52 protein-coding genes and 1 pseudogene (1 of these 53 cut by a window edge) are annotated in these 55435 nt (G+C 72.3%); 34 read left to right on the plus strand and 19 right to left on the minus strand.

Annotated features, from left to right (window positions below; translation table 11 throughout):
- Window positions 1–177: 177 nt before the first annotated feature.
- From ACFY9E_RS19105 to solA, 3 genes are all read right to left on the minus strand, one after another.
- Window positions 178–1197, minus strand: coding sequence for a transporter substrate-binding domain-containing protein (locus ACFY9E_RS19105; RefSeq protein ID WP_390985162.1), 1020 nt, complete (start codon window positions 1195–1197; stop codon window positions 178–180).
- A gap of 211 nt (window positions 1198–1408) precedes the next feature.
- Window positions 1409–2089 carry a haloacid dehalogenase type II gene (locus tag ACFY9E_RS19110; protein ID WP_390985165.1) on the minus strand — a complete coding sequence of 227 codons (681 nt, stop codon included), beginning with the start codon at window positions 2087–2089 and terminating at the stop codon, window positions 1409–1411.
- 119 nt (window positions 2090–2208) lie between these two features.
- A complete protein-coding gene (gene solA, locus ACFY9E_RS19115) occupies window positions 2209–3345 on the minus strand; it encodes an N-methyl-L-tryptophan oxidase (RefSeq protein ID WP_390985168.1) in 1137 nt (378 codons plus the stop codon).
- Window positions 3346–3624: 279 nt separating this feature from the next.
- Between solA and ACFY9E_RS19120 the strand changes: the two genes are divergently transcribed.
- Complete coding sequence (locus ACFY9E_RS19120) at window positions 3625–5247, plus strand: PucR family transcriptional regulator ligand-binding domain-containing protein (protein WP_390985170.1); 1623 nt, start codon at window positions 3625–3627, stop codon at window positions 5245–5247.
- An 88-nt stretch (window positions 5248–5335) separates the two neighbouring features.
- On the opposite strand, the gene ACFY9E_RS19125 is transcribed toward ACFY9E_RS19120, so the two are convergent.
- Together ACFY9E_RS19125 and ACFY9E_RS19130 are read right to left on the minus strand one after the other, a co-directional pair.
- A complete protein-coding gene (locus ACFY9E_RS19125) occupies window positions 5336–6514 on the minus strand; it encodes an acyl-CoA dehydrogenase family protein (protein ID WP_390985173.1) in 1179 nt (392 codons plus the stop codon).
- A gap of 76 nt (window positions 6515–6590) precedes the next feature.
- Complete coding sequence (locus ACFY9E_RS19130; protein ID WP_390985175.1) at window positions 6591–6965, minus strand: ferredoxin; 375 nt, start codon at window positions 6963–6965, stop codon at window positions 6591–6593.
- A 119-nt stretch (window positions 6966–7084) separates the two neighbouring features.
- Between ACFY9E_RS19130 and ACFY9E_RS19135 the strand changes: the two genes are divergently transcribed.
- The 9 genes from ACFY9E_RS19135 (at window position 7085) to ACFY9E_RS19175 (ending at window position 15650) form a co-directional block, all read left to right on the plus strand.
- Window positions 7085–7450 carry a DUF6479 family protein gene (locus ACFY9E_RS19135; protein WP_390985178.1) on the plus strand — a complete coding sequence of 122 codons (366 nt, stop codon included), beginning with the start codon at window positions 7085–7087 and terminating at the stop codon, window positions 7448–7450.
- A gap of 181 nt (window positions 7451–7631) precedes the next feature.
- Window positions 7632–8138 carry a SigE family RNA polymerase sigma factor gene (locus tag ACFY9E_RS19140; RefSeq protein ID WP_390985180.1) on the plus strand — a complete coding sequence of 169 codons (507 nt, stop codon included), beginning with the start codon at window positions 7632–7634 and terminating at the stop codon, window positions 8136–8138.
- An 11-nt stretch (window positions 8139–8149) separates the two neighbouring features.
- Entirely contained in the window at window positions 8150–8671 is a 522-nt protein-coding gene (locus ACFY9E_RS19145) for a cellulase (RefSeq protein WP_390985182.1), read from the plus strand.
- Window positions 8672–8809: 138 nt separating this feature from the next.
- Entirely contained in the window at window positions 8810–10084 is a 1275-nt protein-coding gene (locus ACFY9E_RS19150; protein ID WP_390985184.1) for a glycosyltransferase, read from the plus strand.
- Window positions 10081–11373 (plus strand): hypothetical protein, encoded by a 1293-nt coding sequence (locus ACFY9E_RS19155; protein ID WP_390985187.1) that lies wholly within the window; start codon window positions 10081–10083, stop codon window positions 11371–11373. The genes ACFY9E_RS19150 and ACFY9E_RS19155 overlap by 4 nt, the downstream gene beginning before the upstream one ends.
- A gap of 127 nt (window positions 11374–11500) precedes the next feature.
- Entirely contained in the window at window positions 11501–13162 is a 1662-nt protein-coding gene (locus ACFY9E_RS19160; RefSeq protein ID WP_390985190.1) for a purine-cytosine permease family protein, read from the plus strand.
- A 168-nt stretch (window positions 13163–13330) separates the two neighbouring features.
- Window positions 13331–13786, plus strand: a complete 456-nt coding sequence (locus ACFY9E_RS19165; RefSeq protein ID WP_390985192.1) for a hypothetical protein — start codon at window positions 13331–13333, stop codon at window positions 13784–13786.
- A 124-nt stretch (window positions 13787–13910) separates the two neighbouring features.
- Window positions 13911–14396, plus strand: coding sequence for a TrkA C-terminal domain-containing protein (locus tag ACFY9E_RS19170; RefSeq protein ID WP_390985195.1), 486 nt, complete (start codon window positions 13911–13913; stop codon window positions 14394–14396).
- A 6-nt stretch (window positions 14397–14402) separates the two neighbouring features.
- On the plus strand, window positions 14403–15650 hold the full coding sequence (locus ACFY9E_RS19175; RefSeq protein ID WP_390985198.1) for a cation:proton antiporter: 1248 nt from the start codon (window positions 14403–14405) through the stop codon (window positions 15648–15650).
- Window positions 15651–15700: 50 nt separating this feature from the next.
- Here ACFY9E_RS19175 and ACFY9E_RS19180 read toward each other — a convergent pair whose 3' ends face one another.
- Together ACFY9E_RS19180 and ACFY9E_RS19185 are read right to left on the minus strand one after the other, a co-directional pair.
- Window positions 15701–16282, minus strand: coding sequence for a hypothetical protein (locus ACFY9E_RS19180; RefSeq protein WP_390985201.1), 582 nt, complete (start codon window positions 16280–16282; stop codon window positions 15701–15703).
- 75 nt (window positions 16283–16357) lie between these two features.
- A complete protein-coding gene (locus tag ACFY9E_RS19185) occupies window positions 16358–17458 on the minus strand; it encodes a DNA glycosylase AlkZ-like family protein (protein WP_390985203.1) in 1101 nt (366 codons plus the stop codon).
- A 340-nt stretch (window positions 17459–17798) separates the two neighbouring features.
- On the opposite strand from ACFY9E_RS19185, the gene ACFY9E_RS19190 reads away from it, so the two are divergent.
- Both ACFY9E_RS19190 and ACFY9E_RS19195 read left to right on the plus strand, forming a co-directional pair.
- Window positions 17799–19028, plus strand: a complete 1230-nt coding sequence (locus tag ACFY9E_RS19190; RefSeq protein ID WP_390985206.1) for an acyl-CoA dehydrogenase family protein — start codon at window positions 17799–17801, stop codon at window positions 19026–19028.
- Window positions 19029–19197: 169 nt separating this feature from the next.
- Window positions 19198–19740 (plus strand): DUF6174 domain-containing protein, encoded by a 543-nt coding sequence (locus ACFY9E_RS19195; protein ID WP_390985209.1) that lies wholly within the window; start codon window positions 19198–19200, stop codon window positions 19738–19740.
- A 132-nt stretch (window positions 19741–19872) separates the two neighbouring features.
- Here ACFY9E_RS19195 and ACFY9E_RS19200 read toward each other — a convergent pair whose 3' ends face one another.
- On the minus strand, window positions 19873–21156 hold the full coding sequence (locus ACFY9E_RS19200; protein WP_390985211.1) for a SpoIIE family protein phosphatase: 1284 nt from the start codon (window positions 21154–21156) through the stop codon (window positions 19873–19875).
- Between the two features lie 188 nt (window positions 21157–21344).
- Here ACFY9E_RS19200 and ACFY9E_RS19205 point away from each other — a divergent pair, with 188 nt between their 5' ends.
- Window positions 21345–21695 carry a hypothetical protein gene (locus ACFY9E_RS19205; protein WP_390985214.1) on the plus strand — a complete coding sequence of 117 codons (351 nt, stop codon included), beginning with the start codon at window positions 21345–21347 and terminating at the stop codon, window positions 21693–21695.
- Window positions 21696–21712: 17 nt separating this feature from the next.
- On the opposite strand, the gene ACFY9E_RS19210 is transcribed toward ACFY9E_RS19205, so the two are convergent.
- Window positions 21713–22807 (minus strand): glutamate--cysteine ligase, encoded by a 1095-nt coding sequence (locus ACFY9E_RS19210; protein ID WP_390985217.1) that lies wholly within the window; start codon window positions 22805–22807, stop codon window positions 21713–21715.
- A 393-nt stretch (window positions 22808–23200) separates the two neighbouring features.
- Here ACFY9E_RS19210 and ACFY9E_RS19215 point away from each other — a divergent pair, with 393 nt between their 5' ends.
- The 3 genes from ACFY9E_RS19215 to ACFY9E_RS19225 all read left to right on the plus strand — a co-directional run bounded on the left by ACFY9E_RS19215 (window position 23201) and on the right by ACFY9E_RS19225 (window position 25568).
- Complete coding sequence (locus tag ACFY9E_RS19215) at window positions 23201–23413, plus strand: hypothetical protein (protein WP_390985220.1); 213 nt, start codon at window positions 23201–23203, stop codon at window positions 23411–23413.
- A 68-nt stretch (window positions 23414–23481) separates the two neighbouring features.
- Window positions 23482–25194, plus strand: coding sequence for a cytochrome c oxidase subunit I (ctaD, locus tag ACFY9E_RS19220; protein WP_390985223.1), 1713 nt, complete (start codon window positions 23482–23484; stop codon window positions 25192–25194).
- Window positions 25191–25568 carry a hypothetical protein gene (locus ACFY9E_RS19225; protein WP_390985226.1) on the plus strand — a complete coding sequence of 126 codons (378 nt, stop codon included), beginning with the start codon at window positions 25191–25193 and terminating at the stop codon, window positions 25566–25568. The genes ctaD and ACFY9E_RS19225 overlap by 4 nt, the downstream gene beginning before the upstream one ends.
- Before the next feature lie 185 nt (window positions 25569–25753).
- Here the strand turns inward: ACFY9E_RS19225 and ACFY9E_RS19230 are convergent, their stop codons facing one another.
- From ACFY9E_RS19230 to ACFY9E_RS19240, 3 genes are all read right to left on the minus strand, one after another.
- On the minus strand, window positions 25754–26599 hold the full coding sequence (locus tag ACFY9E_RS19230) for an LLM class flavin-dependent oxidoreductase (protein ID WP_390985229.1): 846 nt from the start codon (window positions 26597–26599) through the stop codon (window positions 25754–25756).
- Between the two features lie 182 nt (window positions 26600–26781).
- Window positions 26782–27957, minus strand: coding sequence for a hypothetical protein (locus tag ACFY9E_RS19235; protein ID WP_390985232.1), 1176 nt, complete (start codon window positions 27955–27957; stop codon window positions 26782–26784).
- A gap of 132 nt (window positions 27958–28089) precedes the next feature.
- On the minus strand, window positions 28090–31299 hold the full coding sequence (locus ACFY9E_RS19240) for a glycoside hydrolase N-terminal domain-containing protein (RefSeq protein WP_390985235.1): 3210 nt from the start codon (window positions 31297–31299) through the stop codon (window positions 28090–28092).
- A gap of 304 nt (window positions 31300–31603) precedes the next feature.
- Here ACFY9E_RS19240 and dhaK point away from each other — a divergent pair, with 304 nt between their 5' ends.
- The 3 genes from dhaK to ACFY9E_RS19255 are packed head-to-tail and all read left to right on the plus strand — an operon-like array spanning window position 31604 to window position 33647.
- Window positions 31604–32596 (plus strand): dihydroxyacetone kinase subunit DhaK, encoded by a 993-nt coding sequence (gene dhaK, locus ACFY9E_RS19245; protein WP_390985237.1) that lies wholly within the window; start codon window positions 31604–31606, stop codon window positions 32594–32596.
- 48 nt (window positions 32597–32644) lie between these two features.
- Window positions 32645–33244 (plus strand): dihydroxyacetone kinase subunit DhaL, encoded by a 600-nt coding sequence (dhaL, locus tag ACFY9E_RS19250; protein ID WP_390985240.1) that lies wholly within the window; start codon window positions 32645–32647, stop codon window positions 33242–33244.
- Window positions 33237–33647, plus strand: coding sequence for a PTS-dependent dihydroxyacetone kinase phosphotransferase subunit DhaM (locus tag ACFY9E_RS19255; RefSeq protein WP_390985243.1), 411 nt, complete (start codon window positions 33237–33239; stop codon window positions 33645–33647). Before dhaL ends, ACFY9E_RS19255 begins: the two co-directional genes overlap by 8 nt.
- A gap of 192 nt (window positions 33648–33839) precedes the next feature.
- On the opposite strand, the gene ACFY9E_RS19260 is transcribed toward ACFY9E_RS19255, so the two are convergent.
- The gene (locus ACFY9E_RS19260) at window positions 33840–34538 is read right to left on the minus strand and encodes a glycoside hydrolase family 75 protein (RefSeq protein ID WP_390985246.1); all 699 of its coding nucleotides are present in this window, start codon (window positions 34536–34538) and stop codon (window positions 33840–33842) included.
- A 408-nt stretch (window positions 34539–34946) separates the two neighbouring features.
- Between ACFY9E_RS19260 and ACFY9E_RS19265 the strand changes: the two genes are divergently transcribed.
- Entirely contained in the window at window positions 34947–35933 is a 987-nt protein-coding gene (locus tag ACFY9E_RS19265; RefSeq protein ID WP_390985248.1) for a fibronectin type III domain-containing protein, read from the plus strand.
- A 168-nt stretch (window positions 35934–36101) separates the two neighbouring features.
- Window positions 36102–36644, plus strand: coding sequence for a hypothetical protein (locus ACFY9E_RS19270; RefSeq protein ID WP_390985251.1), 543 nt, complete (start codon window positions 36102–36104; stop codon window positions 36642–36644).
- 109 nt (window positions 36645–36753) lie between these two features.
- On the opposite strand, the gene ACFY9E_RS19275 is transcribed toward ACFY9E_RS19270, so the two are convergent.
- Together ACFY9E_RS19275 and ACFY9E_RS19280 are read right to left on the minus strand one after the other, a co-directional pair.
- Window positions 36754–37314 carry a helix-turn-helix transcriptional regulator gene (locus tag ACFY9E_RS19275; protein ID WP_390985254.1) on the minus strand — a complete coding sequence of 187 codons (561 nt, stop codon included), beginning with the start codon at window positions 37312–37314 and terminating at the stop codon, window positions 36754–36756.
- A 28-nt stretch (window positions 37315–37342) separates the two neighbouring features.
- Entirely contained in the window at window positions 37343–39358 is a 2016-nt protein-coding gene (locus ACFY9E_RS19280) for an FAD-dependent oxidoreductase (protein WP_390985257.1), read from the minus strand.
- 97 nt (window positions 39359–39455) lie between these two features.
- Between ACFY9E_RS19280 and ACFY9E_RS19285 the strand changes: the two genes are divergently transcribed.
- Window positions 39456–40625: a M20/M25/M40 family metallo-hydrolase gene (locus tag ACFY9E_RS19285; RefSeq protein WP_390985260.1), complete on the plus strand. Its 1170-nt coding sequence runs from the start codon at window positions 39456–39458 to the stop codon at window positions 40623–40625.
- Between the two features lie 7 nt (window positions 40626–40632).
- Here the strand turns inward: ACFY9E_RS19285 and ACFY9E_RS19290 are convergent, their stop codons facing one another.
- Window positions 40633–41001, minus strand: a complete 369-nt coding sequence (locus tag ACFY9E_RS19290; protein ID WP_390986575.1) for a hypothetical protein — start codon at window positions 40999–41001, stop codon at window positions 40633–40635.
- 252 nt (window positions 41002–41253) lie between these two features.
- On the opposite strand from ACFY9E_RS19290, the gene ACFY9E_RS19295 reads away from it, so the two are divergent.
- Window positions 41254–43332: a SpoIIE family protein phosphatase gene (locus ACFY9E_RS19295; protein WP_390985263.1), complete on the plus strand. Its 2079-nt coding sequence runs from the start codon at window positions 41254–41256 to the stop codon at window positions 43330–43332.
- Between the two features lie 22 nt (window positions 43333–43354).
- Here ACFY9E_RS19295 and ACFY9E_RS19300 read toward each other — a convergent pair whose 3' ends face one another.
- Window positions 43355–44158 (minus strand): putative protein N(5)-glutamine methyltransferase, encoded by an 804-nt coding sequence (locus ACFY9E_RS19300; protein ID WP_390985266.1) that lies wholly within the window; start codon window positions 44156–44158, stop codon window positions 43355–43357.
- 310 nt (window positions 44159–44468) lie between these two features.
- On the opposite strand from ACFY9E_RS19300, the gene ACFY9E_RS19305 reads away from it, so the two are divergent.
- The 7 genes from ACFY9E_RS19305 (at window position 44469) to ACFY9E_RS19335 (ending at window position 50763) form a co-directional block, all read left to right on the plus strand.
- Window positions 44469–44867: a MarR family transcriptional regulator gene (locus ACFY9E_RS19305; RefSeq protein ID WP_390986577.1), complete on the plus strand. Its 399-nt coding sequence runs from the start codon at window positions 44469–44471 to the stop codon at window positions 44865–44867.
- Window positions 44868–44953: 86 nt separating this feature from the next.
- A complete protein-coding gene (locus ACFY9E_RS19310; RefSeq protein ID WP_390985268.1) occupies window positions 44954–45559 on the plus strand; it encodes a molybdopterin-dependent oxidoreductase in 606 nt (201 codons plus the stop codon).
- Complete coding sequence (locus ACFY9E_RS19315; RefSeq protein WP_390985271.1) at window positions 45552–46307, plus strand: FAD-binding oxidoreductase; 756 nt, start codon at window positions 45552–45554, stop codon at window positions 46305–46307. Before ACFY9E_RS19310 ends, ACFY9E_RS19315 begins: the two co-directional genes overlap by 8 nt.
- A 211-nt stretch (window positions 46308–46518) precedes the next feature.
- On the plus strand, window positions 46519–47103 hold the full coding sequence (locus tag ACFY9E_RS19320; RefSeq protein ID WP_390985274.1) for a hypothetical protein: 585 nt from the start codon (window positions 46519–46521) through the stop codon (window positions 47101–47103).
- A gap of 250 nt (window positions 47104–47353) precedes the next feature.
- Window positions 47354–48322 carry an acetylxylan esterase gene (locus tag ACFY9E_RS19325; RefSeq protein ID WP_390985275.1) on the plus strand — a complete coding sequence of 323 codons (969 nt, stop codon included), beginning with the start codon at window positions 47354–47356 and terminating at the stop codon, window positions 48320–48322.
- Window positions 48323–48434: 112 nt separating this feature from the next.
- Window positions 48435–49601, plus strand: a complete 1167-nt coding sequence (locus ACFY9E_RS19330; protein ID WP_390985277.1) for a serine hydrolase — start codon at window positions 48435–48437, stop codon at window positions 49599–49601.
- A 340-nt stretch (window positions 49602–49941) separates the two neighbouring features.
- Window positions 49942–50763, plus strand: coding sequence for an alpha/beta fold hydrolase (locus ACFY9E_RS19335; protein WP_390985280.1), 822 nt, complete (start codon window positions 49942–49944; stop codon window positions 50761–50763).
- Window positions 50764–50799: 36 nt separating this feature from the next.
- Here ACFY9E_RS19335 and ACFY9E_RS19340 read toward each other — a convergent pair whose 3' ends face one another.
- Together ACFY9E_RS19340 and ACFY9E_RS19345 are read right to left on the minus strand one after the other, a co-directional pair.
- Window positions 50800–51531 carry a methyltransferase domain-containing protein gene (locus ACFY9E_RS19340; protein WP_390985283.1) on the minus strand — a complete coding sequence of 244 codons (732 nt, stop codon included), beginning with the start codon at window positions 51529–51531 and terminating at the stop codon, window positions 50800–50802.
- Between the two features lie 4 nt (window positions 51532–51535).
- Window positions 51536–52099 (minus strand): helix-turn-helix transcriptional regulator, encoded by a 564-nt coding sequence (locus ACFY9E_RS19345; RefSeq protein WP_390985286.1) that lies wholly within the window; start codon window positions 52097–52099, stop codon window positions 51536–51538.
- A gap of 68 nt (window positions 52100–52167) precedes the next feature.
- Here ACFY9E_RS19345 and ACFY9E_RS19350 point away from each other — a divergent pair, with 68 nt between their 5' ends.
- The 4 genes and pseudogenes from ACFY9E_RS19350 to ACFY9E_RS19365 form a co-directional block, all read left to right on the plus strand.
- A complete protein-coding gene (locus ACFY9E_RS19350) occupies window positions 52168–52566 on the plus strand; it encodes a nuclear transport factor 2 family protein (protein WP_390985289.1) in 399 nt (132 codons plus the stop codon).
- A 69-nt stretch (window positions 52567–52635) separates the two neighbouring features.
- Window positions 52636–53463, plus strand: coding sequence for a methyltransferase (locus tag ACFY9E_RS19355; protein ID WP_390985291.1), 828 nt, complete (start codon window positions 52636–52638; stop codon window positions 53461–53463).
- A 264-nt stretch (window positions 53464–53727) separates the two neighbouring features.
- Window positions 53728–54870, plus strand: a complete 1143-nt coding sequence (gene rho, locus ACFY9E_RS19360; protein WP_390985294.1) for a transcription termination factor Rho — start codon at window positions 53728–53730, stop codon at window positions 54868–54870.
- A 285-nt stretch (window positions 54871–55155) separates the two neighbouring features.
- Window positions 55156–55435 (plus strand): annotated as a pseudogene (locus ACFY9E_RS19365) (D-alanyl-D-alanine carboxypeptidase family protein); its annotated part runs 485 nt beyond the window's last position; the annotation flags it as partial.

The raw sequence follows: 55435 nt of genomic DNA on the forward strand, positions 1-55435 counted from the left end.
CAGCGATAGTTCTCGTTGGTCACCGCGGTCCACACCAGAGCGGCGACGATCGCGATCGCGACGGCCCAGGCGACATAGTCGCGAGGACGTTTCGGTGTGATCCGCTTCTTTTCTTCGGCCAGCAGTGGTGACACCGGTCGGCTCCTGGTCTTCGTACCGATCAGATCCGTGGACATGTCAGTCCTGAGGGACGGCCATGGCCGCGGTCTTGATCCCGAGGTCCTTGAAACCCCAGCGGCCCAGCGCCTCGGCGTACTTGGGGTCGTCGATGATCGACTGGATGGCGGCCTTGACCGCGGGGGTCAGCGGCGAGTCCTTCTTCAGGGCGATCGTCGTGGGCTTGGTGGACACCAGGGGCTTGAGGACGTCGAACGTCTTGGGCTGCTGCGTGGCCGCCCACTCGAGCGCGATGAAGTCGTTCATCACCGCGTCGATCCGCTTGGAGACCAGCTGGGTGAGGGCGTCGTTCACGCTGGGCAGGGTCACCGCCTTGATGGCCGGCTTGCCCTTGCTCGTACAGTCCTGCTTGGACAGCTGGGGCAGCCACTGCAGCTCCGCGGTGGTGCCGGAGGCGACAGCCACGCGGTGCCCGCACAGCGTGTGGGTGCCCAGCTTCTGCGGGTTCCCGTAGGGGACGGACACTCCGGTCCCGGCCTTGACGTAGTCGACCATGTCGAGCACCTTCAGCCGGTCCTTGGTGGCTCCCATGGTGGAGACGGTGAAGTCGTACCGGTTGGCCTGCAGACCGGTGATGATCGTGTCGAACTTGACGTTGTTGATCTGCAGCTTCAGGCCGAGCTTGGCGGCGACCAGCCGGGACATGTCCGGGTTGAACCCGATCGGGGTCTTGTTGTCCGACGCCAGGAACGAGGTGGGCGGGTAGGCCAGGTCCATGGCCACCGAGAGCGTGCCCTTGGACTTCACCGCCGCGGGCAGCAGCTTCACCGCCTTCGCATCCGGCTTCACACCCACCGAGATGTCGTCGGTGTGCTCGGCCGACGCGCCGGACCCTCCGCCCTGGGTCGTGCTCTTCGACCCTGCGTTCTGCGCGGTGCCGCCCGCCCCGCACGCGGCGAGCGTGAGGGCCAGGGCGGTCGTGACGATCGGGATGCTCACGTGCCTGTTGACCTGCATGGCGGCGGCCACAGCGCCTGCGGTGCGGCGTACGGTTCTGCGGCCTGTCCGGTTGCTTTCCATGGCGGTGCCTCCTGGGGATACGGGGATGCCGGGGAGAATGCGGTGATGCGGGGGATACGGGGGAATCCGTGATGCGGGGACGACGTGCGGATCGGACGGGGGTGGGACGTCGTCAGTTGGCGCCCGGAAACGCGCAGGGCTCATGGGCGGCCACGCGAGACCGGGCGCCTGTCGGGAAGAGGGTGCTGCGTGAGCGGGTGTGCGTCGCGCGTCAGATGCCCAGCATCTGGTTGAGCTCGTCCAGGGACTTGACGGTCACGTAGTCGTAGCCGTGGGTCACCGGGTCGCAGCCGCGGTCCAGGAGGACGAGGTTGCGGAAGCCCATGTCGTGCATCGGCATCAGGTCGTAGCGGGTGTGCGAGGAGACGTGCACGAAGTCCTCGGGTGACGCGTCGAGCTGGTCGAGCATGTACTCGAACGCCGCGTACCGGGGCTTGTAGTAGCCGGCCTGCTCCGCGGTGAAGACCGCGTGGAAGTCAGCCCCGAGCCGGGGCACGCTCTCGGCGAGGAAGGCGTCCTCGGCGTTGGAGAGGATCACCAGCTTGTAGTGCTCGCCCATCTTCTTCAGCGGTTCCGGCACATCCGCGTGCGGGCCCCAGCTGCGCACGCCGTCGGCGAACCGCTTGCCGGCGTCCGGGGCCGCCTTGATGCCCCACTTGCGGCAGACCCCCTCGAAGGCGGCCTGCAGCGTCTGCTCGTAGGGGTAGTACTTGTCGAGGACCGAGTCGTAGCGGTAGCCACGGAACTCCTTGACGAACTGGTCCCAGTGCTCGGCCGGGATCTGGTCGCCGACGAGTTCACGCGTGATGGGGGTCATCGGCCACTCGATCAACGTGCCGTAACAGTCGAACGAGACGTACTTCGGGCGGAACTGGAACGAGGGAATAGGCATGGAAGAGCTCCAATTTCTGCGCTGTCAAAGACTGCAGGGAATGCAGACTCCGCTTTTTCAGGACTTTTCCGGCATGTTCGAGATGAACTCGCCCAAGGGCAGGGCGTGATGACGGAGGGTCAGGCGGTCTGGGCCCCGGCCGGCGCGAGGAAGCCGATCGGGTGGTCGGTGGAGCCCTCGAGGGCCAGGTCGGCGGCGATCTCTCCCATGGCGGGCGAGAGCTTGAAGCCGCTGCCGGAGAATCCGGCCATGACGATGATGTCGTCCTCGCCGGGGAGATGACCGACGAGCGGGTTCCCGGACGCGGTGTAGCCCTCCATGTAGACCGACAGCCTGATCGGGTCGGGGTTCAGATCGGGCATCAGCTCGGCGATGAGCTCGCGGAAGGTGGCGAGTTCCTCCGGGCGGACCGTCCGGTCGAGCCGCTCGGGGTCGGGCACCGGCAGGTAACGGGCCAGGGAGAGGCCCAGCTTGACGGAGATGCCGTCGGGCGAGGGGAGCCCGTAGCAGTCGTGGGGTGTACTGCGGACGAAGGCGGGTGCGCCGCCCGCGAACCAGTCATGGCGGGTGGGGATGTGCCACGAGCTGATCAGCCGGCGGATGTCGACGCTCCGCGGGAGGTCCGGGAGCAGCGTGTTGATCCAGGGGCCCGCGGTCACCACCGCGGTGTCCACGTGGTCCGTGCCCTGGTCGGTGACGATGTGCACCCCGCCGCCCGCCGCGGGGGCGATCTCCCGCACCGTGGTGTAGCGGTGCAGCCGGGCGCCCAGTTGCTCGGCGCGGGTGGCGGCGGCCTGGATCGACGCCTCCGGCCGGATGATGCCGCCCCTCCGGTCGAGGACGGCGGTGTGCCCGTCCGGGAGGCGGTGCTGTGGGTACCGGCGGGCGAGTTCCTCGCGGTCCAGTACCTCGTGGTCCAGCCGGTGAGTGGTGCTTTCGGAGAGGAGGAGGCGCATCGACGGTGACACGGTCTCGCCCATCACCAGGCATCCGCTGCGGCGGCGCAGCGAGAAGCCGGTTTCACGCTGGAGCCGGTCCCACATCCCGTCCGCGAGCCGCAGCAGCGGAATGTACCCGGGGTCACCGAGGTGCACGGCGCGGAAGATGCGGGTCTCGCCCCCGGCCGCGCCGCGGTCGTGACCCGGCGCGTACCGGTCGTAGCCGATGACCTCGGCTCCGCGGGCGGCAAGTCGCCACATGGCCTGGCTGCCCATGCTGCCGGCACCGATCACGGCGACGCGCTTCTGGTTGCGCATGAGTCGCTCCTTTCGCCGGGGGTGGGCTCGGTGGCAGTGATGCCCCGGACCGGTGCGGACACCGTGCCGACTCTTGCGGTTCGGCCGTGCCGGGGATGGCGTTCACTTTCGACCCGCCGGAACCCGCAGGTCAACCCACACTGTGTTCCACCTCGCCGGCTTCTCGAGACGGTTTGTCATGGCAGGGGACAAGGCTCCGGAAAGTGTTCCCCGCCCTCTTGTCACGGTGGGTGGCCGGTGCGATGGTGACCCCCGGATCCTTCGGAAGAAAGCACTCCTATGCCGCCCAGCCGTCCCGCAACCGGGCACTTCCCGACCATCGCGGAGGTTCTTCGCCTGCCCGTGCTGGCCGAGGGGATGCCGCGGGTGCTGGCCGGTACGTCGCAGCTGAACCGTGCGGTGCGCTGGGTGCATGTCACCGAACTGCTCAATCCGGCCGACTTCCTGGAGGGCGGTGAGCTGGTGCTGACGACCGGCATGCCGTACCCGGAGGACGCCTCCGAGCTGCGGGATTACGTGGACCAGCTCGCCGATGTCGGCGCGGCCGGCCTGATCGTGGAGCTCGGTCACCGCTATCGGAAGGTGCCCGAGGAGCTGGTGGCGGCCTGCCGGGCGCGTGAGGTGCCGTTGGTCGAGCTGGCCCGCGGTGTCCGCTTCATCGACGTCACGCAGACGGTGCACGCGCTCATCCTCGACGCCCAGGGGGCTCTGCTGCGCCGCGGCAGGGACATCCAGGACATCTTCACCGCTCTGACGTTGCGGGGCGCGGGTCCCGAGGAACTGGTGCACACGACCGCGGAGCTCACCGGAGCGCCCGTGGTGCTGGAAGATCTCACCCACCGGGTCCTGATGTGCGAGCTGCTCGGGCGGCCGTACGAGCCCGTCGTGTCGGCCTGGTCCCGGCGCTCCCGGGCCGCGCCGACCCTGGACAAGGTCGCACCGAGCGGCCCGGAGGGGTGGCTGATCGCCCCGGTGCAGGACCACCACGGACCGTGGGGGCGGCTGGTCCTGCTGGACAGCCGGCTGAACACGGAGCCCGACCCGGAGCACGTCCTGGTGCTGGAGCGTGCGGCGGTCGCGCTGACCATGGCACGCCTGGCCGGGCCGGCCTGGTGGGAGCGCCGGGCCCACCGCTCCGTGCTGCGGGACCTGTGCGAACGGCGTTTCCGCTCCCCCGCCGACGCCCGCGCCCGCGCCGAGGCGCTGGGGTTGCCGGCCTTCGGGCACCGCCTCTTCACCGTCGTCATCCGCCACGCCCATCGCGGCGGTGAGGGCGAGCAGCTCGACGAGCGGATCGCGAAGGCTCTGACGCAGACCGGCATCCGCGCTCTGGTCGGTGAGACGGCTCCCGGCCGGATCGGTGTCCTCCTCGCCCTGGCGCAGGCCAGTGCGTGGCAGCCGGTCGCCGAGCGGATCGGCCGTCTCGCCCGTGAGGAACTCGGTCCGGAGGCCGTCGTCGCCGTCGGCCCGGGGGTGACCGACCTCTCCGGGATCGCCCGGTCGTGGCAGGAGGCCGAGCAGACGGCCGAGGCCATCACACCGGCCTCCCCGGAGCGGTGGTTCTACGTCCCCGCCGATGTCCGGCTGCCGGAACTCCTGGGGGTCCTGTGTGCGGACACCCGCCTCCAGCGCTACGCGGAACGGCAGCTGACCCGCCTCATCGAACACGACGACCGCAACAGCGGTGACCTGCTGCCCGCGCTGCGCGCCTATCTGGCGGCCGCCGGCAACAAGTCGGACGCGGCGAAGCGGGCCGGCATGTCCCGGCAGGCGTACTACCAGCGCCTCCACACCATCGAACGGCTTCTCGGCTGCGACCTGGAATCAGGCCTGCAGCGCACGTCCCTGCACGTGGCGGTGCTGGTCCTGGACGCACGCGGAGCAGCCTTGCCCGGCGCATGAGGAGTGCCGGGCGGCACGCGGAGCAGCCTGGCGGCGGCATCCGCGGCCGTCCGCGCTCACTTCGAACGCCTTCGCATTCGGCGCTCCGTCAGCGCCGTACCCTCGGCATCCCCAGTCCGATCCACGAGATGATCTCCCGCTGGATCTCGTTGTTGCCGCCGCCGAAGGTGAAGATCACGGCCGAGCGGTAGCCGCGTTCCAGTTCGCCGTGCAGGACCGCGCCGGCCGAGCCGTCCTTCAGGGCGCCGGGGGCCGCGACGATCTCCATGAGCCAGGCGTAGGCGTCGCGGCGGGCCTCGGAGCCGTAGACCTTGACGGCCGAGGCGTCCTGCGGGGTGAGGGTGCCGTCCTGGACCGCGCCGACCATCTGCCAGTTCAGCAGTTTCAGCGCGTCCAGCCGGGCGTGGGTGCGGGCCAGGAGGCGGCGCACCCAGGGCAGATCGACGACGCGGCGGCCGTCGGCGAGCTTGGTCTCCGTCGCCCAGCGCCGCACGTCGTGCAGGGCGCGGATCGCCATGGTGCCGTGGGCGGCCAGGGTCACACGCTCGTGGTTGAGCTGGTTGGTGATCAGCCGCCAGCCCTGGTTCTCGGCGCCGACCCGGTGGGAGACGGGGACGCGGACGTTCTCGTAGTAGCTGGCGGTGGTGTCGTGCGAGGCGAGGGTGTTGATCAGGGTGCAGGAGTAGCCGGGGTCGGAGGTCGGCACCAGGAGCATGGTGATGCCCTTGTGCGGCGGGGCGTCCGGGTCGGTGCGCACGGCCAGCCAGACCCAGTCGGCCGTGTCGCCGTTCGTGGTCCAGATCTTCTGGCCGTCGACGACGTACTCGTCGCCCTGGCGTACCGCCCTGGTGCGCAGGGACGCCAGGTCGGTGCCCGCGCCGGGTTCGCTGTAGCCGATGGCGAAGTCGATCTCGCCGGAGAGGATCCGCGGCAGGAAGTACGCCTTCTGCTCGTCGGTGCCGTACCGCATGATCGTCGGGCCGACGGTGTTCAGCGCCATGAGCGGCAGCGGGACGCCGGCCTGGGCAGCCTCGTCGAAGAAGATGAACTGCTCCATGGCCGTCAGGCCGCGCCCACCGTACTCGGCCGGCCAGCCCACACCGAGCCAGCCGTCCCTCCCGAGCCGCCGGACGGTATCGCGGTAGAACCGCTTCTGGTCCGCCGGGTCGCCGCTCCGGGCGTACCTGTGGTCAGGGACCAGTTCGGCGAAGTAGGACCGCAGTTCGCTGCGCAGCCGCTGCTGCTCGGGCGTGTATTCGAGGTGCACGGCGCCTCCAGGCTCCCAAGGCCGGTCCTGTCGGCGCACACCGTAGAACGTGTTTCAGAAATTGGGAATGGTGTTGTCAGTTCAGGGTGGCGAGGAAGTCCGTGCACGCGCGTGCGCATGCCCGGCATGCCGCCGCCGAGTCCTCCGCTCCTGGTTGCCGGTCGAAGACGTGGGCGGCCTCCAGGCACACGGTCCGGCACCACTCCACCTGGACCCGGATGCTGCTCTCGTCCACCTGGTTCTGCTCGGACAGCACACGGCAGGTCGCGTCGCAGACCTCCGCGCACATGATGCCCTTGCGCCGTACGAGTTCCTGATTCTCGGTGCCGTCGGGATCCACGAGGCTCGCGCGCAGCGCGCAGGCCCGCGCGCACTCGGTGCACGCCTGCGCACAGGCGAAACGGTCCTCCAGGAACCGGAACAGCTCCTGCTGGGATGTCGTCGAAGTCACACCGCGCGGGTAGCCCCGGTCGGTGCCCGTCAAACCCGGTGTTCCCGAGGGTTCCCTCCGGCGCGGCGGTCGCCTGTGCCCAGCGGGTTCACGGAGGGGACCAGGGGTACCCGCGTGCCATGAATAGCGCATGGATGGAGATGGCCGCGGGCCGTGGCGCCGTCGGCATCGGGCTGATCGTGGCGGGTGTGGTGGTCGTGGCCCTGCTGCTGGGGGCCTTCGTCCTCGGCGTTCGCGTCAAGCGCAGGGAACTGCCCACACCGCGTCCGGACGAGCAGCCGCGGCTGCCCGACGGGGGGCCGGTCCGCGAGACGAGTGAGCGCCGGGAGCCCGAGGAGGTTCCCAGGAGCGAGGACCGCCTGACCCCGCACCAGCTGAAGGGGCACGGCAACATGAGCGACCGGACGAGCCCGTCGCAGGAGCGCCCCCGCTGGAACGACGGCAGCAGCGGTTCCTTCGGCAGCGGCGGCCCGGGCGGCGGCTGAGCCCAGGACGCCGGCGGCCCGGCAGCCGAACGGAAGGGCCCGTGCCTGTGCACGGGCCCTTTCGCATGCCTGCGGCCGGCTCCATGAGGTGAGGTGGATCACAGGTTTCGAGTGCATCGTGCGGTGGGGTCCAGCGACTTTGGAGAGGTGTAGGGGGCCACTGAGACGCAGGACGGTGAGGATGGAGCAGGTGGGGGCGGACGGCTTCGACGAGTTCACGGCCGCCCGTTGGTCGGCGCTGCTCCATGTCGCGCGTCTGCTCACGGGGGGCGACCGGCAGCGTGCCGAGGATCTGGTGCAGGAGGCCTTGGTCAAGCTGTGGTTCGCCTGGCCGAAGGTCGCCGAGCAGGCTCCCGAGGCGTACGTGCGCACCGTGCTGGTACGGCTGGCGGCCCGCTCGGCGCGGCGGCGCTGGTGGGGTGAGCGCCCGGTGGAGCAGCTTCCCGACCGGGCCGACCCCGGCGACATGTCGTCCGCCGTCGCGGAGCGGTCGCGACTGGAGGCGGCGCTGGCCCTGCTGTCGCCGAAGCAGCGGGCGGCGGTGGTGCTGCGCTACTACGAGGACCTGCCCGAGGCGCAGGTCGCCCAGGCTCTGGGCTGCCCGGTGGGCACCGCCCGGTCCCACGCGTCCCGCGGAGTCGCACGGCTCCGCCAGATCCTGTCCGACGCCGTCAGGCCCGTGGGGTGAAAGGAGAACCGATGGACGACTTCGAGCGGGACCTGTCGCGGCTGATGCGCGACACCCAGCAGCCCGCCCCCTACGAGCCCGCGCACCGGCAGCGGCTGCACGCGGGCATCCGGGCCCGCCGCCGGTCGCGGCTGCTGTGGAAGGCGGGCGGCTCCGCCGTGGCGGTGGTGGGGCTCAGTGTCGGGCTGGCCCTGCTGCCCAGCATGCTCACCCGGACCCAGCCCGCCGATCACCGGCCGCAGCCGGCGCCGAGCCCGACGACCTCGCCGGACAGCACGCCGACGGCCGAGCCCTCCGCACCGACTCCGACGCCGACCGAGCAGCCCGCGACCACCCAGCCCGCGACCACGACCGGCGGCGTCACCCCCTCCGGGGTGACGAGCGAACCGGCCGACTCCACGCCGACCGCCACGGCCTCCGAGAGCCGGACCGGTTCGGCACCGCCCACACCTCCGCCCTCCCCGACACCGACGACGGCCCCACCGTCCGCTCTGGAGTCCGAGGAGCCCTCCGCGTCGGCGTACACCCAGTAACTGCCTGAGCGGTCCTTCCCCGCCAGGGGCGCCCTCGCCCCGAGCCCGCACACCGCCCCACCCGCCACGGGCGCCTTCGCCATGCCCGAAACCGGCACCCGGGCTTGCCCCGCGCCAGAAAGAGACCGTGAAACAGCCATGCGCACCGTACGGCGGTCGGCCCTGATCGACCGCCCGATACCCGAGCCGTCCGCGCTGCCGCGCCGGGCGCCCCTGCCCGCGCACCATCCGGACCCCGTCCTCGACGTGGTCGTTCCCGTGCACAACGAGGAGAACGACCTGGAGCCCTGCGTCCGGCGCCTGCACGCGCACCTCGCACAGAACTTCCCCTACGCCTTCCGCATCACCATCGCCGACAACGCCAGCGCCGACCGCACCCCGCGGATCGCCGCACGACTGGCCGCCGAACTGCCCGGCACGCACTGGATCCGGCTGGCCGACAAGGGCCGGGGTCGTGCGCTGCACACCGCCTGGTCGCGTTCCGGCGCACCCGTTCTGGCCTATCTGGACGTGGACCTGTCCACCGATCTGGCCGCGCTGCTGCCGCTGGTCGCGCCGCTGATCTCGGGCCACTCGGACATCGCCATCGGCACCCGGCTGGCCCGTGGTTCGCGGGTGGTGCGCGGACCGAAGCGGGAGATCATCTCCCGCTGCTACAACGGGCTGCTGCGCGGCACCCTCGCGGTGGGCTTCTCCGACGCGCAGTGCGGGTTCAAGGCGGTGCGGCGGGACGTCGCGGAGCGGCTGCTGCCGCTGGTGCAGGACCGCGAGTGGTTCTTCGACACCGAGCTGCTGGTCATCGCCGAGCGCGCGGGGCTGCGGATCCACGAGGTGCCGGTGGACTGGGTGGACGACCCCGACAGCCGGGTCCACATCCTGTCCACGGCGCTCGCGGATCTGCGGGGCATGGCCAGGCTCGGCCGTGCCCTGGCCTGCGGCAGGCTGCCGCTGACCGCGCTGCGCCGCAGCGGCGGCGACCTCGACGGGGAGCTGCCCGCGGGCCTGGCCCGGCAGGTGGTGCGTTTCACCGCCGTCGGCGCCGCCAGCACCCTGTGCTACCTGCTGCTGTACACCGCCCTCAGACCCGCGACGGGAGCACAGGCCGCCAACGCCCTCGCGCTGCTCGCCAGCGCCATCGCCAACACCGCGGCCAACCGGCGGCTCACCTTCGGAGTCCGGGGTCGCGGTGGCGCACTGCGCCACCATCTCAAGGGCCTCGCCGCCTTCCTGGTCGGGCTGTCCCTGACCAGCGGCTCGCTGGCCGTCCTCCACCACACCGCTCCCGGCGCCGGGCACCGGGTCGAACTGGTGACGCTGATCGCCGCCAACCTGGCCGCGACGCTGCTGCGCTTCCTCCTCCTCCGGGCGTGGGTGTTCCCGGCCCGCCGCACGACAGGACCCTCGGCCGCATGAGCACCGTCCAGCTGCGCCGCCCGTCCTCCGGCGTCGAGCGCCCCCAAGTCAATGGCGAGAAGCGGGAGTTAGGGCCGCGGCTGCGCGCCGCCGCCGTGCGCTACGGGCCCGTGCTGCTGACGTACGGCGTGCTGAAACTGGCCGGCTTCGCCGTCTTCATGTACCTGCTGGACTCCGCGGGCGGCTTCCGTGAGAAGAACCCGCGCTTCGGCGGCGGCGAGCACGCCTGGGACGTCCTGGCCAGCTGGGACGGCTGGTGGTACCAGCAGATCGCCGCGCACGGGTACGACCCCGCCCTGAAGCCGGTCCCGGGGGCGACGGGGCTGATCACGCTGGAGGGCAACTCGGCGGCGTTCTTCCCGCTGTACCCGACGCTGATGCGGCTCGTCTCGGAGTGCACCGGACTCGGCCTCTACGGCGCCGGCATGACGGTCTCCGTCGTCGCTTCCTTCGCCGCCGCGCTCGGCATCCACGCCGTGGCGAAACACCTGGGCGGGCACCGGGCCGGTCTCGTCGCGGCCGGGCTGTGGGCGGTCTGGCCCGGCTCGGGCACGGAGTGGTCGGGCTACTCCGAGTCGCTCTACACGGCGCTCGCCGCCTGGGCCTGTCACGCCGTCATGTCCCGCCGCTGGCTCACCGCCGGCCTGCTGACCTGCGCGGCCGGGCTGTGCCGGCCCACCGCCGTGGCACTGGTCGCCGCCCTCGCCGTCGCCGCTGCGGCTGCCCTGCTACGGCGTGGGGGCCGTCCCCCGCGTCCGGACGGCTCGCGCCCGAGTGTCCGCCGCCTGCTCGCCGCCGTGGCCATCGCCCCGATGGGCCTGTTCGGCTACCTCGCCTGGGTCAACTACCGCATGGGCGACATCAACGGTTACTCCAAGCTCCAGGACGGCGCGTGGGCCCACAAGTTCGACTGGGGAGCCCACACGTTCGACGTGCTGACCTCCATCCCGGTGGGCCACTTCGACTATCTCTTCGCGATGCCCTTCGAGGACGTCATCGGCGTCTGCGTGGTGCTGATGGTGCCGGTGCTGACGGTGCTGCTGCTGCGGCTGCGGCCGCCTGCCGTACTCGTCGTCTACACCGTCCTCTCCTACCTCATGGTGATGACCACCCAGCAGTACTTCGGCAACGTCTCGCGCTATCTGCTCCCGCTCTTCCCGCTGTTCGTCCCGCTCGCCCTCGCGCTGCGCCGGCTCGGATGGCCGTCCCTGGCCGCGGTCCTCGGCACGGCCGCGCTGGCCTCCGGGTCGTACGCGGGATACGTGCTGTTCGAGCTGGGGGTCCCGTAGACAGTCGGCCGCCGCCCGGTGAGATGGCACCGAAACACTCCCTTCACGCAGGAAGTATTTAGGGGTAACGACCGCTGCCTACCGTGCCTGCCTTGTCAGTCCCCAACCCGCAGCAAGGAGGCGTGGCATGAGCACCGAGCCACGACTGGCCGAAGTCGCCGAGCCGGAACCCGCACAGCAGGCAGCCCCGAGCACGGACCAGGCCGTCAAGGAGACCCTCGAGGACTACACGCTCCGCTTCGCGCCGCGCAGTTACCGGCGCTGGACGCCGATGGTGGTGGCGACGACCGCGCTCGGCGGCATCGCCTACATGGCCGACTTCTCGATCGGCGCCGGCATCGGTCTGGCCCACGGCACCGGCAACGCGCTGCTCGCGATCGCCGTCGCCGCCGTCGTCATCTTCGTGACCGGCTTCCCCCTCGCCTACTACGGCGCCCGGTACAACATCGACCTGGACCTGATCACCCGCGGCTCCGGCTTCGGCTACTTCGGCTCGGTGCTCACCAGCGTCATCTTCGCCAGCTTCACCTTCATCTTCTTCGCCCTCGAAGGCTCGATCATGGCCCAGGGCCTGAAGCTGGGCCTCGGACTGCCGCTCTGGCTGGGCTACTTGGTCTCCACGCTGATGGTGATCCCCCTGGTGATCTACGGCATGACGGCGCTCAGCAAGCTCCAGGTGTGGACCACCCCGATCTGGCTGCTGCTGATGGTCGGCCCGCTGGTCTACCTGGTCGCCACCGACCCGGGCACCGTCGACCGCTTCCTCGCCTACGCGGGCACCGACGGGGACGGCGGCGTCAACACCGCCTCCGTGCTGCTGGGCGCGGGCGTGTGCCTCTCGCTGATCGCGCAGATCGGCGAGCAGATCGACTACCTGCGCTTCATGCCGCCCAAGACCGAGGCGAACAAGCGCGCTTGGTGGACCGCCGTGGTGATGGCCGGCCCGGGCTGGGTGGTGCTGGGCGCGCTGAAGCAGGCCATCGGCGTGTTCCTCGCGGTCTACATCATCGCCGAGGTCGGTCCCGCCGCCGCACCCGAGCCGATCCAGCAGTTCAAGCACGCCTTCGACGCGATGATGCCGTCCTGGCTCGTCCTCCCGCTGGCCGTGGTCCTGGTCGTGATCAGCCAGATCAAGATCAACGTGACGAACGCGTACTCCGGCTCCCTCGCCTGGACCAACTCCTTCACCCGCGTCACGAGGCGCTACCCGGGCCGGCTGGTCTTCGTCCTGGTCAACCTGGGTTTCGCTCTCGCCCTGATGGAGGCCGACATGTTCAGCTTCCTCAACGGCATCCTGGGCTTCTACTCGAACTGCGCGATCGCCTGGGTGGTCACCGTGGCCACCGACATCGGCATCAACAAGTACGTACTGAAGCTGTCGCCGCACGCACCCGAGTTCCGCCGCGGCATGCTCTATTCCGTCAACCCGGTCGGGGTCGTCGCCTTCGTCGCCGCCTCCGGGCTGTCCATCGCCATGTACTTCCACGCGCTGGGCGACGCCCTCCAGCCGTACTCCCCCGTCGCCGCCGCCGTCATCGCGTTCGTCCTCACCCCGCTGATGGCCGTGGTCACCAAGGGCCGTTACTACCTGCGCCGCACCGACGACGGCATCCCCGAGCCGCTCCTGGACGCGGACGGCAACCCCAGCGCCGTCACCTACGAGTGCCACGTGTGCCGGCAGCAGTTCGAGCGGCCGGACGTCGCGGCCTGCCACACGCACGACGCGGTCGTCTGCTCGCTGTGCCTGAGCACCGACAAGGTCGGCGACCACGTCCTGCCGGCGGTCTGACCCGCGCGGCGGGAGCACGGCCGGGTGCTCCCGCCCCACGGCACATTCCAGGTCGGTCTCGGACGCGATGTGCGGTGCCTGACGAGGGGCGGCTTGGGGGCCCGGGCGGCATACTGATCTCGCGCCGCGCAGTGATCAGGCCGACGTTCGGAGAGGGGATGACGGGACGTGACCACCGAAGAGCCGGACGGGCGGGGAACTCCCCACGAGCCGCCCGGCGTTCCCCCGGTCCCCGACGAGGTGTGGCTGAGGTTCCTCACCGACAGCGAGTCCGCCATACGCGTCTCCGCTCCCAGAGAACCCTCCGCCGACGAGCGGGCTGCGGGGCGGCGGCTCCAACCCCCGCACGCCGTCGGTGACCTGTGGCAGCCCGAGGACCTGTGGGTCCGCGTGGCGTGGGGTGACCTGGACCGCCGGGCCAAGGTCCGGCGCGCGGGACGGGTCGTCGCCACTGCGGCCGCCGTCGCCCTGGCCCTGGGTGCCTGGTCCCAGCTGTCCACCGGCGCGAGCACCGGCCACCGGCCCGGCGAGAGCACGGTGCGGCAGGTCGAGGGGGCGACCGCGCGGCTGCCCACCGCCACACCTCTCCCCTCCGCATCCCCCTTCCCGCAACCGTCCCGATAGCCCACGCAGGACGGGTGCGGTTGCGCCCCGCCGCCTAGGATGAGCCACACAGGCCGGATCTGGACGCTCGTCCGGGCGGCCCCCCACAGGCAGGAACGCGCAAGCAGACCGAAGGGGGACGGAGATGAGCGCGCCACGCCTCAGCAGCACCCCGTTGCCGGGCATAGGAGTCCGCTACGACCTGACGACACGCGAGAGCCGACGCCTGTCGGTGGTCGCGCACCGCGACGGGCACCGGACGATCAGCGCCTACCGCGAGGACGACCCGGACGCCTGCGACCTCTCGGTGCGGCTGACGTCGGAGGAGGCCACCACCCTCATCGACGCCCTGATGCCGGCGCACCACACCCCGAACCTGCTGTCCACCACCGACCTGGGGCTCGTCGCCGAGCGGATCGAGCTGCCCGCCTCGGCTCACTTCAGCGGGCGGCTGCTGGGCGAGTCCCGGATCCGCACCGACACCGGTGCGTCCGTGGTGGCGGTGCTGCGCCGGGCGGAGGCGATCCCTTCCCCCACCCCGGACTTCCGGCTGGCCGGTGGCGACACTCTCATCGTCATCGGGACCCGCGAGGGCGTGGAGGCGGCCGCCGCGATACTCGGGCGGGAGTGACCCGCCATGCACTCCTCCGCGGTCTTCCTGATCGAGTTCGGCTGTCTCATCCTCGGGCTCGGGCTGCTCGGCCGCTTCGCCGGGCGCTTCCGCTTCTCGCCCATCCCCCTCTACCTGCTGGCCGGGCTCGCCTTCGGGGAGGGCGGGCTGCTGCCGCTGGGCGCCAGCGAGGACTTCGTCGCCGTCGGCGCCGAGATCGGGGTCATCCTCCTGCTGCTCATGCTGGGCCTGGAGTACACGGCCACCGACCTCGTCTCGCACCTCAGGACCCACTACCCCGCCGGGCTCCTCGACGCCGTCCTCAACGCCCTGCCGGGCGCGGTGCTGGCCCTGCTGCTCGGCTGGGGCCCGGTCGCCGCCGTCGTCCTGGCCGGTGTCACCTGGGTCTCCTCCTCCGGCGTCATCGCCAAGATCCTCGGCGACCTGGGGCGGCTGGGCAATCGTGAGACGCCGGCCATCCTGAGCATCCTGGTCCTGGAGGACCTTTCCATGGCGGTGTACCTGCCCATCGTCACGGCTCTGCTGGCCGGGGTGGGGCTGGCCGCGGGCGGCATCACCCTGGCCATCGCCGTGGGCGTGCTGACCCTGGTGCTGGTCCTCGCGGTGCGCTTCGGCCGCCACGTCTCCCGCTTCGTCTCCAGCGACGATCCGGAGAAGCTGCTGCTGGTCGTCCTCGGCGTGACGCTCGTGGTCGCCGGTCTCGCCCAGCAGTTGCAGGTGTCGGCCGCGGTGGGCGCCTTCCTGGTCGGCATCGCGCTGTCGGGCGAGGTCGCCGAGGGCGCGACGAGTCTGCTGGCGCCGCTGCGGGACCTGTTCGCCGCCGTGTTCTTCGTCTTCTTCGGCCTGCACACCGACCCGGCGAGCATCCCGCCCGTCCTGCCGCCCGCCCTCGCCCTGGCGGCCGTCACCACCGCCACGAAGATCGCCACGGGGTACTGGGCCGCGCGCCGCGCCGGGATCGGGCCCAGGGGCCGCTGGCGGGCCGGCGGCACGCTCGTGGCCCGCGGCGAGTTCTCCATCGTCATCGCCGGGCTCGCCGTGACGTCCGGCATCGAGCCCTCGCTCGGCCCCCTGGCCACGGCGTACGTCCTCATCCTGGTCCTGCTCGGCCCCCTGACCGCCCGCTGGACGGAGCCGCTGGCCACACGCCTGACCGGACGCCTGCGGCGGGCGGCCGAGTCAGGGGCGACGCCACCGGTTCCGCCGGGCGCACACGAGGCCCTCGACGACCAGGACACGGTGGGCCGCGCCTGAGCACGCCGCCGGGGCGGCAGACGCAGACCGCGGGACGGGCACCGCCGTCGTCAGCCCGTCTTCCGCCCCCTGCGTGTGTCGATCCGCTCCCACTCCGCGTCCCACCGGGCCAGGCGCCACCGGTCCAGGGCCAGGCGGGTCAGCCACATGGTTCCCAGGACCGTTCCGCCCGCGAAGGCCCCTGCGAGTGCGCCGCCCATGGCGGTGTGCAGCCAGGCCTCGCCGTCGGACACCGGCGGGGTCGTGATGTCACCACTGCGGTTCACCCACAGGGAGATGGTGCTCCCGGCGGGAGCCTTGGGCGCCACCCGGGCCTCTTCCCGGTGGGTCGAGCCGTCGGGCGCGGTCCACCGCACCTTGCCCCACACGCGGTGGTCGCTCGCCACGCGGGCGGGCGACGGGCCGGGCGCGTCCTCGACGACCACGGCCGAGACCTGGCGGCTCTCGGCTCGCTGCCGTTCGACGGCCTGCTCGACCGAGCCCGCCGCCAGCAGTCCGGCGACCAGTCCGCCGAGCAGGGCGAGCACCCAACCCCCGAGCAGGACCCAGGCTTCGACGACGTCGACACGCCGTTTGAGCGCATTGCGTCGCCACCGCCACCACCGCACGGTCACGCGCTCTGAAGATTCCATCGGCCGACACCCCCTCGTGAGCACCGGCAGCACCCTTCCAGTGTGCGCCTGACAGCGGCTGAAGCGCGCCGGTCATCAGGCGGGAGACGCGGCGATGCGTACCCGGTCGCTCTCCTGGCCGGAGAGGAAGGAGGCCATCGCCCGCCCTTCGCCGGCGACGGCGGTGCGGTCGGCCCGGGAGAAGCGGCGCAGCGGGGTGACGTGCACGGTGTCCCCCTCGACGGTCCAGGTCGCGGCGACCCTGCCGTCGACCAGAACGACGCGGGCGCCGGCGACGGACAGAGGGCGGTGCGCGTCGTCGATGATCCGGCTGCGGTCGTGGTAGCCGAGGATCGCGTTGTCGAACGCCGGGAGGAACCGCACCGGGGCGGGGGTGTCGGGGTCGGGGCGTGGCGCGCCCGGGAGGTCGAGCAGTGTGCGGCCGCGTTCGTCCCGGAAGGCGACCAGTTCCTCGCGCATGGCGGAAACCGCGGCGGGCAGCCCCGCGAGGCCGCACCAGGCGCGCAGGTCGGCCGAGGCGGCGGGACCGAAGGCTGCCAGATAGCGCCGTACCAGTGCCTGGCCCACGGGGTCGGAGCCGTCCGGGGCGAGCGGGTCGATCTCGCGTCCCAGCCAGGAGGACATCAGCGCGTAGCGCACGCCGGCCTTCGTTCTCCACAGGCCGCGCGGCGGCAGTTGCACCGTCGGGAGGAGGGCGGCGACCAGCATCTCGCCGAGGGGCCGCGGCCCGGCCGAGGGCCAGCGGTCGGCGACGGCTCGCGCGAGCGCGGGCATGGACCGGGGTTCGCCGTCGGCCATGACCTTGCGGCCCGCCGCGGCGAGTTCACTGTGATCGACCCCGTCGAGTTCGCGCCGGTAGACCCCGACCACCCGCTGGCGCAGCATGCCGTCGTGGCGGGCGCGCCAGGCGACTGCGTCGTCGGCGGTGACGAGATGGACCGTGCGGCGCATGAGATGGGTGCGCACCACGCGCCGCCCGGTCAGCAGGTCCGACAGCCGGGCCGGGTCGAACGCCCGCAGCCGCGACCAGAGCCCGGGGAAGGGCTCCTGGGGTTCCTGCGCCTGGAGACCGCCCAGGTGGGCGACGGCGTCGAGGACCGGCAGGTCGGCGCGGTCGAGGAGCAACTGCCGGGCGAGAGTGGCGCGGTTGAGCGCCCGGGTGTCGAGAACGGTCATCGGAGCACCTCGGCCTTCGCGTCGTGTGCCGACCCGTGGTCCAGGGTGTCCGGGCGGCTTGCGTGTGCACGGTCGCACGGGACGCGGTCAGATCGTGACCGCATCCGGCGTCGGCGTCTCCGGCGCGCCTGCCCGGGCGGGAGAGAGCGCCGACGCAGGCCGCCGGGCCCTCGGTCCGGCAGCCCGCGCACTCTTGTTCCCTATATTTCCTATCGAATTACTAGGGAAGTATTGACGACGCCTCGCACCCCTGCGCAGGATGATGCGCATGGCCCACACATCTTTCCGCCCGTGCGCCTCAACCCCCCACTGAGCGAACGAGCTTGAGGAGACCACAGCGATGGGCGTTGCCCCGGCGCCGTCCGGCCCCGCCTCGGAGTTCGACCGGCCCGGGCCCGGCCGTACGCACTGGCTGCGCGTGGCCCGCGAGACGGCGGACGACCTGGCCACGGACGCGGTCGCCAGGGACCAGGCGGGCAAGCCCCCGTTCGACGAGGTGTCCCGGCTGCGCGAATCGGGACTGCTGACGCTCCTCGTCCCCTCCGAACTCGGGGGCGGCGGGGCGGACTGGGCCGAGGCGTACGCCGTGGTCCGGGAGATCGCGGCGGCCGACGGCGCCATCGGCCAGCTCCTCGGCTGTCACTACTTCACGTCCTGGAGCGCCGGGTTCCTCGCCGAGCCCGCCCTCGCCTCCGCGCTGGAGCGCCGGTCCGCGGCGGAGCAGTGGTGCTGGGGCGGCGGCCTGGCCCGTCAGGAACCGGCGCTCACGCTCGTCAAGGACACGCGGGGCTATGTGCTGAACGGCCGGCAGAGCTATGCCGCCGGCGTGCTCGTCGCCGACCGCCTCGCCGTACGGGCCGTACGGGCCGGCACCGGCGAACCCCTCGCGCTCGTGGTCGATCCCGCCCTCGCCGGCGTGGTCGTCGACGGTGACGCCGACCCCTTCGGCCAGCGGCTGGCGGCCGGCGCGAGCGCGGAGTTCGACGGCGTGCCCGTCACCGCCGACGCCGTACTGGGTTCCCTGTCGGCGGACGAGGACGTGCTGTCGCCCCTCACGGCCCTGCTGTCGCCGGTCGGGCGTCTGCTGTCGGTGCAACTCCGGCTCGGCATGGCGGAGGGCGTGCTCGCCGAGGCCCGGGAGTACAGCCGGACCGGCCACGCGCCCTGGCACCCGGACCGGCCGGACGGCACCCCCCAGGATCCCCAGGTCCTGACGGCGTACGGGGAGCTGACCGTCCTCACCCGCTCTGCGTCCGCCCTCGCCGACCAGGCGCGGCAGGCCGTACGGGACGGACTGGCCCGGGGCGAGGACCTCGGCTACGAGGAGTACGCGGAGATCTCCGTCCTCGTGGCCATGGCCGAAGCCGCCGCGTCCAAGGCCGCGCAGGAGTCCACCGCCCGCGCCCTCGACATCATCGGTGCCCGCTCCGCTTCGGCGCGGCTCGGCTTCGACCGGTTCTGGCGCAACGCCCGGACCCACACCCTGTACGAGCCCGTCGGTCACCGGCTCCGGGACGTCGGGGACTACTTCCTCAACGGTGCGCACCCTCCGTTCGTCCTTCCCGTCTGACGGCGCGACGACAGGTCGCCGGCGTCCGCCGTGGGGTGAACGCCCCACGAGCGGGACAGGAGACCGAGGTGGCCGGAACCATGCCGGCGGCGGTGGTCGACGGGCCCCGCCGAACGTTTCCCGGGCGGCTGGCGTCATAGCGGTAGCCGTCGTCGAAGGGACCACCACCATGACCGCCGCACCCCGTGTCGTCCGAGCCGTGTCCGGTGCCGTGCTGAGCGCGGGGCTCATCTGCATGGTCGCCGCGTGCGGTTCCGGGACGTCGACGAGCCCGACGGCTTCGACGGCCCCCGGGACGCCGAGCACGCCGGGCCACAGCGGCGTCTCCTGGCGGGAGCCCGCCTCGTACACCTACACGCTCCGGTCGAGCGAAGGAGAACGCAACCTGCTCGGCACCTTCCGGATCTCGGTCCGCGACGGTGCCGTGGTGAAGGCGGTGGGCCTGGACGACATGGGCCGAAGCACGGTCGAGAGCGCCCCCGACGCCGTGCCGACGCTCGGCGGACTCCTCACGGAGCTGGAGCAGGCGCGACGGGGCGGCGCGGACACGGCCGAGGCGGAGTACGCGGCCGGCGACGGGCATCCGGTGCGGATCGTCCTGGACTGGGAGGAGAACGCGGTCGACGACGAGGCGCGCTACGCCATCAGCGCCTACGAGCCGGCGGACGGCCGGCGCGCCGGAGATCCGGCCGATGCCCGGCCGGCGTCGTGACGCGGTCCGGCTCGCGGCGGACGAAGGGATGGACGACCTCCTCCTCAGCGGTGTCGCGCACGGCCAGCAGCCGCACCAAGCGGCGGAAGGCCGGGCCGATTTCCAGCCGCTGTTCGCACCCCGAGCGAGTGCTCACTGCACGGGATCTCCCGCCGGTCCGCTGTCGTCGCGGGGGCCGTTCGTCGACAGGCCGGTCAGGCCGGCCGCGGTGTCGGCCGGCTCCAGGTGCGGGCCGATCCACTCGCAGAGCAGGACGGTGGCATCGTCCTGGAGGTGGCCGTCGTGGTATTCGAGGACGGCCTGGATGAGGCGGCGCAGTGTCTCGGGGACGGGCAGGCCGTCGGCGTGGTGACGGATGAGGAAGTCGGTGAAGCGCGCCAGGCCGAACTCCCGGCCACCGGAGCGGCGCGCCTCGGTGATGCCGTCGGTGTAGAGAACGATCCGGTCGCCGGGCTGGAGGTGCTCCTCGCACACGATGCTGCGCAGACCGAGGTCGGTGCCCATCGGGTGGCCCGGCCGGCAGGAGAGTTGGCTGGTCCAGCGGTTGTCGCGGATGACGATCGGCGGATGGTGGCCGCGGTTGACCCACCGCAGGACGCCGGTGCGGGTGTCGAGCGTGGCCAGGACTCCGGTGACGTAGCGCCGGTGATCGTACTGCTCGAGGAGGGCGGCTTCGACGGCCTCCGCCTTCTCGACGAGGCCAGCACCCTGGCGTCGGGCATTGCGGCAGGCGCCCAGGGCGAGAGCGCCCGACAGTCCCGCGGCGGCGTCGTGCCCCATCGCGTCGAAGACCGTCAGATGGACCAGGGGCCCGTCGACGGCGTACTCGAACACGTCACCGCTGATGTCGTAGGCCGGTTCCTGGGACGCGGAGATCGTGACTCTTCCGTCGGCGTAGGTGCGCGGCGGCATGAGGTTCCACTGCATCTCCGCGGCCACGCTCATCGGCCGTGCGCGCACCAGCCTGGCCAGCGTGTCGCTGGTGCCCCGCTTGCTGACGATGATCAGCGAGACGAGCGCCGCGAGCGCCTGCATGTCGGCGTGGGCTGCGGCGTCGTCGTGTTCGCTGCTCACCCGCAACAGCCCGAGGCGCTCGGTTCCGTCCAACAGCGGAACCCACCACTCGGACACACCACCGCCCGGGGGCGCGGCCGGCAGGACGTCGGTGTACTGATAGGCCCGTCCGGCGACCGTCCCCTCGATGTGCAGCTCCGTCTCGTGTCCTCGGGCGGCGTCGCCGGGGAGCAGCCGCAGGACGGTGCGTTGCAGGTCCGCCACGTAGATCAGCACCTGGCGGAAGGAGGCCGCGCGTGCGTACTCGTTCGTCTTGGCCGGAAGCAGCTCGATGGGCATGAGATGGCTGGCGTCCAGGAGGTCGGCGAGCATCCGCCGACCGCCCTCCTCACTGCGCTCCATCAGCGTTCACCTCCGATCGCCGCACCGGACGACTACCCGCGAAACGGCGTCTCAGGACCCGGCGTGCACACCCGGCGCCGGGCAGGGTCGGGAAGGCGTCGGCTCCGGGAGGCTTCGAGGGACCACCTCCGGGTACTTCCACGGCGGAACGTCCCGACGACAGAGGAAACGGAGGCACGGAGGCCGTGTTGCTGTCCCATTCGCTCGATCACGGAGTCCTCGTCATCACGGTCCACCAGGACCCCGGGGTCGGCGGGCGTGCCGCGCTGCTCACGAAGATCAGCGACCTCGTCCAGGCCTACCGGCCGGCGCCGGTGGTCGTTCTCCTCGACGAGCCGGCCGCTCGGGACGCGGTGGTCAGCGTGGTCCTGCGCGTCCACCGCCTGTGCAGCCGGCTGGGGACGCTGATGTCGGTGGCCACGCACAGTGCGCCCACCCGCCGCGCGCTGGAGACGGACGCCGACACCGCCGGCACGCGGCTGGTCATCCACGCCCGTGCGGACATCGCTGTCGCCGCCGCGTTCGCCGCGGCGGCCTGAGGGACGGTTCCGGGGCGTCACGGCATCGTGCTCTGGGCGCTGATCAGCTCGGTGACCGCACGCAGACCTCCTTGGGCGAGGGCGGCGCGCTGCCGGTCCGCGCCGGTGCCGTCCTGCAACAGCCGGTGGATCAGGGACGTGACCTGACGGGTGTCCCCGGACGCGTCCAGGGCGGGAGCGACGTGCCGCAGGAACTCGTAGAGCACGTCTCCGGCCCGGTGCGCCGTGCCGCCGGGGTCGACCAGGGTGTCGCCGAGCCCGTGCCGGGCGGCGTGCCACATGGCGGCCTGCAGCAGTTCCGGCGCGCAGTCCGGCACGGGGGTGTCGGCGGCCGCTTCCGCCAGGGCGGTCTCCACCAGAGCCCGGATGAGCGCGGCGAACATGACCGCCTCGTCCGCGCGCAGCTGGACATCAAGGCACCGCACCTCGACGGTCGGATAGGTGGCGGACAGGCGGGCCTGCCAGTAGAGCTGACCGGTGTCGGAGATCAGGCCGGCTTCCAGCAGCCGTTCCGCGCGCCGGTCGTAGTCGGCGGCGTCCCGGAAGTGCGGGGGCATGCCGCTGACCGGCCACCGGCTGAAGATCACCGTGCGCCAGCTCGCGAAGCCGGTGTCGTGCCCGTCCCACAGCGGGGAGTTGGAGGCCATGGCCGTCAGTGTCGGCAGCCAGGAGCGGATCCGGTTCAGGACCTGCACGCCGGCCTCCCGGTCGGGCACGGCGACGTGCACGTGGGTGCCGTTGACCAGCTGCTCGGCCACCAGCTGCGGCGCCTGGGTGACCATGGCGCGGTAGCGGGCCTGGTCGGTGACGGCGATGGGGCGGCCGTGCCGCAGCGGTGGTGTCCCGCAGACCCCGATCCGGCAGCCGTGCTCCTCGGCGGCCACGCCGACGGCGTGCCGCAGACGCAGCAGATGGCCGCCCACCTCCTCCAGAGTGCGGCAGACCGGGGTGGCCACCTCGACCTGCGCCTGGAGCAGCTCGTACTGCACCTCCTGGTCGGTCACCAGATGCCCGACGCCCGCCGCGGCGCGCACTTTGTCCGCCTGAGGCACCGGCAGGCCCGTCACCGGGTCGAGCAGCAGGTACTCCTCTTCCACGCCGATCGTCGTCATCGACCACCCTCTGTTCCGCCCGGCGGCCGGGCCGGATACCGGCGCGCCGCAGACGCGCCTCACGCAGCGATGGTCACCCTTCGGGGCACGCTCGTGTAGGACCGAGTGCCGCGAGGACGGCCAGACAAAACATGACACAGACACAGAAATCGCTTCCACCCCGAGAAGCCGCGGGCATGGTGTCGCCCGCGGGACCGGGGTACGCGCGCAACGGCAGGTGACGGCAGCCGTGACAACACCGGAGGTCCTCACCGGCTCACGGAAGGGGTAGGACAGCCAGGACACCGCCCGGTTGCGCCGGCTCGGCACCGCCTGGGAGACGGTCCGCAAGAGCGCACCCACGCACCCCCTCCGATCGCCCCGCGACGTCCGCCCGGCCACGCGCTCCCGGGCGTGCCGCTCAGCCCCTACGACCGGCTGCGCGACGGGCTCGGCCTGAGCGTTCCGTCGAGGGCGGCGAAGAGGGTCCTGCCGGGACTCGCCGGTCTGCTCGTGTCCGCCGCCGTCGCCGCGATCCTGCGCGAGCGGCATGGAGGCCACCGCCCGGTCGAATGGATCATTCCGCCATTCGGCCCAGAAATACCCGGTGGCAGACAATGGCGATGAATCAGAAGGAATAGGTTCCTCCCGGCCGGATGACCGTCCGAGCACCGTTGCTGCCGATCGAGGAACTGATGGCGACACACACTGAACCGGTTGCGCCGGTACCCGCGGTGGAGCGCCGCGGCAGGGGGAAGGTGATCGTCTCCTGGCTGACGACCACCGATCACAAGAAGATCGGGCACCTGTACCTGATCACGTCGTTCGGGTTCTTCCTGGTCGCCGGGGCGCTGGCGATGCTCATCCGGGCGGAGCTGGCGCGGCCCGGGCTGCAGATCGTCTCCAGTGAGCAGTACAACCAGGCGTTCACCATGCACGGCACGATCATGCTGCTGCTGTTCGCGACGCCCACCTTCGCCGGGTTCGCCAACGCCGTCATGCCGCTGCAGATCGGCTCACCCGATGTGGCCTTCCCCCGGCTGAACATGCTCTCGTACTGGCTGTTCCTCTTCGGCGGCCTGATCGTGCTCGGCAGCTTCCTCACCCCGCAGGGTTCCGCCGACTTCGGCTGGACCGCGTACACCCCGCTCAGCGGTGGCGAGCGCACCCCTCAGATCGGCGGCGACCTGTGGATCATGGGGCTGGCGCTGTCCGGCTTCGGCACCATCCTCGGCTCGGTCAACTTCGTCACGACCGTCATCTGCATGCGCGCCCCCGGCATGACGATGTTCCGGATGCCGATCTTCACCTGGAACGTGCTGCTCACCTCGGTGCTGGTGCTGCTGGCCTTCCCGGTGCTGGCCGCCGCGCTGCTGGTCCTGGAGGCGGACCGGCGCTTCGGCGCGCAGGTGTTCAACGCGGAGAACGGGGGCGCGGTGCTGTGGCAGCACCTGTTCTGGTTCTTCGGTCACCCGGAGGTGTACATCCTGGCGCTGCCGTTCTTCGGCGTGATCACCGAGATCATCCCCGTCTTCGCCCGTAAGCCGATCTTCGGCTACACCGGTCTGATCGGCGCGACCGTCTCCATCGCCGGGCTGTCGGTGACGGTGTGGGCGCACCACATGTTCGCCACCGGCGCGGTATTGCTGCCGTTCTTCTCCTTCATGACGTATCTGATCGCCGTGCCGACGGGCGTGAAGTTCTTCAACTGGATCGGCACCATGTGGCGGGGCTCGCTGTCGTTCGAACCACCCATGCTGTGGGCGCTCGGTTTCCTGGTCACCTTCCTCTTCGGCGGTCTGACCGGCGTCATCCTGGGGTCGCCGCCGCTGGACTGGCACGTCACCGACAGCTACTTCGTGGTCGCCCACTTCCACTACGTGCTCTTCGGCACCATCGTGTTCGCGATGTTCGGCGGATTCAGTTTCTGGTGGCCGAAGATGACCGGCACCATGCTCGACGACCGGCTGGAGAAGATTCACTTCTGGACGCTGTTCATCGGCTTCCACACCACCTTCCTGGTGCAGCACTGGCTCGGCGCCGAGGGCATGCCCCGCCGCTACGCCGACTACCTCGCCGCCGACGGCTTCACCGCTCTCAACACCGTCTCCTCGATCGGCGCGTTCCTTCTCGGCCTGTCCACCCTGCCCTTCCTCTACAACGTGTGGCGGACCGCCCAGCGGGGCGAGAAGGTCGAGGTCGACGACCCCTGGGGCTACGGCCGCTCCCTGGAGTGGGCCACGTCCTGCCCGCCGCCCCGCCACAACTTCCTCACCCTGCCCAAGATCCGCTCCGAGTCGCCCGCCTTCGACCTGCGCCACCCGGACCTGGCAAGCCTGGACGAGGCGGCGAACACCGGGCAGCGCGACGTGCTCGACGCCGAGGGGCACAAGGGCGAACGGCGGTGAGACGCGGCAGGCACGAGGCACCGGGCGGCGAGCCGCGCAGCGTCCTGGCCGACGAGACCGAGGGCTACCTTCTCGCCCGCGCCCATCGCGACCAGGCGCAGCGCGAGGCCGAGGAACTCTGCGCGCGGATGCCGTGGCTGACCACGGCCCAAGCCGAGGAAGTCACCGTCCACTACGTCCACCGGCGCCTGGATGTCACCCGCCGGCTCATGCTGGGCACCGTACGACGGGCCGACGAACTGCGGCAGGAGTACGAGAGCCGCTACGCCCAGCTGCGGAGCGCCCTGCTGCGCCGCCATGCGGCCGGTGCCTGCGCGGTCCTGGCCTGTGCCGCGGGGGCGGGCTCGCTGGCGGCCGGTGTGCTCACCCGCTGACGGTCCGGCTGAGCGGCCGTGCCCCTCTTGGCCGGGAAGGGCGTGGCGGCCGTGCCGCTCATCATCGCGACCGGTCTCCGGGGGCGCGGGCCGGCCGGTGAGCACTGCAACGTCCCGGGACCGGTGTGCGGCCCGCCGACGGCACAGCGACGGCTCCCGGCGGGCCACACCACGGGAACGAACCGTCACACGACCTCGGCGAGGCGGTCCACCTGGGCGGGGTCCAGGCCGTAGCAGTAGAGCATCACCTCGTCGGCGCCGAGGTCGGTGAAGGCGGCGATGGCGTCACGGATCGCGGCGGGGGTGGTGAGCAGGCCGGCGACCATCCGGTCGGGCATGCCGGTGAAGGCGTAGTAGGCGTGCATCCTGGCCCGGGCGTCGTGGATCACCTCGTCCGGGCCGAGTGCGACGTTGACCTGCGCGACGATGCGGGGTTCGCCGTCGCGGCCGTACTCCTTCCAGAACCTGCGGGCGGTGTCGAACAGGCCACCGGCCCATGAGGGCGGCGCGGCGGCGAGGAAACCGTCACCCCAGCGCGCGACGCGTTCGATCGCGGCGGGCTTGAAACCGCCGAAGAGCACCTCGGGGCCGCCGGGCCGGGCCGGCCGGGGACCGATCGGGCCGACGCCGTCGCCGTACGGCTCGCCCGACCACAGGCGCCGCATGACCGTCATCTGCTCGTCGAGACGCCGGCCCCGGGTGCGTATGTCGATGCCCGTGACCTGGTGGTCGTCGTCCCGCCCGCCGATGCCCAGGCCGAGGACCAGACGGCCGGCGGTCATCCGGTCGAGGGTGGCGGCCTGCTTGGCGAGGAGGGCGGTGTCGCGCAGCGGGGCGAGCAGCACCTCGGTCTGGACACGGATGCGGGAGGTGGCACCCGCGAGGACGGCGAGCGCGACGAGGGGCTCGGGGTTGTCGTGGACGAGCCGGTCGAGCAGGCCGAGGGTGCTGAAGGGTCCGGAGTCGGCGCGCCGGGCCCAGTCGAGCAGAGTGGTGGGGTCGCCGATGGGCAGACCGATACCGACGTTCATCGAAGAAGCCTCCGAAAGAGGGGTCGACAAAGACAGTTGCCGCCCCTCCGTCACCTCATCGAGGTGGGACGCTCCCGTTCTGCGGCGTGCTTCTGGGGAGCGTCTCGTCGAAGTGAACTCACCCTAAAGCGGCCTGATTTCGCACGGCAAGCCGATTTCGGCCGCCGGAGCGGTGGCGCCGGTCACCTCGGCGGAGCCCCGGGGCCGCGCTGCTCGTAGCGCTTCCACTCCCGGCCACCGTCGCGAGAAATCCACAGTCCCTCGCCGGCCACCAGGCCGTACGTCGCCGTCGTCGCGTCCGCGATGCCGTAGAGCGTCGTGCCGTGGACCGCGAAGGACGTGAACCTCGCCGGGGTTCGCAGTTCGTGGAAGGCGCTGTTGGACCGGTCGGCGGCGAGCCAATGGCGGCCGCCTTCCTCGCCGACCAGCAGCCGCCCGTCCGTGAGGAGTTGGAGGACCAGCGACTCCGGGCCCCGCTTCAGGTTCCTCCAGGGGATCCCGCCGGCCAGCACCGTTCGCCAGTGCCCCCCGCCGTCCGTCGTCACCAACAGCCCGCGTACGCCGTCGTCTTGAAGGAGGGACAGTGCCACGGTGCCGTCCCGCGCGGTGAGTGCGCCGCCCGTGTACGGCTTCGGGACGGCCGTGGAGCCGAGGGTGCGGCCGTCACGCTGCCGTACGACGCGGTCGGGGTCCTCGGTCAGGGACTGGTCCAGGCTCCAGACCGTGCCCCGCTCGTCGAGGGCGAGGTGGACGGAGCCGGCGGGCAATCCCGCCGGGGGCGCCACGGTGCGGGTGGCGGGCCGGTAGACGAGGGCCGGCTCCGGTTCGGACAGCAGGACGTCGCCGGGGCGGGTGGGCAACGGAGTCCCGGCGCTGTGGACCTCGTGCCGTCGACCGCGTACGTCGAGGGCGTACGTCCCCTCGGTGCTCTCTCCGGGCGGGACCCGCACGAAGCCCCCGGGCACCCCCTCGAACGCGGCGCGCTCCGCCTCCGCGTTCCCGTGTTCCGCGTGCTCGGCGACCGTGCGGCCGTCGCGGCCGACGATGCGCCAGGCGGAGGCGGCGGGACCCTCGTCGTCCTCGACGTTGCCGGCGTCGAAGGTCAGGAGCAGAGAGCCGTCGTCCGCGCGGGCCACTCCCGTGGGAGCACCGGCCGCCTCGATGACGTCGGCGGGACGCGGGTGAGGCTCTTCGATGACGCGCTTGTACCCGCCCTCGCGGTCCCCGGCGCCCGTGTCGACGGAGCCGCCCGGGCCGCAGGCGGTCAGCGCCAGCACCGAACTCACGGCGGCCACGAGCCGGACGGCCCGCTCACCGGGCCGGCTCGGTCCGGCCGTCGGCGGACTCGGTGGCGTCATGAGGTGCCGACCGCTCGCTGGGCGGACGACCGGGCCGGGGCGGTGGGAGTGCTGATCGCCGACCTCCGGGAACGTGTGCGGGCGGGCGCAGACGAGCCCGGCGCAATCCTCGCAGATCCCGAGGTGGTGGCCTCAGGGCTTGGCCGGCTTGACCTTCTTGTCGTGGCCGTTCACCCGCACCGTGACCTTCCTCCGGTTCCGCGCCCGGTCGGCCGTGATGCTGTACGACGTGACCTTGCCGTTCCGCCATGTGCAGCTGACCTCGTAACCGCCCCGCGCACGCAGGCCGGTGAAGGAGCCCCGGGCCTTCCAGCCGCCCGGCAGGGCGGGCAGCAGGTGGATGACGCCCTCGTGGCTCTGCAGGAGCATTTCCGCCACGGCACCCGAGATGCCGAAGTTGCCGTCCATCTGGAAGGGCGGGTGGTCGCAGAACAGGTTGGGCAGGGTGTTGTAGGTCAGCAGTCCGCGCAGCATGATCCGGGCCCGGTGCCCATCGCCCAGGCGGGCGAACAGAGCGGCCCGCCAGGGCCAGGTCCACGAACGGCGGCTGTCGCCCGACACCGTCGCGGCCGTGAACGGGACGCCTTCCTTCTCGCCGCACCGCGCCTTGAGCGAGACGAGGGCGGCCTTCGCGAAGTCCGGTGCCCCCGGGGTGATCTGGCGGCCCGGGTAGACCGCGAAGAGGTGCGAGGTGTGGCGGTGGATGTCGGTGGGGCTGTCGATGTCCTCCTGCCACTCCTGCAACTGGCCCCACCGGCCGATCCTGTTCGGCGCGAGGCGTGCCTGCAGGTCCGCGACCTTCGCCCGGTAGGCGGGATCCGCGTCGAGCACCGACTCGCAGTCGAGGTAGTTCTGGAACAGGTCCCAGATGATCTGCTGGTCGTACATGACGCCGTCCTCGCGCGGCCCGTGCTCGGGGGACCAGCCGTTCGGTGCGACGAGGAGTCCGTCCTCGCGCTCCTTGAGGTGGTCCTCCCAGAACTGGCAGATCTCCTTGATCATCGGGTGGGCGACGGTGCGGAGATAGGCCATGTCCTGGGTGAACGCCCAGTGCTCGTAGAGGTGTTGCGCGTACCAGGCACTCGCGACGGTGTTCCACTCCCACGCGTTGCCGCCGAAGATGCTCTGACTGGTGCGGGCGGTCCAGCCGCGCCTGTCCTCGCCGAAGGCGGTGCGGGTCGCCACCCGGCTGGGCACCGCCACCTGCTCGATGAACCGGACGAGCGCCTCGTGGCACTCCGGCAGGTTCGTCGTCTCGGCTCCCCAGTAGTTCATCTGGACATTGATGTTGGTGTGGTAGTCGGAGGCCCACGCCGGCTGGTTGCTGTCGTTCCACAGGCCCTGGAGGTTGGCGGGCAGGCCGTTCGGCCGGGAGGAACTGATCAGCAGGTACCGGCCGTAGTCGAACATCGTCTGCTCGAGTGTCGGGTCCTCGCCGCCGGCCGCGTAGCGCGCCAGCCGGGCGTCGGTCGGCAGGGCGACGACGTCGGCGCCGGAGGTGCCCCAGTCGACGGCGACGCGCTTCATGAGGGCACGGAACTCGGCGGTGTGCTCCTGGCGGAGTTCGGCGTAGGGCCGGGCGACCGCCTTGCCGAGCGCCTTGGCGACGACGGGTTGCGGATCGGCTCCGCGCCATCCGGCGGCGGCGTCGAGCTTGTAGTCGGTGCGGGCGTCGAGGTACAGGGTCAGGGTCGTGCAGCCGCTGAACCGGAGCACCGGGCCGTCGGCGCGGAGGTCGCCGCCGGTGTGCACGGCCTGGACGGTGCAGGCGTGTTTGAGGCCGTTGCCCATGACACCGCTGAAGGAGATCCGCCCTGTGGCGGCGTCGACGGTCGTCGGGGCCTTGGCCTGTCCGGATGTCAGCGCTACCGCCCCGGAGAGCTCCCCGGGGCGCTCGGACGTGTACCGGAAGACCATGAGGTCCGCGGAGCGGCCGGCGAAGGCCTCGCGCAGGACGCGCCGTCCCGGTGCGCCGAAGCGGGTGGTGTGGACGCCGTTCACGAGGTCGAGGGAGCGCTGGTAGTCGACGACGGCCCGCTGGGTGCGCGAGTCGAAGCCCTTGCCCTCCAGCGCGATCTCCGCGATCTGGAGGGCGCTGGACGACGCTCCGGGGGTCAGGGTGAGCCGGTAGGCGCGGTAGGCCGTGCTGTTGGCGATCAGGAAGGTCCGGGTCTCACCGCGGCCGGCGAAGGGCGCCCCGGGGTTCTGCGTGTCGAGGGTCGTCCAGGCGTGCCCGTCCTGGGACGCTTCGAGCCGCCATCCCCGGGGGTCGTCCTGCGGGCGGTCCGGGGCCGCCGTCAGCGTGTACGAGGTGACGGCGACCGGGCGGGGCAGGTCGGCCCGCCACACGACCGCCGGTGCGTCCGGTGCGACGCGCCAGACCGTGGCCGGGTCGCGGTCCACCGCGTTCGAGATGCCCGTGGCCCGGGACCGTGCCCCGGCGGCGGAGCCCTCGGAGTGCCCGCTCGGCGACGACAGGTACAGCGCGCCACCCGCGCCGAAGTCGACGCCGGACAGACCGATCTCGCTCACCTGGAAGTGGCTGACCCCCGCCTTGGGGACGAAGTCGAACCGGTAGAAGCGGCAGGCCGCGGTGTCGGCGCAGGTGAACTCCTTGGTCTGGAAGCGGTTTTCGAAGGGTGCTTCGAGGGTGCGTCGGTCGAGCGTGGTCCAGGTGGTGCCGTCGGTGGAACCGGAGAGCGTCCACTCCTGCGGGTCGCGCTGCGGTACGTCGTCGGCACTCGTCAGACGGTAGGACGCGACCGCGACGGGCGCGGGGAGTTCGACCTGCCACCGCACCCTCGAACCCGGCCCGTCGATGCACCACTTGGTTCTCACGTCACCGTCGTACGTCTTGTCGACGCCCTCCGACGAGGAGCTGTTGTACGGTCCGCCGGGAGCCGTGATCTTCGGGGTCGCACGGGGGGTGAAGGTGATGACGACGTCGCCGAAGTTCCGGTACGAGCCGAAGCCGGTCATGCTCGTGTCGAAGTCGCTGTCCGGCTTGCCCGCGAGCGCGTTGTCGTAGTTGACGGCACCGCCCCAGAGGCTCTGTTCGTTGAACTGGATGCGCTCCTCGTAGGGGTCGGCGAAGAGCATGGCGCCCAGTCGGCCGTTGCCGAGGGGAAGTGCCTGTGACTGCCAGTCCCGGGCGGGCACGGAGTAGGTCAGCGCCTCGCGCGAGAGGGCGGCCCGCTGGACGGCCGCCGGCGCCCCGGCCCCTGCTGCGGCGGCCTGCGGTGGGGCGGTTCCGCCGGTCAGCTGAGTGAGCAGGGGCGCGAGGGCGAGGCCACCGCCGACCTTGAGAACGCTCCGTCGCTGCGGTGGGGGTTCATTGGTCACGGTGAGATCTCCCGGCCCATTCATCGGCTCTTTACGGGGACGATGACGCCACATTGGCACGTGTTGACAGCAGGAACATCGTGACCGGGAAATAGATCGGATGTCTAGAGGGGTGCATCAGGCACTCGCCCGGTGCCGGGCCTCCCCGACGCATGATGCGGCCCGCCGCCTTCGGCCTGACGCCCCGTCACCGGGGACCGCGCGAGCGGTCGCCGACCGCCAAGGTCGACAACTGGCCTCGCCCATCCTGGACTGCAAAAATGAAGGCCAGAGGCACAGTGACCAGGCTCACCTGGAGGTACCCGTGAAGATGCTGATCAACGTCCCGGAGAGCGTGGTCGCGGACGCGCTGCGCGGCCTGGCGGCTGCCCACCCGGAGCTGACCGTGGACGTGGAGAACCGGGTGATCGTGCGGCGGGACGCTCCTGTCGCGGGGCAGGTGGGGCTCGTCTCGGGCGGAGGTTCGGGGCACGAGCCGTTGCACGGTGGTTTCGTCGGTCCCGGCATGCTGTCGGCGGCCTGTCCGGGCGAGGTGTTCACCTCCCCCGTGCCCGACCAGATGCTGCGCGCGGCCGCCGCCGTGGACAGCGGGGCGGGTGTGCTGTTCATCGTGAAGAACTACACCGGTGACGTGCTCAACTTCGACATGGCCGCCGAGATGGCCGAGGACGAGGGCATCCAGGTCGCGAAGGTGCTGGTCAACGATGACGTGGCGGTGACCGACAGCCTGTACACGGCGGGGCGGCGCGGTACGGGCGCGACCTTGTTCGTGGAGAAGATCGCGGGTGCCGCCGCTGCCGAGGGCATGCCGCTGGAGCGGGTCGAGGCGATCGCCCGGCAGGTGAACGAGAACTCCCGCAGTTTCGGTGTCGCGCTGAGCGCCTGCAGCACGCCGGCCAAGGGCAGTCCCACCTTCGATCTGCCGCCCGGCGAACTGGAGTTGGGCATCGGAATCCACGGCGAGCCCGGCCGTGAGCGGCGGGCGATGATGACCTCCGGCGAGATCGCCGAGGCCGCCGTCGAGGCGGTGGTCGAGGACCTCCAGCCGCGCAATCCGGTGCTGGTCCTGGTCAACGGCATGGGCGCGACGCCCCTGCTCGAGCTGTACGGCTTCAACGCCGAGGTGCACCGGGTACTCGCCCAGCGCGGCGTCCCCGTGGCCCGCGTCCTCGTCGGCAACTACGTCACCTCGCTGGACATGGCGGGCGCCTCGCTCACCCTGTGCCAGGTCGACGAGGAGCTGCTGCGGCTGTACGACGCGCCGGTGAAGACCCCGGGCCTGCGCTGGGGCGTGTGACACCAGGGGGTAGAGGATCACCACGTACCTACCAGGCAAGGAGATCCAGTGCTCGACGCCGATTTCTTCCGCCGTTGGATGACGGCGACCGCCGCGTCCGTCGACCGCGAGGCGGAACGGCTCACCGCCCTCGACTCCCCCATCGGGGACGCCGATCACGGCAGCAACCTCCAGCGCGGGTTCACGGCCGTCGTGGCCGTGCTGGAGAAGGAGGCCCCGGGGACGCCCGGCGGGGTCCTGACCCTGGCCGGACGCCAGCTGATCTCGACGGTCGGCGGCGCCTCGGGGCCGCTGTACGGGACACTGCTGCGCCGTACCGGCAAGGCCCTCGGTGATGCCGGAGAGGTCAGCGCGGAGCAGTTGGCCGAGGCGCTGCGGACGGGGGTGGACGCGGTCATGACGCTCGGCGGCGCCGCCCCCGGCGACAAGACCATGATCGACGCGCTGGTGCCCGCGGTGGAGGCGCTCGGCGACTCGTTCACGGCGGCCCGCACCGCCGCGGAGGAGGGCGCCGTGGCGACGACACCCTTGCAGGCGCGCAAGGGCCGGGCGAGCTATCTGGGCGAGCGCAGCATCGGCCACCAGGACCCCGGTGCCACGTCGGCGGCACTGCTGATCGCCGGACTCGCGGAGGCCGCCGGTGAGTGACGAGCCGTTGGTGGGGATCGTTCTGGTGTCGCACAGCGCGCAGGTGGCCGCATCGGTCGCCGAGCTGGCAAAGGGGCTCGCGGGCGGCGGCCCGGTGGTGCCCGTCGCTCCGGCGGGCGGTACCGAGGGTGGTGGGCTCGGTACGAGTTCCGAACTGATCGCGGCGGCTGCGGCGTCCGTCGACCGCGGTGCCGGAGTCGCCGTCCTGACCGACCTGGGCAGCGCGGTGCTCACCGTGAAGGCGCTGCTCGCGGAGGGCGACGAACTGCCCGAGGGGACGCGGCTGGTGGACGCCCCCTTCGTGGAGGGGGCCGTGGCCGCGGTCGTCACGGCGTCCACCGGAGCGGATCTGGCGGCGGTGGAGGCGGCCGCCACGGAGGCGTACACCTACCGGAAGGTGTGAGCGGCGGTCGCGGCCGGGCACGCACGCCGGATCGGCGGTGTGCCCGGCCGCGGCGTGCCCGTGACGCCCCGTCAGCCTGTCGGCGTCCGCTCGGCCGGGACCCGGCTCCACCGCCCCTTGGGCGCCGCCCTCGGTATCGCCGAGGCGGACGCGCCCGAGGACGCCGCCCGGTGCTGTTCGGCCTCCGCCTGCTCAGCGTCCGTCGGACCCGTTCCCGTCGATGAACCGCTTCGCCGCCCGCTCCCCCGTCGTCACGGCCGCGGCGTGGTCCTCGATGGGCGACACCTTGGTGTTCTTGAAGACGATGTAGGTGACGCCGGAGGGAGCGCCGCCGCCGTGCGGGTCGGGGCGGATGCCGAGGGCCTCGGCGGTGGCGTAGGACGCCTCGCCGATGATGCCCTGGGGGCCCGTGTCCCCGACGACCGCGTAGCTCACCCGGTCGCGGTAGACGACGGCCACCACCGAACCGCCGCCGATGCCGTGGTCCCGGTAGTCCCAGATGCCGCTCGGCGCGGGTACGACGATGAAGGGCAGGCGTTCGGCGCTCAACGGGCGGCCGTCGGACTGGGCGTAGGCGGTGCTCGCGGCGAAGTAGGGGTCGGTGCGGCTGTTGCAGCGGGGGCCGGGGCGGCCGTCGCAGTCGATGTCCATGTCCGCCTTCCAGAACACGGCGTCCTGGGTGCCGCAGACCGGGATGTTCGCGGGTGCGCCGTTGTCGCTGCGGTAGCGGCCCCGGGAGACGGGAGCGCACTCCCGCACCTTGGCGAGCAGGCCTGCGGCGCTCACGGCGCTCTCGCGCCACACCGCGGGCTGGGAAGGGGCGGCGGTGGGCGTGGTCGGGGCGAGCAGGGCGGCGCTGGCCGCGGCCAGCGTGAGCGACTGGACACGCACGATACGGGAGCCTCTCCTCGGGGACCTGACGGGCACTCAGCCCAAAATGACCCCGGGGCGATCACCCGGCCACCCTTGGGGGGCCGGACGGTGCATGTCCCCAACCTCCGACAGGGGCCGGGGGCCTGAGTCCGCGTAGGACTCCGGCCGCCCGGTCGCCCACGCCGGCGCGGGATCTGCGACGACAGCGGACCGCGCGACGGGCCCGAACACCCCGCTGTCCGCCGGGAGTTCGGCCGTGATGGAACTTCAGCATACGCAACTCTCCCGGGTGGTCACACACGGCGGCGGTGACGCCCTCGGAAGCGGCATCCGGTGCCCGACCGGACGCCCCTCTTGATGTGATCGCGCCAACGGCGTCATATTGGTCCGGACCATTCCCGTGTGCCACCCCCGGGAGGCAGTGTCGTGCGAAGCCGTTCCGTCCCCCCGTCCCTCCTGCGCCACGTGGCGCTCTGTGGAGCGCTCGCGCTGGTCGCCGCCTGCGGCTGGGCCGGAGCGGAGGAGGGCAACGACGGTGGTGCGCCCGGCGCGCCCACGGGCGTCACCGCGGCGGCGGGCAGCGCGACGAGCGTGCACGTCATGTGGAACGCGACCGCCCGGGCCTCTGTCTACGAGGTGTATCGCGGCACCACGAAGGTCGAGGAGGTGCCGGCATCGCGGCACATGGTGGACGTCACCAGGCTGCGGCCGGCGACGCGGTACGTCTTCTCCGTACGGGCGCGGGACGCCGACGGGCGACTCGGGCCGCGCAGTCTGGAGGTCGGGGCGAAGACACCTGCCGTCGTCGTCGACGACCGCTCCGCACCGACCCGCCCCTCGGCGCCCGGCGGCCGGGCGGCCGGCAGCCGGGCGGCCCAGTTGTCCTGGTCCGCGTCGACGGACGACCGGGGCGTGGTGTCGTACGACATCCACCAGCAAGGCACGAAGATCCACAGTGTGGGCGGCGGCCAGACGGCCACCGTGCTCACGGGGCTGCGGCCCGGTACGGACTACGCGTTCACGGTCCGGGCCCGGGACGCGGCCGGCAATGTCTCCCCCGCCAGTGCCACCGTCCGGCTGACCACCCCGGGCACGGACGACGGCCACGGCACCGCCCCCACCGGCTTGCGGGCGACGAGCCACCGCGAGGACGGGGCGTACCACCTCGACCTGGCCTGGGTGCCGCCCCGCGTGGACGGTGCGGTCACCGAGTACCAGATCCATCTGGACGGCCGGCCCGCCACGTCCCTCGTGTACGGCGGCGACGCTCCGCGCGAGCGGGCCACCTACAGCTTCTACGTCGGGCGGAAGGCCGGCGTCACCCACCGGGTCCGGGTCCGGGCGATGCTGCCCGACGGCACCTGGGGCGGCTTCTCCGCGGAGCGGGCGGTGACGACGGGCGCGGGGCGCTGACCTGCCTCCCGGTGTCGGCCGGAGCGGGAGTCCGTCACCTGCACGGGGGCGCCCGGGGTGCGGACGGGGCCGCGGGCGCTTTGGCTGACCCTGAGGCAGCACGGGCGTTCCCCGACCCTCGGCGGCGCCAGGATGTACCGCCAACCGTGCCGCCGGAGGGCAGTCCACATGCGCAACTCATCGCCAGTTCTCCGCTCCGGCCTGACCGTGGCAGCCGCTGCCGCGCTGCCCCTCGCCCTGGCCTCGGTGCCCGCTGTCGCGGGCCCGGGCATCTCCGTGAGCACCACGGGGTCCACGGTGTCGGTCACGACCAGTTCGTGCACCCAGATCAACGGCAGCTGGGGCACCGCCTCGCTTCTCACCAGCAGCCAGGGCAGCTTCGCCCAGGGCCGCCAGGTGACCTTGTCGGGGACGACGACCAGTCAGTCCGCTGCCTGGTCGAGCGTCTCCCCGGGGACGTACACCGTCATCGTCGTCTGCTCGGACGGCACCACCGCGGGCACCCAGTCCGTCGTGGTCTCCACCGCCCCCTCCCCCTCGCGGTCCGCCACCCCCTCCGTCTCGCCGTCCCGAGGCGTCATGGGCGGGGTCGGCGGCAGCACGACGGACTACGGAACCGTCACGCTGGTGGCGGGCGGCACTCTGGTCGGCGCCGGCCTCCTCGGGACGGCCTGGTACCTGCGCCGACGCAACAAGCCGTACCGGCTCTGACCCGGTACGGACGGCGGCCCGCTCTCCCGAAGCGCTCCGGTCGGGCGGGCCGCTGTCATGTCGTCATCGCGCCGGACCGGCGGCCGTGTCCCGACCGGCGCGCCGGCGTTCAAGCCGGCTCGGCCGGGCCGCCGTCCGGGAGTTCGGCGAAGTCCGTCAGGGCGCGCCTGAGCCACTGGGTCCAGAAGGTCTCCAGATCGATGCCGGCCCGCAGCACCAGGTGCCGCAGCCGGACCTCGGCGCCGTCCCGGCCGGGCGGGAAGTCGCGCTTCTCGATCTCCTCGTACTCCGCCAACTGTCTTTCGTGCAGCTCCAGATGGCGTCGCAGATCGGCCTCGAGACCCGCCGTGCCGACCACGGCCGCCGCCCGGAGCCGCAGCAGCAGCGCGTCGCGGTGCGGCTTGGGGTCCTGGGAGGCGGAGGTCCAGCGGGCCAGTTCGGCGCGGCCCGCGGGCAGGACCTCGTAGCTCTTCTTCTGCCCGCGGGCCGGCTGCTCGGACGGCAGGGCCCTGATGAGGCCGTCGGCCTCCAGTTTCCCGAGCTCGCGATAGATCTGCTGGTGCGTCGCCGACCAGAAGTAGCCGATCGACCGGTCGAACCGGCGCGTCAGCTCCAGCCCCGACGACGGCTTCTCGAGCAGGGCGGTGAGGATCGCGTGCGGGAGTGACATGGCCTCATCCTAGGGACGCGTACGCGCACTACAGGGCGGCCGCCAGCTCCGTGCCCTGCTTGATGGCGCGCTTGGCGTCCAGCTCGGCCGCGACGTCGGCACCGCCGATGAGGTGCGTGCTGCGCCCGGCGGCGAGCAGCTCCTCGTACAGGCCGCGGCGCGGCTCCTGGCCCGTGCACAGCACGATGGTGTCGACCTCCAGGACCGTGCTCTCCTCGCCGACGGTGATGTGCAGTCCGGCGTCGTCGATCCGGTCGTAGCGCGCGCCCGGGACCATGGTGACGCCGCGCTGCTTGAGCTCGGTGCGGTGGATCCAGCCGGTGGTCTTGCCGAGGCCGGCGCCGACCTTGGAGGTCTTGCGCTGGAGCAGGTGGACGGTGCGCGGCGGGGCGGGCCGCTCGGGCGCGGCGAGCCCGCCGGGGCCGCGGTAGTCCATGTCGACGCCCCACTGGCGGAAGTACGTCGCCGGGTCCTCGTGGGCCTTGTCGCCGCCGTCGGTGAGGAACTCGGCGACGTCGAAGCCGATGCCGCCCGCGCCGAGGATCGCGACCCGGTCGCCGACGGGGGCGCCGTCGCGCAGGACGTCGAGGTAGCCGACCACGCTCGGGTGGTCGACGCCGGGGATCTCGGGGGTGCGCGGGGTGACGCCGGTGGCGACGACGACCTCGTCGAAGCCGTCGACGTCGGCGGCCGTGACCAGGGTGTTCAGCCGGATGTCGACGCCGTGCCAGTCGAGCTGGGTGCGGAAGTAGCGGAGCGTCTCGTCGAACTCCTGCTTGCCGGGGACCTTGCGGGCGACGTTGAGCTGGCCGCCGATCTCACTCGCCGCGTCGAACAGCGTCACGTCGTGCCCGCGCTCGGCGGCGGACACCGCGCAGGCGAGGCCGGCCGGGCCGGCGCCGACGACCGCGACGCGCTTGCGCAGCCGGGTCGGGGAGAGCACGAGCTCGGTCTCGTGGCAGGCGCGGGGGTTGACCAGGCAGGAGGTGATCAGGCCGCTGAAGGTGTGGTCGAGGCAGGCCTGGTTGCAGCCGATGCAGGTGTTGATGGCCTCGGGCCGGCCGGCGGCGGCCTTGGTGACGAAGTCGGGGTCGGCGAGCATCGGGCGGGCCATCGACACCATGTCGGCGGCGCCCTCGGCGAGCAGTTCCTCGGCGAGTTCGGGGGTGTTGATGCGGTTGGTGGTGACGAGCGGGACGGACACCTCGCCCATGAGCCGCTTGGTCACCCAGGTGTACGCGCCGCGCGGCACGGAGGTCGCGATGGTGGGGATCCGGGCCTCGTGCCAGCCGATGCCGGTGTTGATGATCGTCGCCCCGGCGGCCTCGACGGCCTTGGCGAGGGTGATGACCTCGTCGAGCGTCGAGCCGCCCGGGACGAGGTCGAGCATGGACAGCCGGTAGATGACGATGAAGTCCTCGCCGACCGCCTCGCGCACCCGGCGCAGGATCTCCAGCGGGAAGCGCGTGCGGTTCTCGTACGAGCCGCCCCAGCGGTCGGCGCGCTGGTTGGTCTGCCGGGCGATGAACTCGTTGATGAGGTAGCCCTCGGAGCCCATGATCTCGACGCCGTCGTAGCCGGCCTGCTTCGCGAGGCGGGCGGCGCGGGCGTAGTCGTCGATCGTCCGCTCGACGTCGGCGTCGGTGAGCTCGCGGGGCGGGAAGGGGCTGATCGGCGCCTGGATGGGGCTCGGCGCGACGAGGTCCTTGTGGTAGGCGTACCGGCCGAAGTGCAGGATCTGCATCGCGATCCGCCCGCCCTCGCGGTGCACGGCGTCGGTGATGACCGTGTGCTGCTCGGCCTCCGCCTCGGTGGTGAGCTTGGCGCCGCCCTCGTAGGGCCGCCCCTCGTCGTTGGGGGCGATGCCGCCGGTGACGATCAGGCCCACTCCCCCGCGGGCGCGGGCGGCGTAGAAGGCGGCCATGCGCGCGAAGCCGCCCTCCGCCTCCTCCAGGCCGACGTGCATGGAGCCCATGAGGACCCGGTTGGGCAGGGTCGTGAAGCCCAGGTCGAGAGGGGTCAGCAGGTGCGGGTAACGGCTCATCGGGCCCTCCGTGCGCGGTGTCGTGCCTGTAGTTGTAGAGGACTACCGCCGGTTTATGCAACTAGTTGCACAAGGTGATGGAGGGCACAGTAGGGCCATGACCAGGGACCTTGGGCCGCTGTCCGCAGTGGTGGATCTCGCGGGCGAGCTGATCCGCCGCCCGAGCCGGGCCGGCCTCGACGACCACGAACCCGTCCTGGCGGTTCTGGAGGACTGGCTCACCGTCCACGGGCTGCCGTGCCGCCGGCTGCACGACGGCGCCCGCCGCCCGGTCGCACTGCTGGTGGAGATCGCGGGCGGCCGGCCCGGGCCCTGGTGGGCCCTGGACGCGTGCGTCGACACCGCCCCGTACGGCGACGAGACGGCCTGGTCCTTCCCGCCCGCCGCCGGGGACGTCGTCGACGGGCGGCTGCGGGGCCGGGGCGCCGCCGACTCGAAGCTCGCCGCCGCCCTGTTCTGCCACCTCGCGGCCGAGTTGCACGGCCGGGCCGCCGCACTGCGCGGCGGACTCGCGGTGCTGCTCGACGCCGACGAGCACACGGGCGGCTTCGGGGGCGCCCGGGCCTACCTCGCCGACCCGGACGCGGTCCGCCCGGCCGGCGTGATGATCGGCTACCCGGGTCTCGACGAGGTCGTCGTCGGCGGACGCGGACTGTGGCGGGCCCGGATCGCCGTCCACGGGACGTCGGGGCACTCCGGGTCGCGCCGGCCGGTGCTCGGCGCGGTGTCGCGGGCGGCGCGCCTCGTAGGGCTGCTGGACGCGGCCCCGCTGCCCGGGGCGAGCGGGGAATTCCCGCTGCCGCCGAAGCTGACGGTGACCTACTGCCACGGCGGTGAGGGCTTCTCCGTCGTCCCGGACCGCTGCGAGATCGGCGTGGACGTCCGCACCACGCCGGGCTTCGACGCCCGCGCCGCCGAGCACCTGGTCCGGGCGACGGTGACGGGACTGGACACGGCGATGCCGTCCCCGCGGCCGGCGGAGGTCACGGCGGTGGCGTCCTGGCCGCCGTACCGGCTGGCGGAGGACGAGCAGCCGGCCGCCGCGCTCCTGGGCGCCGCGGCCGGGCAGGGGCTGCGGGTACGGGCCAAGACGGCCGGCCCGTCGAACATCGGCAATCTCCTGGCGGGCGCAGGCATCCCCGCCACGGCCGGCTTCGGCCTGCCCTACGAGGGGCTGCACGGCGTGGACGAACTCGTGCACCTGGCGGAGCTGCCCGTGGTGCACGCCGTCTACCGGCGTGCACTCCTCGACCTGCTGACGGAGTGAGCGGCACTCACCTGCTCTGCAGGCGCACGTGCAGTTCCTTCTCCTGGTCGCCGGAGGCCGTGCTCAGATCGTGCACGTCGAACAGCGAGTCCAGGGTCGTGCGGAACCGTTCGATCGCCCAGTAGCCGCCGTGCAGGTCGGCCTCGACGGAGGACGACAGGTGGACCGGCCGCGGGGGCTCGTGCTCGTCGGCGACGTCGAAGGTGCCGAGCCAGACGGTCGGACGGGTCTCGTGCAGGTCCTCGGGCACGTCGTCGGCGCACCGGTCGGACTCGAAGCAGGAACACAGCGCGTCGAACACGATCCGGGCGTCGTGCTTGCTGCACCCGCTGATCTCCACCGAGACGGAGTGCGGGTGCGGTCGCTCGTCATTCATCGCCATCGTGATCGCTCCTCTCGCGGCCACCACATGCCGTATCCGCCCCTACCCCAGCAAAGCACCACCTTCCGGCGAGCACTACCGGCGGTGTCCCCTGCGCGGTGACGGGTTTGCGGGGCGGCCCGCGCCGGGGTGGGAGATGGTGGAAGCTGACACGGAAGGGGCCTCGGAGAAACGGCTCCGCGCGGTAGAACATGGGGTGTCGGCACACGACGGCGTGCCGTGAGGACGGCGAAGGCGGGGCGTGGGATGAGTGCAGCCGGGTCTCCCGAGTCCGAGAGCGAAGGTCCGGTACGCGGGGCGGTGCGCCCGAGCGGCCTGCTCGACGTGCTGCGCGTGGCCTCGGTGGTCCTGGACTCCGAGGGCCGCATCGTGCTGTGGAGCCCGCAGGCCGAGGAACTGTTCGGCTACGAGGCCGGGGAGGCGCTCGGGCAGTACGCCGCCCGCATCATGGTCCACGAGCAGCACGTCGACCTCGTGGTCAAGCTCTTCGCCGACGTCATGGGCACCGGGCAGAGCTGGGCGGGGGCCTTCCCGATCCGCCGCAAGGACGGCAGCACGCAATTGGTGGAGTTCCGCAACATGCGGCTGCTGGACGACCAGGGCGACGTCTACGCGCTGGGGCTGTGCGCCGACCAGACGACCGTGCACCGGCTGGAGCGGGAGGTGGCGCTGTCGACGCGGATGATCGCGCAGTCCCCGATCGGGCTGGCCGTGCTGGACACCGAGCTGCGGTACGTCTCGGTCAACAAGGCACTGGAGGAGATCAACGGCGTGCCGGCCGAGGAGCATCTCGGCCGCACGGTCCGCGAGGTGGTGCCGCGGATGGACGTCGACGCCCTGGAGGCCGCCACCCGCCGGGTGCTGGAGACGGGCACACCGGTCGTCGACCAGGCCACGATCGGCCGCACCCCGGCCGACCCGCACGAGGACCACGCCTGGTCGATCTCGCTGTACCGGCTGGAGAACGCCTTCGGGACGATCCTGGGCGTGGCCGTGTCGATCGTCGACGTCACCGAGCAGTACCGGGCGGGCATCGAGGCCGAGGCGGCGCGGCGGCGGCTGGCCCTGATCGCCGACGCCTCGGGCCGGATCGGCACCACGCTGGATCTGGACCGCACGGCCCGTGAGCTGGCCGAGGTGGCCGTGCCGGAGCTCGCCGACATCGCGGCCGTCGACCTGCTGGACGCGGTGGTGCAGGGCCGGCGCACGAGCCTCGGCCCTGCCGAGGCCGCCGTGATCCGGGCGCTGGCGGTCGAGGGGTACGACTCCGCCGAGGCGCTGGAGGCGGCCGACCCTCCCGGGAAGGTCGCCCGGTACGCCTCCGACCGGCTCGTCACCCGGTGCGTGCGCACGGCCAGCCCCGTGATGCTGCCGGAGGTCAAGGACGAGGACCTGGACCACATCGCCCGTTCCTCCGAGGCGGCCGAGCTGCTGAGCCGGGCCGGGGTGCACTCGTATCTGGCGGTGCCGCTGATCGCCCGCGGCGAGGTGCTGGGCGCCCTGGACCTCAAACGCACCCGCAATCCGCTGCCGTTCAGCGAGGACGACCTGATGCTGGCGCGGGAGCTGGCCGCCCGGGCCGCCGTGCAGATCGACAACGCCCGCTGGTACCAGGGCGCCCGCGAGACCGCGCTCACCCTCCAGCGCAGCCTGCTGCCCAGCCATCCGCCGGTGACGGGCGGGCTGGAGGTCGCCTCCCGCTACCAGCCGGCCGGGGCGACGAGCGAGGTCGGCGGTGACTGGTTCGACGTGATCCCGCTGGACGGCGGCAAGACGGCGCTCGTCGTGGGCGATGTGATGGGCAGCGGCATCCCCGCCGCGGCGGCCATGGGGCGGTTGCGCACGGCGACCAACACCCTCGCCTCCCTCGACCTCGACCCGCACGTGCTCCTGGAGCACCTCGACAAGATCACCGCAGGCCTGGAGCAGTCCATCGCGACCTGTGTCTACGCCATCCACGATCCGCGTCTGCGGCAGTGCCGGATCGCCAACGCCGGACATCTGCCGCCGGTGCGCGTCCGGGCCGGCAGGCCGCCGGAGCTGCTCGACCTGCCGACCGGGGTGCCGCTCGGCGTGGGCGGTGTCGCCTTCTCCACGACCACCGTCGACCTCGAACCCGGCGACCGGCTGGTGTTCTACACCGACGGCCTCGTCGAGACCCGGCGCGACCCGCTCGACGAACGGCTCGACACGCTGCTGTCCCTGCTCGACGGGCCCGACCGGCCGCTGGAGGAGGTCTGCGACCTCCTCCTGCGCACGCTGCACGAGCCGGACAACTTCGACGACGTGGCCCTGCTCATCGCGCGGGCGACCGCACCGGCCTGAGGGCTCGGCCGGCGAGGCCGCCCTACGGCCGGACGCCGATCACCACATGGGCGTACCACTCCCGCGACACGGCCAGCCGGGTCGTGAGGCCGTTGCGCTCGAAGGTGCCGACGGCGGCCGACGCCTGGTGCCGGCTGGTCTCCACCAGGACGCAGCCGCCGGGGGCGAGCCAGTGCGGCGCCTCGGCCGCGACCCGCCGCAGGACGTCGAGGCCGTCCGTGCCGCCGTCGAGGGCGACCAGCGGCTCGTGGTCGCGGGCCTCCAGCGGCAGCAGCCCGATCTCGTCGCTGGGCACGTAGGGCACGTTGGCGGCGAGGATGCCGACGCGGCCACGCAGCGCGGCGGGCAGCGCCTCGAACAGATCACCCTGGTGGACACGGCCGCCGGCGGCGGCGATGTTGCCGCGGGCGCACCGTACGGCGGCCGGGTCGATGTCGGCGGCGTGCAGTTCGACGCGGCCGAGGGCGGCGGCCAGCGCCGCTCCGACGGCACCCGAGCCGCAGCACAGGTCCACGACGACGGTGGCGTCGGGCGCCCGTTCCAGGGCCTGCTCGACCAGGAACTCGGTGCGCCGGCGCGGCACGAAGACGCCGGGGGCGACGGTGATGCGCAGACCCCGGAACTCGGCCCAGCCGACGACGAGTTCGAGCGGCAGGCCCGCGACACGGCGTTCGACCATGGCGACGGCCTCGGCCGGGGTGCGCGCGGCGGTGAGGATCAACTCGGCCTCGTCCTCGGCGAAGACGCACCCCGCGGCGCGCAGGGCGGCGACGACGGAGTCACGGGAAGAGGGGCTGGACGGTGGAAGTTCGGACACGGACGGCATGAAGCCAAGAGCCTTTCGGGAGCCGAAGGGCGCTCCGGCGATCGCCTACGACCGGCGATCGGCGCGACATCGAGAGGAGAGCGCCCGAGCTGACACAGCGGTGATGGGGCTCACCTCCTCGGCTTCCGACGACGGGGTCCCTCCCCGGCCGGACGGCAACCCTACCCGACGGGCCGGCCGCCCGGTACGGCGATCGGCCGCCCCGCCCGGCAGGTGGTTGGGTCATGCAACCATGGAGGGAAGTCGAGCAGCATCCGGTGAGGGAGGTCCCGTGCACACCGCCGACGCCGTGGAGACCATCCAGCGGGAGATGACGGTCTTCGCCCGCCGCGCCCGTGCCGCCGCGGGCCGGATGCATCCCGAGCTGTCGCTGGTGTCGTACACGCTGCTGGGGCATCTGGAGGAGAGCGGCGGGTGCCGGGCCACCGACCTGGCCGCCCACTACGCCCTGGACAAGTCCACCGTGAGCCGCCAGGTGGCCGGGCTGGAGCGCGCCGGCCTCATCGAGCGCCGGCCCGACGCGCAGGACCACCGCGTCCAGGCGCTGCACCTGACGGACACCGGGCGGCACCTCCTGGCACAGGTCACCGAGAGCCGCCGGGCGGCCTTTCTCGAACGCCTGGCCGACTGGCCGACGGAGGACCTGAGCCGGTTCGCGGACTACCTCGTGCGCTACAACGCGCGGCCCGGTCCCGGCCGGCAGGACTAGGACACCCTGCACGTACGGTTGAACACGCAAACACTGAGCACACCGGTCCGGCGGGGCACCGCCGGCCGGCCCGGAGGCACCACCGCATGCACATCACCCGAGGCTTCACCGGGCGCCCTCGCGTCGCCGATCCCGGTCTGCCGCCCGGCCAGTACGACGCCGGCGACGACTGGCCCGTCCTGTCCGCCGAGGTCACTCCCGAGCTGGCACCCGCCGACTGGACCTTCCGTATCGACGGGCTGGTGGCCGAGCCCCGCACCTGGGACTGGGAGGAGGCGCACCGGCTGCCGCCGTCGGCGTACGAGGGCGCCATCCACTGCGTGACGAGCTGGTCGAAGTTCGGGGTGCGGTTCTCGGGCGTGTCCCTGGACGCCTTCCTGGACGTGGTCCGGCCCCAGGCGTCGGCCACCCATGCCGTCGCCTACTCGCACACCGGTTACACGGCCAACCTCCCGCTCGCCGACCTGACCGGCGGGCGCGCGTGGATCGCCTGGGAGTACGACGGACGGCCCCTCGCCCCCGAGCACGGCGGCCCGGCACGGCTGCTGGTGCCGCACCTGTACTTCTGGAAGAGCGCCAAGTGGATCGCGGGCCTGCGGATCCTCGACCACGACGAGCCGGGCTTCTGGGAGCAGAACGGCTATCACGAACGGGGCAACCCCTGGGAGGAGCAGAGGTACTCCGGTGACTGAGACCTTCGTGCCTCCCACGCGGTTCGCCGTGCCCGGGCGCATCGAGGTGAGCGAGCAGGCCGCCTCCGAGTGGCGGACCGCCACGCTCACCGAGATCCGCCGCGAGACCCCCCGCGCCGCCACCTTCCGGCTCGCCGTGCCCGGGTGGCCGGGGCATCTGCCCGGCCAGCACCTGATGGTGCGGCTGACCGCCGAGGACGGCTACGCGGCCCAGCGCCACTACTCGATCGCGTCCGCTCCGGACGAATCGGGGCACGTCGAGCTGACCCTGGATCACGTCGAGGGCGGCGAGGTCTCGGGCTGGTTCCACACCGTCGCCCGGCCCGGCGACCGGGTCGAGGTGCGGGGCCCGGTGAGCGGCTTCTTCGCCTGGCCGGGCGACCGGCCCGCCCTTCTCATCGGCGCCGGCTCCGGTGTCGTACCGCTGATGTCGATGGTCCGGCACCACCGGGCGCGGAACCTGACCGTGCCGCTGCGGCTGGTGGTGTCCGCGCGCAGCCCCGAGGAGCTCATCTACGCCCGGGAGTTCGGCGCCGAGACGACGCCCGTCTTCACCCGGAGCGCGCCGGAGGGGGCGGCGGTGGGACGTATGGCGGCCGCACATGTGGCGCCGCTCCTGGCCCAGCAGCCTCCCGGTGGGTGGGAGGCCTATGTGTGCGGCTCCAACTCCTTCGCCGAGCACGCCTCCCGGCTGCTCGTGACGGCCGGTCAGCCGGTGGACCGGATCCGGATCGAGCGTTTCGGCTGACCTCGCCGTTTCGCCGTGGTCGCGCCGGGCACCCAGCCCGGGGGTCCGGCTCGCCGCTCCTCCCGTCCGTACTGCCCCGGAGCGATCGAGGGGTGCGGGAGGGGGTACCCCGTCGGTGTGGGCACTCGCACGCGCGGCGGGACGCGGAGGGAGCGGCGGCGCACCGCAGCCGGTCCGGCCCCCCGGCCGCGGTGAGGGCGAGGAGGTGGGCATGCGAACCCGGGTGCGCGGCTGGCGTTGGCGGCGCAGTCCGCTGCGGCGCCGGTCGGATGTCGTCGAGGGGTGGACGCTGCTGGTGGTCGCCGTCCTCATCCTCGTGGGCGCGCCCCTGGCGGGGGTGGCGGCCGCCTCGTGGGCCCACGGCGAGGCCCGGTCGGTGTCGGCGGAGCAGCGGGCCGAGCGACATCGCGTCCGGGCCGAGGTGATCGGCGGGAAGGGCGACTCGCTGCCGTCGGTGCAGGCCGGGGGGCAGCACGCGTACCGGGCGACCGTGCGCTGGACGGAGCCGGGCGGAGGCACACGCACCACGACGGCTCGGATCCCCGCGGACACCCGGCGGGGCGAGACCGTGGACGTCTGGTTCGACCGGCAGGGGCGGAACGTGCTGCCGCCGGTGGACGACACGGCCGTCTGGCAGCACACCCTCACCCTCGGTACCTGCGCCGCGGGCGGTGCGGTGCTCGTGGTGCTCCTCGGCCACTTCCTCGTACGCCGGGTGGCACTGCGCCGCCGCCTGGCGGAGTGGGACCGGGCGTGGGCCCGCACGGAACCGCAGTGGACGCACCGCCGCGCATGAGACGCGGCAGCGTCCCGCACGGCCGTCCGCCCTCACGCACACCAGGTGACCCGACCACCCGCGCGCGAGACGGTCTCCAGCACTCTCGCCCGTGATCGCGCTCCCAAGCCCGTGACCAGGCATCATCCGCTCCGGTCGGGCAGCACTCCGCAGACAGACCAGAACAAAACCCTGGCGAGTCCTCCGACCACCGCCGTAGTGTGATCATCCGCACCGCCCCGTAGCCGCTCCTCACCCAAGGTGGTCCAGCATGGCCCTGTTCGACCTTCCTCTCGACGAACTCCGCGAGTACCGCAGCGCGGCCATCGAGCCGGAGGACTTCGACGCGTTCTGGTCCGAGACCCTCCAGGAGGCACGCCGGCACGACCTGGACGCCCGCTTCGAACCGGTCGACACGGGCCTGTCCACCGTGCAGGTGTTCGACGTGACGTACGCGGGCTTCGGCGGCCATCCGGTCAAGGGCTGGCTGACCCTGCCGGCCGGGGCGGACGGCCCGCTGCCGCTGGTCGTGGAGTTCATCGGTTACGGCGGAGGGCGCGGCCTCCCGCACGAGCATCTGCTCTGGGCGTCCTCGGGGCGGGCGCACTTCGTGATGGACACCCGTGGGCAGGGCAGCGCCTGGGGCGGGGGCGGCGGCACGGCGGACCCGGTGGGTGGTGCGCCCGCATACCCCGGTTTCATGACGCGCGGCATCGACGCCCCGGAGAACTACTACTACCGCCGGGTCTACACGGACGCGGTGCGTGCGGTGGAGGCGGCCCGCTCGCACCCCCTCACCGACCCGGCGCGCACGGTGGCCGTCGGTTCCAGCCAGGGCGGCGGCATCACGATCGCGGTCGGCGGCCTGGTCCCGGACCTGGCGGGCATCGCGCCGGACGTGCCGTTCCTGTGCGACTTCCCACGTGCGACGACGCTCACGGACCGGCAGCCGTACCGGGAGATCGGCCTCTACCTCAAGACGCACCGCGGCCGCTCCGAGGACGCCCTGCGCACGGTGTCGTACTTCGACGGCGTCCACTTCGCCGCCCGCGGCCGGGCCCCCGCCCTCTTCTCGGCCGCGCTGGAGGACCAGACCTGCCCGCCCTCGACCGTCTTCGCGGCCTTCAACGCCTGGAGCCACGAGGACAAGACGATCGAGGTCTACGACTTCAACGACCACGAGGGCGGCGGCCCCTTCCAGGAGGCGGCCAAGCTGCGCTGGATGCGCTCGTACATCTGATCCGGCCGTTCACCCCCGACGGGCTTCCTCCCGGTCCGACCAGTCGGTACGTTCATCGCGCCCGGACCGCGACACGGCGGCCCGGGCCGAGGACCGTCGGCGGAGGGGGCTCATGTCCGGGAACGAGACACAGGTGCACGGTCACTGCGACCCGCGGTTCACCGCGGTACGCAGGGCGTTCGAGGCGAACTTCCGGGAGCGGGGCGAACTGGGCGCCGCGGTGGCCGTCACGGTCGGCGGCGCGACCGTGGTGGATCTGTGGGGCGGCTGGGCGGACGCGGCGCGCTCCCGGCCGTGGGAACGGGACACGCTGGTCAACGTGTGGTCCACGACCAAGGGACCGGTGGCGCTGTGCGCGCACCTCCTCGCCGACCGGGGGCTGCTGGACCTGGACGCGCCGGTGGCCGTGTACTGGCCCGAGTTCGCCGCGGCGGGCAAGGAGAAGGTTCTCGTCCGGCACCTGCTGTCCCACCGCGCCGGCCTGGCCGGCCTGCGGGAACCGCACTCGCTGGAGCAGCTCTGCGACTGGGAGCTGACCACACAGCGGCTCGCGGCGACCGAACCGTGGTGGGAACCGGGCACCCGGTCCGGCTACCACGCGCTGACCTACGGCCATCTCGTCGGCGAGGTCGTCCGGCGGGTGTCGGGGCTGCGGCCCGGGGCCTTCCTCGCGCGGGAGGTGACGGGGCCGCTCGGCGTCGACTTCCGCATCGGCCTCCCGGTGCGGGACTTCGGCCGGGCGGCCGAACTGGTCCAGCCGGCGGCCCCGGCGAGCAGCGAACAGGCGGCCGTCTTCGCCCAGTTGGCGCCCGCGGCGATCGCCGCGCTGACCAACCCGGCGGTGTCCGCCGCGGGGGCCGGCACACCCGAGTGGCGGGCCGCCGAGATCCCGGCGGCGAACGGGCACGGCACCGCGCGTGCGGTCGCGTCGCTGTACGGCGTCTTCGCGGGGTTCGGCTCCCACGGAGGGCACCGTCTGCTGTCCCGTGAGGCGGCCGAACGGGTCCGCGAGGGGCAGGGCAGCTGCCGGGACCTGGTGCTCGGCGCCGGTTTCGAGCATGAGACGGAAGTGGGGCTCGGACTCTGGCTCAGCGGACCCGACGGCTCCTACGGGCCCAACCCGCGCGCTTTCGGACACGACGGCTTCGGCGGCTCCTGCGGGCTCGCCGACCCCGAGGCGGGAGTGTCCCTCGGCTATGTGATGAACCGGATGGGTCCTCATATCGCCAACGACCCGCGGAAGACGGCCCTGGTCGACGCCCTGTACAGCGCGCTGTGAGGGCGGGCGGGCCGGTTCCGGCCGGACCGCCCGCGCCCGCCCTTCCCGGCTGGCTCAGACCAATGCTGGATCTGGTGGCGTACCGAGCCCGTACGGCTACCGCACGTCACCGGCAGGAGCGACGGCATGCCCCCCGGCGCGCACGACCACCCGTCGGCCCAGGGATAGCCCCGGTAGGAAGCACGGGTCTGCGAGTTCACTGCGCCGGGCCGCGCACCGGCGCAGCGGGCCGTCCAGCGCCAGTCACCCGTTCGGCGGACCGCCGGCGCGGGTTCCGGGAGATGACGGAGATCATCGAGACACGGCACGGCTCCCCCAGGCGACTCCGAGAGGATCCTCCATGACCACGTTCACGACGTCCGACGGAACCGAGCTCTACTACAAGGACTGGGGCGAGGGGCAGCCCGTGGTGTTCAGCCACGGCTGGCCCCTCAACGCGGACACGTGGGACGGGCAGGCCCGGCTGGTCGCCGAGCACGGCTTCCGGGCGATCGCGCACGACCGGCGCGGCCACGGCCGCTCGGGCCAGCCCTGGCAGGGCAACCACATGGACCGCTACGCCGACGACCTGGCCGAGCTGATCGAGGCGCTGGACCTCAACGACGCGGTCCTCGTGGGCCATTCGACCGGCGGCGGCGAGGTGGCCCGCTACATCGGGCGGCACGGGACCGCACGGGTCGCGAAGGTCGTACTGCTGGGTGCGGTGCCGCCGCTGATGCTGCGGACCGAGGCCAACCCGCAGGGCACACCGAAGGACGTCTTCGACGGGATCCGCGACGGCGTCGCGGCCGACCGTGCGCAGTTCTACTGGGAGTTGAGCGAGAGCTTCTACGGCTTCAACCGGCCCGGCGCCGCCGTGTCGGAAGGCGTGCGGCGGGCGTTCTGGATGTGGAGCATGCAGGCCGGGCTGAAGGGTGCCTACGACTGCGTCGCGCAGTTCTCCGAGACGGACTTCACCGAGGACCTGCGGCGCGTCGACGTACCGACGCTCGTCGCGCACGGGGACGACGACCAGATCGTGCCGATCGCCGCCTCGGCCCACCGGACGTCCCAGCTCGTGAAGGACGCGACGCTGAAGGTGTACCCGGGCGCCCCGCACGGCCTGGTCGGCGACTACGAGAAGGCGTTCAACGACGATCTGCTGAACTTCCTGCGCGGCTGACGAGCACCTGCCGCGGGGGCGGCGTCGTACCGGGGCCTACGGGGTGTCCGGCAGCCGGGCCATGACGAGCCGCACCCGGGGGCTCCCGTCGGGGCGCCGCCCGAACTCCTCCAGCGCGTGGAGTTCCACCCGGAAGCCGGCCGCCGCGAGTTCGCGCTGCACGTCCCCGAGGCGGAACGCGCGGTAGTACATGACGAACGGAGGCCGCCAGAGCGCGTTGCGCACCCGCATCACGGTGTCGAAGCCCAGCAGCGTCCAGTAGCCGACGGAGGCCGGGCGGGGCGGCGCGACCAGCGGGAACGCGAAGCAGCCGCCCGGCCGCAGGACGGAGCGGACCTGCGCGAACAGTCCGGGCAGTTCGCGGGGCAGGAAGTGCCCGAAGGCCCCGAAGCTCACCACCAGGTCGAAGGCCAGGCCGAAGGGCAGGGCGCGCGCGTCGGCCCGGACCCAGGAGACCGGCGGACCCTGCGACCCGGCCCGCTGCCGTGCGACATCGAGCATGCCCGCGCTGAAGTCGACGCCCGTGACCCGTTCCTCGCACAGCCGCGCGAGGACGCCGACGCCCGCGCCGGTGCCGCAGCACAGGTCGAGCCCGGCACCGAAGGGCCCCGCCCGCCGCAGGGCGGACCCGACGGCTTCGAGGACGGTGTCGGGAGTCCGGAAAGGCGTGTGGTCGAACTTCGGCGCGAGGAGGTCGTAACCGCGCTCGACGGACGACAGCGCCTGGACGGCGAGCTCGCGCAGACGGGGTCCTTCGGGGCTGAACATCGGCTCAGCCTAGGCGAGCGCGCTGCTGCAGGGCGCTGAGGACGCGTTCGCACCAGCGGAGGTTCTCCTCCTCGAAGCCGATGCCTCCCATCAGGGTGAGATACGGGCCGACGCGGTCGGCCTCCCGCAGGTACTCCTCCTCGCCGCGGCCGGCCAGGAGGCGCTCGCGGACGCGGAGGTAGCGGGCGAGCTTGGCGCGGGCCCACGTGGCGCGCTCCTCGACCAGCGCACGGGTCGCCCCGGGGTCCGCGCCGTCCATCGCCTGGATCTTGATGAGGAGTTCGTCGCGGATGGCGGTCGGCCGCCGGGGCGGTGTGGCGGCGAACGTGCGCAGGTCCTCGCGGCCGGCCTCGGTCAGGGTGAACATGCGTTTGTCGGGCCGCCGTTCCTGGCGCACCACCCTGGCCTCGATCAGTCCGTCCTGCGCGAGGCGCTCCAGTTCCCGGTAGAGCTGCTGGGGTGTGCAGGCCCAGAAGTTGGCCAGCGACACGTCGAACACCTTGGACAGCTCGTACCCCGAGGCCTCGCCCTCCAGGAGCGCCGCGAGGACGGCGTACTTGAGAGACATGTGGACACCGTACCAACGGTTGACTAATCTACTCCGCACTTACTCAACAAATTGACTAAGGCGGTTCGATGCGTGCATTCCGTGAGGCGGTCGAGAAGCTCGACCTCGACGCCGCCGAGGCGCTGCTGGCGCCGGACGTCGTCTTCACCAGCCCGGTCGTGTTCAAGCCGTACGCCGGGAAGGCGATCACGGCGGCGATCCTGCGGGCGGTGTCCGGGGTCTTCCAGGACTTCCGCTACGTGCGCGAGATCAACGACGTGAACGGCCGCGACCACGCCCTGGTCTTCACCGCGCGCGTGGGCGACCGGGAGATCGAGGGCTGCGACTTCATCCACGTCGACGACAACGGGCTCATCGACGAACTCACGGTGATGGTGCGCCCGTTGTCCGCGGCCCAGGCGCTCGCGGCGGCCATGGGCGAGCAGTTCGAGCGGATCGCCGAGGAAGCGCGGACCCGCTCGCTCTGAGCGACAGGTCCTGAGACCCGTTCCCGCGTTCTCCCGGCGCCCGCGGCCGGTTCAGGGTTGGATGTCCCCATGACGTCCGCCGAGCACGACCGGCTGATGCGGGCCAACCAGGCGAACTGGGACGCCCGCACGCCCGTCCACCTCGCCAGCCGGTTCTACGGTCTCGATCAGGACCCCGAACCGGAGCGCTGGTTCGCCCCGTTCGAGTGGGAGGACCTCGGCGAGCTGGCCGGGCGTGACGTGCTGCATCTGCAGTGTCACCTCGGCACGGAGACGATCGCCTTCGCGCGGCGCGGCGCCCGGGCCGTCGGTCTCGACTTCTCCGAGGCATCCGTGGCCGCGGCCCAGGGCATCGCGGCGAAGGCCGGCGCGGACGTGACGTACGTCCGGGCGAACGTGTACGACGCCGTCGAGGCCCTGGACGGGCGGCGGTTCGACGTCGTCTACACCGGCAAGGGCGCGCTGTGCTACCTCCCCGACCTGGACCGGTGGGCGGAGGTCATCGGCCGGCTCCTGCGCCCCGGCGGGCGGTTGTACGTCGTCGAGTTCCATCCCCTGCTCAACTCGCTCGGGCCGAAGCCCGCGCCGGACGAGGGCCCCGAACTGCTGCTGCGCCACGACTACCTGGGCGGCGCGGGCCCGGTGCACCGCGACGGGACCCACACCTACACGGACGGCCCGGCCGTCGAGGGCGCCACGGACAGTTACGAGTGGATGCACGGAATGGGCGAGGTCGTCAACGCGTTGACGGATGCGGGACTCGCCGTGCGGCGACTGCGGGAAGGCGACGAACTTCCCTGGCCGCGCTGGCCGCGGATGGTCCGTACGGAGTCCGGCTGGTGGCGGCTGCCCGAGCCGCGGATCCCGTTGCTGTACGGGCTGCTGGCCACCCGCTGAGGTAACCCGCCGAGGCGGACGGCCCACATCCACCGCTCTCGGTGGTACGATCCGAGCAGCACTCGTGCACGCCCCTTCTTGTGGGCGCCGGTGCCGGTTCCTTACCTCTCTCCTTCATTTCCAGCGCCATCGACGCGTTCCGTCGTATCCGAGGCGCTGTTTCCCCGCCGCCCGGAGGCGTGCCACAGGCCCTCCCTTCGCGGCCCTCTCCCCCCTTGCCTTCGCATGTCTCATGCCTGCCGTCCGTGAAAGGACACCACCACCATGACCACCACACTCGAACAGCCGTCCGCGCAGCAGCAGTCCCCGGCCCGGACCGTGTCCGGCGTCCTCGACATCGACGCGAGCGGAAGGGGACACCTGCGCCCCGCGAACTGCCTGCCCACACCCGCCGACACCGCGGTCTCACCCGCACTGATCCGCCGGTACGGCCTGCGCAAGGGCGACTTCATCGAGGGCGTGCCCGGCGACCGGCGCGCCCTGACCGACGTCGCACGGATCGACGACCGGACACCCGGGGACCTGCGCGGGCGGCGCCACTTCCATGACCTGACGCCGCTGCACCCGCACGAACGGCTGCGGCTCGAGCACCCGGCCGCCGGACTGGCCGGACGCGTCGTCGACCTGATCGCACCGGTCGGCAAGGGCCAGCGCGGGCTTCTCGTGGCCCCGCCCAAAACCGGCAAGACCGTCCTTCTCCAGCAGATCGCGGCCGCCGTCAGCGGCAACCATCCCGAGTGCCGGCTGATGATGCTGCTGCTCGACGAGCGGCCCGAGGAGGTCACCGACATGCGGCGCTGTGTGCGGGGCGAGGTCTACGCCTCGACCTTCGACCGCAGCGCCGGACAGCACATCGCGCTCGCCGACCTGGTGATCGAGCGCGCCAAGCGGCTCGTCGAGGCCGGCGAGGACGTCGTCATCCTCCTCGACTCCCTGACCCGGCTGTGCCGGGCGCACAACAACGCGGCCGCGTCCGGTGGCCGCATCCTCACCGGAGGGGTCGACGCGTCCGCGCTGACCGGTCCCAAGCGGTTCTTCGGTGCCGCCCGGTCGGCCGAGGAGGGCGGTTCGCTCACGATCCTCGCGACCGCTCTGGTGGAGACCGGCTCCCGGGCCGACGACTTCTACTTCGAGGAGCTGAAGGGCACCGGCAACATGGAACTCCGCCTGAGCCGGGACCCGGCGTCCCGACGCGTGTTCCCGGCCGTCGACATCACCCCCTCCGGCACCCGCCGGGAGGAACTCCTGCTGCGTCCGGCCGAGTTGACGGCCGTCCACGGGCTGCGGCGCGTGCTGCGGGGCCGCGACGGGCAGGGTGGTCTGGAGACCCTCCTGGAGCGCATGCGCGAGACACCGGACAACGCGACGTTCCTGCGGCGCATCCAGCCGACCCTGCCCTCGGACTGACGGGACTCCCCGCTCCCCGAGGAGCCACCGAGCAGTCGGGGACGCGTCCGTCCACGGCGCCGAGGGCGTGTCGATCCGGGCCGGGGCGTGCTCGCCGAGGACGCGCGGACGGCCGGAGAGCCGGGCGCGGGAGATCATCCATCCGGGTGCTAGCGCGGGGAGTGCGGCCCCGTCGTCACCGCGCGGAGCGGGTCCGTTTTCTACGTTGATCATATGATTTTCGGATTCTCTTCCCGGGTGGCCGTATCGGCCGGTGCGCTCTGCGTGTCAGGGCTCCTGGCGCTGATGCCCACGGCGGCGGCCGATCCCGGCGGGGCCGAGCCCACTCCGCCGGGCGGGCCGAGGGCCGCGGCCCCACACCCCTCGCTGCTGTACCGCCCCGGCACTCAGGTCCGCCCGCGCGCCGGGGCACCCCGCGTCCCGAAGGTCTCCGCCCTGTCCTGGCTGGTGGCCGACGCCCGTACCGGCGAGGTGCTGGCCGCCCACAACGCCCACCGCAGGCTGCCCCCGGCCAGCACCCTGAAGACCCTGTTCGCCCTCACCGTGCTGCCCGGGCTGCCGGCGG

Source organism: Streptomyces sp. NPDC012466, from assembly GCF_042955215.1.
In the GTDB taxonomy this organism is placed as follows: Bacteria; Actinomycetota; Actinomycetes; order Streptomycetales; family Streptomycetaceae; genus Streptomyces.

What these genes read in the sequence shown, in the direction of transcription:
- ACFY9E_RS19105 (WP_390985162.1), bottom strand. Translation starts at nt 1,197, where the DNA reads ATGGAAAGCAACCGGACAGGCCGCAGAACCGTACGCCGCACCGCAGGC.
- ACFY9E_RS19110 (WP_390985165.1), bottom strand. Translation starts at nt 2,089, where the DNA reads ATGCCTATTCCCTCGTTCCAGTTCCGCCCGAAGTACGTCTCGTTCGAC.
- solA (WP_390985168.1), bottom strand. Translation starts at nt 3,345, where the DNA reads ATGCGCAACCAGAAGCGCGTCGCCGTGATCGGTGCCGGCAGCATGGGC.
- ACFY9E_RS19120 (WP_390985170.1), top strand. Translation starts at nt 3,625, where the DNA reads ATGCCGCCCAGCCGTCCCGCAACCGGGCACTTCCCGACCATCGCGGAG.
- ACFY9E_RS19135 (WP_390985178.1), top strand. Translation starts at nt 7,085, where the DNA reads ATGAATAGCGCATGGATGGAGATGGCCGCGGGCCGTGGCGCCGTCGGC.
- ACFY9E_RS19140 (WP_390985180.1), top strand. Translation starts at nt 7,632, where the DNA reads ATGGAGCAGGTGGGGGCGGACGGCTTCGACGAGTTCACGGCCGCCCGT.
- ACFY9E_RS19145 (WP_390985182.1), top strand. Translation starts at nt 8,150, where the DNA reads ATGGACGACTTCGAGCGGGACCTGTCGCGGCTGATGCGCGACACCCAG.
- ACFY9E_RS19150 (WP_390985184.1), top strand. Translation starts at nt 8,810, where the DNA reads ATGCGCACCGTACGGCGGTCGGCCCTGATCGACCGCCCGATACCCGAG.
- ACFY9E_RS19155 (WP_390985187.1), top strand. Translation starts at nt 10,081, where the DNA reads ATGAGCACCGTCCAGCTGCGCCGCCCGTCCTCCGGCGTCGAGCGCCCC.
- ACFY9E_RS19160 (WP_390985190.1), top strand. Translation starts at nt 11,501, where the DNA reads ATGAGCACCGAGCCACGACTGGCCGAAGTCGCCGAGCCGGAACCCGCA.
- ACFY9E_RS19170 (WP_390985195.1), top strand. Translation starts at nt 13,911, where the DNA reads ATGAGCGCGCCACGCCTCAGCAGCACCCCGTTGCCGGGCATAGGAGTC.
- ACFY9E_RS19175 (WP_390985198.1), top strand. Translation starts at nt 14,403, where the DNA reads ATGCACTCCTCCGCGGTCTTCCTGATCGAGTTCGGCTGTCTCATCCTC.
- ACFY9E_RS19180 (WP_390985201.1), bottom strand. Translation starts at nt 16,282, where the DNA reads ATGGAATCTTCAGAGCGCGTGACCGTGCGGTGGTGGCGGTGGCGACGC.
- ACFY9E_RS19185 (WP_390985203.1), bottom strand. Translation starts at nt 17,458, where the DNA reads ATGACCGTTCTCGACACCCGGGCGCTCAACCGCGCCACTCTCGCCCGG.
- ACFY9E_RS19190 (WP_390985206.1), top strand. Translation starts at nt 17,799, where the DNA reads ATGGGCGTTGCCCCGGCGCCGTCCGGCCCCGCCTCGGAGTTCGACCGG.
- ACFY9E_RS19195 (WP_390985209.1), top strand. Translation starts at nt 19,198, where the DNA reads ATGACCGCCGCACCCCGTGTCGTCCGAGCCGTGTCCGGTGCCGTGCTG.
- ACFY9E_RS19200 (WP_390985211.1), bottom strand. Translation starts at nt 21,156, where the DNA reads ATGGAGCGCAGTGAGGAGGGCGGTCGGCGGATGCTCGCCGACCTCCTG.
- ACFY9E_RS19210 (WP_390985217.1), bottom strand. Translation starts at nt 22,807, where the DNA reads ATGACGACGATCGGCGTGGAAGAGGAGTACCTGCTGCTCGACCCGGTG.
- ctaD (WP_390985223.1), top strand. Translation starts at nt 23,482, where the DNA reads ATGGCGACACACACTGAACCGGTTGCGCCGGTACCCGCGGTGGAGCGC.
- ACFY9E_RS19230 (WP_390985229.1), bottom strand. Translation starts at nt 26,599, where the DNA reads ATGAACGTCGGTATCGGTCTGCCCATCGGCGACCCCACCACTCTGCTC.
- ACFY9E_RS19235 (WP_390985232.1), bottom strand. Translation starts at nt 27,957, where the DNA reads ATGACGCCACCGAGTCCGCCGACGGCCGGACCGAGCCGGCCCGGTGAG.
- ACFY9E_RS19270 (WP_390985251.1), top strand. Translation starts at nt 36,102, where the DNA reads ATGCGCAACTCATCGCCAGTTCTCCGCTCCGGCCTGACCGTGGCAGCC.
- ACFY9E_RS19275 (WP_390985254.1), bottom strand. Translation starts at nt 37,314, where the DNA reads ATGTCACTCCCGCACGCGATCCTCACCGCCCTGCTCGAGAAGCCGTCG.
- ACFY9E_RS19280 (WP_390985257.1), bottom strand. Translation starts at nt 39,358, where the DNA reads ATGAGCCGTTACCCGCACCTGCTGACCCCTCTCGACCTGGGCTTCACG.
- ACFY9E_RS19285 (WP_390985260.1), top strand. Translation starts at nt 39,456, where the DNA reads ATGACCAGGGACCTTGGGCCGCTGTCCGCAGTGGTGGATCTCGCGGGC.
- ACFY9E_RS19290 (WP_390986575.1), bottom strand. Translation starts at nt 41,001, where the DNA reads ATGAATGACGAGCGACCGCACCCGCACTCCGTCTCGGTGGAGATCAGC.
- ACFY9E_RS19295 (WP_390985263.1), top strand. Translation starts at nt 41,254, where the DNA reads ATGAGTGCAGCCGGGTCTCCCGAGTCCGAGAGCGAAGGTCCGGTACGC.
- ACFY9E_RS19300 (WP_390985266.1), bottom strand. Translation starts at nt 44,158, where the DNA reads ATGCCGTCCGTGTCCGAACTTCCACCGTCCAGCCCCTCTTCCCGTGAC.
- ACFY9E_RS19305 (WP_390986577.1), top strand. Translation starts at nt 44,469, where the DNA reads ATGACGGTCTTCGCCCGCCGCGCCCGTGCCGCCGCGGGCCGGATGCAT.
- ACFY9E_RS19310 (WP_390985268.1), top strand. Translation starts at nt 44,954, where the DNA reads ATGCACATCACCCGAGGCTTCACCGGGCGCCCTCGCGTCGCCGATCCC.
- ACFY9E_RS19320 (WP_390985274.1), top strand. Translation starts at nt 46,519, where the DNA reads ATGCGAACCCGGGTGCGCGGCTGGCGTTGGCGGCGCAGTCCGCTGCGG.
- ACFY9E_RS19325 (WP_390985275.1), top strand. Translation starts at nt 47,354, where the DNA reads ATGGCCCTGTTCGACCTTCCTCTCGACGAACTCCGCGAGTACCGCAGC.
- ACFY9E_RS19330 (WP_390985277.1), top strand. Translation starts at nt 48,435, where the DNA reads ATGTCCGGGAACGAGACACAGGTGCACGGTCACTGCGACCCGCGGTTC.
- ACFY9E_RS19335 (WP_390985280.1), top strand. Translation starts at nt 49,942, where the DNA reads ATGACCACGTTCACGACGTCCGACGGAACCGAGCTCTACTACAAGGAC.
- ACFY9E_RS19340 (WP_390985283.1), bottom strand. Translation starts at nt 51,531, where the DNA reads ATGTTCAGCCCCGAAGGACCCCGTCTGCGCGAGCTCGCCGTCCAGGCG.
- ACFY9E_RS19345 (WP_390985286.1), bottom strand. Translation starts at nt 52,099, where the DNA reads ATGTCTCTCAAGTACGCCGTCCTCGCGGCGCTCCTGGAGGGCGAGGCC.
- ACFY9E_RS19350 (WP_390985289.1), top strand. Translation starts at nt 52,168, where the DNA reads ATGCGTGCATTCCGTGAGGCGGTCGAGAAGCTCGACCTCGACGCCGCC.
- ACFY9E_RS19355 (WP_390985291.1), top strand. Translation starts at nt 52,636, where the DNA reads ATGACGTCCGCCGAGCACGACCGGCTGATGCGGGCCAACCAGGCGAAC.
- rho (WP_390985294.1), top strand. Translation starts at nt 53,728, where the DNA reads ATGACCACCACACTCGAACAGCCGTCCGCGCAGCAGCAGTCCCCGGCC.